The organism is Cellulophaga baltica (assembly GCF_900102165.1).
Lineage (GTDB): Bacteria > Bacteroidota > Bacteroidia > Flavobacteriales > Flavobacteriaceae > Cellulophaga > Cellulophaga baltica.
The window spans coordinates 1-57671 of record NZ_FNBD01000009.1; the positions used below are offsets into that span (position 1 = coordinate 1).

52 protein-coding genes (1 of these 52 running past the window's edge) are annotated in these 57671 nt (G+C 34.5%); 31 read left to right on the forward strand and 21 right to left on the reverse strand.

The window, feature by feature from the left end; translation table 11 throughout:
* The 7 genes from BLQ19_RS15210 to BLQ19_RS15240 all read left to right on the forward strand — a co-directional run.
* Nucleotides 1-849, forward strand: an 849-nt coding sequence (locus tag BLQ19_RS15210; protein ID WP_074538909.1) for a collagen-like protein, incomplete at its 5' end; no start/stop codon positions are given.
* A 28-nt stretch (nucleotides 850-877) separates the two neighbouring features.
* Nucleotides 878-2899, forward strand: coding sequence for an Ig-like domain-containing protein (locus BLQ19_RS15215; protein WP_074538910.1), 2022 nt, complete (start codon nucleotides 878-880; stop codon nucleotides 2897-2899).
* 1 nt (nucleotide 2900) lies between these two features.
* A complete protein-coding gene (locus BLQ19_RS15220) occupies nucleotides 2901-3854 on the forward strand; it encodes a PorP/SprF family type IX secretion system membrane protein (RefSeq protein ID WP_024481543.1) in 954 nt (317 codons plus the stop codon).
* A gap of 141 nt (nucleotides 3855-3995) precedes the next feature.
* Nucleotides 3996-4529 carry an isopentenyl-diphosphate Delta-isomerase gene (gene idi, locus BLQ19_RS15225; RefSeq protein WP_074538911.1) on the forward strand — a complete coding sequence of 178 codons (534 nt, stop codon included), beginning with the start codon at nucleotides 3996-3998 and terminating at the stop codon, nucleotides 4527-4529.
* Nucleotides 4526-4942, forward strand: coding sequence for a 6-pyruvoyl trahydropterin synthase family protein (locus BLQ19_RS15230; protein ID WP_025615738.1), 417 nt, complete (start codon nucleotides 4526-4528; stop codon nucleotides 4940-4942). Before idi ends, BLQ19_RS15230 begins: the two co-directional genes overlap by 4 nt.
* Before the next feature lie 29 nt (nucleotides 4943-4971).
* Nucleotides 4972-5940, forward strand: a complete 969-nt coding sequence (locus BLQ19_RS15235) for a type I phosphomannose isomerase catalytic subunit (RefSeq protein ID WP_029446946.1) — start codon at nucleotides 4972-4974, stop codon at nucleotides 5938-5940.
* Nucleotides 5941-6005: 65 nt separating this feature from the next.
* Complete coding sequence (locus BLQ19_RS15240) at nucleotides 6006-6275, forward strand: hypothetical protein (RefSeq protein ID WP_024481539.1); 270 nt, start codon at nucleotides 6006-6008, stop codon at nucleotides 6273-6275.
* A gap of 72 nt (nucleotides 6276-6347) precedes the next feature.
* On the opposite strand, the gene BLQ19_RS15245 is transcribed toward BLQ19_RS15240, so the two are convergent.
* The 8 genes from BLQ19_RS15245 to BLQ19_RS15280 all read right to left on the reverse strand — a co-directional run bounded on the left by BLQ19_RS15245 (nucleotide 6348) and on the right by BLQ19_RS15280 (nucleotide 15688).
* A complete protein-coding gene (locus BLQ19_RS15245) occupies nucleotides 6348-7055 on the reverse strand; it encodes a DUF4369 domain-containing protein (protein WP_024481538.1) in 708 nt (235 codons plus the stop codon).
* A gap of 87 nt (nucleotides 7056-7142) precedes the next feature.
* Complete coding sequence (locus BLQ19_RS15250) at nucleotides 7143-8405, reverse strand: DUF819 family protein (RefSeq protein ID WP_034666616.1); 1263 nt, start codon at nucleotides 8403-8405, stop codon at nucleotides 7143-7145.
* Between the two features lie 38 nt (nucleotides 8406-8443).
* Nucleotides 8444-9247, reverse strand: a complete 804-nt coding sequence (locus BLQ19_RS15255; protein WP_074538912.1) for an HAD family hydrolase — start codon at nucleotides 9245-9247, stop codon at nucleotides 8444-8446.
* 10 nt (nucleotides 9248-9257) lie between these two features.
* The gene (locus BLQ19_RS15260; RefSeq protein ID WP_074538913.1) at nucleotides 9258-11456 is read right to left on the reverse strand and encodes a DUF5916 domain-containing protein; all 2199 of its coding nucleotides are present in this window, start codon (nucleotides 11454-11456) and stop codon (nucleotides 9258-9260) included.
* Between the two features lie 97 nt (nucleotides 11457-11553).
* On the reverse strand, nucleotides 11554-12480 hold the full coding sequence (locus BLQ19_RS15265) for an alpha/beta hydrolase family protein (RefSeq protein ID WP_074538914.1): 927 nt from the start codon (nucleotides 12478-12480) through the stop codon (nucleotides 11554-11556).
* The gene (locus BLQ19_RS15270) at nucleotides 12477-13073 is read right to left on the reverse strand and encodes a hypothetical protein (RefSeq protein ID WP_074538915.1); all 597 of its coding nucleotides are present in this window, start codon (nucleotides 13071-13073) and stop codon (nucleotides 12477-12479) included. Before BLQ19_RS15270 ends, BLQ19_RS15265 begins: the two co-directional genes overlap by 4 nt.
* 2 nt (nucleotides 13074-13075) lie before the next feature.
* On the reverse strand, nucleotides 13076-13348 hold the full coding sequence (locus BLQ19_RS15275; protein ID WP_024481532.1) for a DUF2089 family protein: 273 nt from the start codon (nucleotides 13346-13348) through the stop codon (nucleotides 13076-13078).
* Between the two features lie 93 nt (nucleotides 13349-13441).
* Nucleotides 13442-15688 (reverse strand): transglycosylase domain-containing protein, encoded by a 2247-nt coding sequence (locus tag BLQ19_RS15280; RefSeq protein ID WP_074538916.1) that lies wholly within the window; start codon nucleotides 15686-15688, stop codon nucleotides 13442-13444.
* Between the two features lie 115 nt (nucleotides 15689-15803).
* On the opposite strand from BLQ19_RS15280, the gene BLQ19_RS15285 reads away from it, so the two are divergent.
* Nucleotides 15804-16580, forward strand: a complete 777-nt coding sequence (locus tag BLQ19_RS15285; protein WP_074538917.1) for a S1/P1 nuclease — start codon at nucleotides 15804-15806, stop codon at nucleotides 16578-16580.
* Nucleotides 16581-16583: 3 nt separating this feature from the next.
* Here the strand turns inward: BLQ19_RS15285 and BLQ19_RS15290 are convergent, their stop codons facing one another.
* Nucleotides 16584-17183 (reverse strand): alpha-ketoglutarate-dependent dioxygenase AlkB family protein, encoded by a 600-nt coding sequence (locus BLQ19_RS15290; RefSeq protein ID WP_074538918.1) that lies wholly within the window; start codon nucleotides 17181-17183, stop codon nucleotides 16584-16586.
* The gene (locus BLQ19_RS15295) at nucleotides 17183-18055 is read right to left on the reverse strand and encodes an AraC family transcriptional regulator (protein ID WP_025615730.1); all 873 of its coding nucleotides are present in this window, start codon (nucleotides 18053-18055) and stop codon (nucleotides 17183-17185) included. Before BLQ19_RS15295 ends, BLQ19_RS15290 begins: the two co-directional genes overlap by 1 nt.
* Nucleotides 18056-18270: 215 nt before the next feature.
* Between BLQ19_RS15295 and BLQ19_RS15300 the strand changes: the two genes are divergently transcribed.
* Entirely contained in the window at nucleotides 18271-18855 is a 585-nt protein-coding gene (locus BLQ19_RS15300; RefSeq protein ID WP_074538919.1) for a T9SS type A sorting domain-containing protein, read from the forward strand.
* Nucleotides 18856-18954: 99 nt separating this feature from the next.
* Here the strand turns inward: BLQ19_RS15300 and BLQ19_RS15305 are convergent, their stop codons facing one another.
* The 5 genes from BLQ19_RS15305 to htpG form a co-directional block, all read right to left on the reverse strand.
* Nucleotides 18955-20736, reverse strand: coding sequence for a DUF885 domain-containing protein (locus BLQ19_RS15305; RefSeq protein ID WP_025615729.1), 1782 nt, complete (start codon nucleotides 20734-20736; stop codon nucleotides 18955-18957).
* Nucleotides 20737-20740: 4 nt separating this feature from the next.
* Complete coding sequence (locus tag BLQ19_RS15310; protein ID WP_074538920.1) at nucleotides 20741-21382, reverse strand: MOSC domain-containing protein; 642 nt, start codon at nucleotides 21380-21382, stop codon at nucleotides 20741-20743.
* Between the two features lie 49 nt (nucleotides 21383-21431).
* A complete protein-coding gene (locus tag BLQ19_RS15315; RefSeq protein ID WP_074538921.1) occupies nucleotides 21432-21791 on the reverse strand; it encodes a DoxX family protein in 360 nt (119 codons plus the stop codon).
* A gap of 2 nt (nucleotides 21792-21793) precedes the next feature.
* Nucleotides 21794-23104, reverse strand: a complete 1311-nt coding sequence (locus tag BLQ19_RS15320; protein WP_139150271.1) for a hypothetical protein — start codon at nucleotides 23102-23104, stop codon at nucleotides 21794-21796.
* A gap of 121 nt (nucleotides 23105-23225) precedes the next feature.
* Nucleotides 23226-25112, reverse strand: coding sequence for a molecular chaperone HtpG (gene htpG, locus BLQ19_RS15325; protein WP_025615724.1), 1887 nt, complete (start codon nucleotides 25110-25112; stop codon nucleotides 23226-23228).
* A 409-nt stretch (nucleotides 25113-25521) separates the two neighbouring features.
* Between htpG and BLQ19_RS15330 the strand changes: the two genes are divergently transcribed.
* The 3 genes from BLQ19_RS15330 (at nucleotide 25522) to BLQ19_RS15340 (ending at nucleotide 28764) form a co-directional block, all read left to right on the forward strand.
* A complete protein-coding gene (locus tag BLQ19_RS15330; RefSeq protein ID WP_074538923.1) occupies nucleotides 25522-26181 on the forward strand; it encodes a TetR family transcriptional regulator C-terminal domain-containing protein in 660 nt (219 codons plus the stop codon).
* A 62-nt stretch (nucleotides 26182-26243) separates the two neighbouring features.
* On the forward strand, nucleotides 26244-27554 hold the full coding sequence (locus tag BLQ19_RS15335; protein ID WP_074538924.1) for an ABC1 kinase family protein: 1311 nt from the start codon (nucleotides 26244-26246) through the stop codon (nucleotides 27552-27554).
* A 199-nt stretch (nucleotides 27555-27753) separates the two neighbouring features.
* The gene (locus BLQ19_RS15340) at nucleotides 27754-28764 is read left to right on the forward strand and encodes a 3-oxoacyl-ACP synthase III family protein (RefSeq protein ID WP_074538925.1); all 1011 of its coding nucleotides are present in this window, start codon (nucleotides 27754-27756) and stop codon (nucleotides 28762-28764) included.
* Nucleotides 28765-28874: 110 nt separating this feature from the next.
* On the opposite strand, the gene BLQ19_RS15345 is transcribed toward BLQ19_RS15340, so the two are convergent.
* Entirely contained in the window at nucleotides 28875-31325 is a 2451-nt protein-coding gene (locus BLQ19_RS15345) for a TonB-dependent receptor (RefSeq protein ID WP_074538926.1), read from the reverse strand.
* A 405-nt stretch (nucleotides 31326-31730) separates the two neighbouring features.
* Between BLQ19_RS15345 and BLQ19_RS15350 the strand changes: the two genes are divergently transcribed.
* The 13 genes from BLQ19_RS15350 (at nucleotide 31731) to BLQ19_RS15410 (ending at nucleotide 41887) form a co-directional block, all read left to right on the forward strand.
* A complete protein-coding gene (locus BLQ19_RS15350; RefSeq protein ID WP_074538927.1) occupies nucleotides 31731-32090 on the forward strand; it encodes a CoA-binding protein in 360 nt (119 codons plus the stop codon).
* Between the two features lie 52 nt (nucleotides 32091-32142).
* Nucleotides 32143-32760 (forward strand): recombination mediator RecR, encoded by a 618-nt coding sequence (recR, locus tag BLQ19_RS15355; RefSeq protein WP_024481513.1) that lies wholly within the window; start codon nucleotides 32143-32145, stop codon nucleotides 32758-32760.
* Nucleotides 32761-32849: 89 nt separating this feature from the next.
* Nucleotides 32850-34196: a dihydrolipoamide acetyltransferase family protein gene (locus BLQ19_RS15360; protein ID WP_074538928.1), complete on the forward strand. Its 1347-nt coding sequence runs from the start codon at nucleotides 32850-32852 to the stop codon at nucleotides 34194-34196.
* 121 nt (nucleotides 34197-34317) lie between these two features.
* Nucleotides 34318-35094, forward strand: a complete 777-nt coding sequence (locus BLQ19_RS15365; protein ID WP_025615717.1) for a 3'-5' exonuclease — start codon at nucleotides 34318-34320, stop codon at nucleotides 35092-35094.
* Nucleotides 35094-36005 (forward strand): carboxypeptidase-like regulatory domain-containing protein, encoded by a 912-nt coding sequence (locus BLQ19_RS15370; RefSeq protein WP_029665075.1) that lies wholly within the window; start codon nucleotides 35094-35096, stop codon nucleotides 36003-36005. The genes BLQ19_RS15365 and BLQ19_RS15370 overlap by 1 nt, the downstream gene beginning before the upstream one ends.
* Before the next feature lie 19 nt (nucleotides 36006-36024).
* Nucleotides 36025-36636 (forward strand): fumarylacetoacetate hydrolase family protein, encoded by a 612-nt coding sequence (locus BLQ19_RS15375; protein WP_024481509.1) that lies wholly within the window; start codon nucleotides 36025-36027, stop codon nucleotides 36634-36636.
* 4 nt (nucleotides 36637-36640) lie between these two features.
* Nucleotides 36641-36979 (forward strand): Hpt domain-containing protein, encoded by a 339-nt coding sequence (locus tag BLQ19_RS15380; RefSeq protein ID WP_024481508.1) that lies wholly within the window; start codon nucleotides 36641-36643, stop codon nucleotides 36977-36979.
* The gene (locus BLQ19_RS15385) at nucleotides 36980-38230 is read left to right on the forward strand and encodes a competence/damage-inducible protein A (protein ID WP_074538929.1); all 1251 of its coding nucleotides are present in this window, start codon (nucleotides 36980-36982) and stop codon (nucleotides 38228-38230) included.
* Between the two features lie 74 nt (nucleotides 38231-38304).
* Nucleotides 38305-38541 carry a 50S ribosomal protein L28 gene (gene rpmB / locus BLQ19_RS15390; RefSeq protein ID WP_024481506.1) on the forward strand — a complete coding sequence of 79 codons (237 nt, stop codon included), beginning with the start codon at nucleotides 38305-38307 and terminating at the stop codon, nucleotides 38539-38541.
* Nucleotides 38542-38563: 22 nt separating this feature from the next.
* Nucleotides 38564-38746 carry a 50S ribosomal protein L33 gene (rpmG, locus tag BLQ19_RS15395; protein WP_024481505.1) on the forward strand — a complete coding sequence of 61 codons (183 nt, stop codon included), beginning with the start codon at nucleotides 38564-38566 and terminating at the stop codon, nucleotides 38744-38746.
* 37 nt (nucleotides 38747-38783) lie between these two features.
* Nucleotides 38784-38936 carry a DUF4295 domain-containing protein gene (locus BLQ19_RS15400; protein WP_074538930.1) on the forward strand — a complete coding sequence of 51 codons (153 nt, stop codon included), beginning with the start codon at nucleotides 38784-38786 and terminating at the stop codon, nucleotides 38934-38936.
* Nucleotides 38937-39127: 191 nt separating this feature from the next.
* Nucleotides 39128-40087 carry a signal recognition particle-docking protein FtsY gene (gene ftsY, locus BLQ19_RS15405; RefSeq protein ID WP_074538987.1) on the forward strand — a complete coding sequence of 320 codons (960 nt, stop codon included), beginning with the start codon at nucleotides 39128-39130 and terminating at the stop codon, nucleotides 40085-40087.
* A 129-nt stretch (nucleotides 40088-40216) separates the two neighbouring features.
* Complete coding sequence (locus tag BLQ19_RS15410) at nucleotides 40217-41887, forward strand: amidase family protein (protein WP_074538931.1); 1671 nt, start codon at nucleotides 40217-40219, stop codon at nucleotides 41885-41887.
* Here BLQ19_RS15410 and BLQ19_RS15415 read toward each other — a convergent pair.
* Entirely contained in the window at nucleotides 41884-42963 is a 1080-nt protein-coding gene (locus tag BLQ19_RS15415) for a serine hydrolase domain-containing protein (RefSeq protein WP_074538932.1), read from the reverse strand. The genes BLQ19_RS15410 and BLQ19_RS15415 overlap by 4 nt on opposite strands.
* A gap of 130 nt (nucleotides 42964-43093) precedes the next feature.
* On the opposite strand from BLQ19_RS15415, the gene rimO reads away from it, so the two are divergent.
* Nucleotides 43094-44395, forward strand: a complete 1302-nt coding sequence (gene rimO / locus BLQ19_RS15420) for a 30S ribosomal protein S12 methylthiotransferase RimO (protein ID WP_074538933.1) — start codon at nucleotides 43094-43096, stop codon at nucleotides 44393-44395.
* On the opposite strand, the gene BLQ19_RS15425 is transcribed toward rimO, so the two are convergent.
* The 4 genes from BLQ19_RS15425 to BLQ19_RS15440 are packed head-to-tail and all read right to left on the reverse strand — an operon-like array spanning nucleotide 44392 to nucleotide 49519.
* Nucleotides 44392-45624 carry a DUF3999 family protein gene (locus BLQ19_RS15425; protein ID WP_074538934.1) on the reverse strand — a complete coding sequence of 411 codons (1233 nt, stop codon included), beginning with the start codon at nucleotides 45622-45624 and terminating at the stop codon, nucleotides 44392-44394. The genes rimO and BLQ19_RS15425 overlap by 4 nt on opposite strands.
* Complete coding sequence (locus BLQ19_RS15430) at nucleotides 45605-48058, reverse strand: DUF2339 domain-containing protein (protein ID WP_074538935.1); 2454 nt, start codon at nucleotides 48056-48058, stop codon at nucleotides 45605-45607. The genes BLQ19_RS15425 and BLQ19_RS15430 overlap by 20 nt, the downstream gene beginning before the upstream one ends.
* A 55-nt stretch (nucleotides 48059-48113) precedes the next feature.
* Nucleotides 48114-49265, reverse strand: coding sequence for a serine hydrolase (locus tag BLQ19_RS15435; protein WP_074538936.1), 1152 nt, complete (start codon nucleotides 49263-49265; stop codon nucleotides 48114-48116).
* 11 nt (nucleotides 49266-49276) lie between these two features.
* Nucleotides 49277-49519: a hypothetical protein gene (locus BLQ19_RS15440; protein WP_024481497.1), complete on the reverse strand. Its 243-nt coding sequence runs from the start codon at nucleotides 49517-49519 to the stop codon at nucleotides 49277-49279.
* A gap of 136 nt (nucleotides 49520-49655) precedes the next feature.
* On the opposite strand from BLQ19_RS15440, the gene BLQ19_RS15445 reads away from it, so the two are divergent.
* The 5 genes from BLQ19_RS15445 to BLQ19_RS15465 form a co-directional block, all read left to right on the forward strand.
* Nucleotides 49656-50546 (forward strand): peptidylprolyl isomerase, encoded by an 891-nt coding sequence (locus tag BLQ19_RS15445; protein WP_074538937.1) that lies wholly within the window; start codon nucleotides 49656-49658, stop codon nucleotides 50544-50546.
* Nucleotides 50533-51966, forward strand: coding sequence for a peptidylprolyl isomerase (locus tag BLQ19_RS15450; RefSeq protein WP_025615708.1), 1434 nt, complete (start codon nucleotides 50533-50535; stop codon nucleotides 51964-51966). Before BLQ19_RS15445 ends, BLQ19_RS15450 begins: the two co-directional genes overlap by 14 nt.
* Nucleotides 51967-51970: 4 nt before the next feature.
* Entirely contained in the window at nucleotides 51971-52924 is a 954-nt protein-coding gene (locus BLQ19_RS15455; RefSeq protein ID WP_024481494.1) for an AAA family ATPase, read from the forward strand.
* A 199-nt stretch (nucleotides 52925-53123) separates the two neighbouring features.
* The gene (locus BLQ19_RS15460) at nucleotides 53124-55898 is read left to right on the forward strand and encodes a bifunctional aconitate hydratase 2/2-methylisocitrate dehydratase (protein ID WP_024481493.1); all 2775 of its coding nucleotides are present in this window, start codon (nucleotides 53124-53126) and stop codon (nucleotides 55896-55898) included.
* A gap of 242 nt (nucleotides 55899-56140) precedes the next feature.
* Nucleotides 56141-57671 carry the 5' portion of an aconitate hydratase gene (locus BLQ19_RS15465; protein WP_074538938.1) on the forward strand. It continues 743 nt past the right edge of the window, so 1531 of the gene's 2274 nt are visible here — the first part of the coding sequence; the start codon lies at nucleotides 56141-56143; the stop codon falls past the right edge of the window.

A 57671-nucleotide genomic window follows, 5' to 3' on the forward strand; every position in this document is an offset into this window, starting at 1 on the left:
GGAGTTATTGGTGATCAAGGTCCACAAGGATTAGACGGTGATAAAGGTTTAACTGGAGACAAAGGCGCAACAGGTGATACTGGAGATAAAGGTGCAACTGGCGACAAAGGAGCGACTGGAGATAAAGGTTTAGTTGGTGACAAAGGAGTTATTGGTGATCAAGGACCTGTTGGTCCACAGGGAGCACCAGGAGACCCAACAACTGATGATCAAACCTTAACTGCTGGTACAAACCCAGGAACCATAAGTATTTCAGGAGGTAATAGTGCTACCATTAACGTCAATGATGCCGATTCAGATCCTTCAAACGAATACAACACAGCTTTTGCTGTCGTAGGTACTAATTTAAGAATTACCGATGGTGGTGGAGCAAGAAACGTTGCGTTATCAGCATTAGGAACAGATGATCAATATGATGACGAAGTTTTATTAAGAACTCCAATTGATGTAGATCAAGGAGGTGAAGCTTCCCCAACAAATGAAACTACAGTGCAAGAAGTGATTCAGGCTATCGCGCCAATTACCTCTAAGGCGGCTAGAATTTTCTATCCACCTTCAATTGCCGTTGATGTTTCAACAAATGGAACATTTACGATTGATTTGTATGATGAGTATATCCAACAATATGGTTCTCCAACAGTAGGTAGTGCAGGTGCACCTAGTGCATTGCCAACCTATACGAGAACAGAATTGTATTACTATGTTACATATGCAGATCCAGCAGTTTTTGGTAATGGTACAGCAGTATCAGGAATGTCTATCGATGCTAATGGAAACTTAACATATCAGGTTCAAAACCAACCAACAGATTACAATTCATTAATTAATGTAGTTTTTGTAGTAAAATAATTAAAGCGAATAAACAGAAGACCATAGTTTGAGATCAATCAACACATATAAGCTTGTATTCGCTATCCTTTTCGGATTGCTATGTTCTAATTGGGCAAGTGCCCAATTTTTACTACAAGCACCGAATAGTACAGATGAAAATAATTACAAATGGTACAATGCCTCAGATACCAATACGGTTCTAGGTACAGATTTCTTCTATGAAGTAAATCAGCCAGGTGTATATTTTGCAACCTATGATGGAACTACTTGCGGTAAGAATGCCACAAGTTATTTTATCCTAACAGATTGCGAATCGCCTAATAACGAGGTAACATTAGATATTACAGCAAATGTCCCAGTGGGTGCAAATATAAGCTGGTCTCCCGCATTAACAGGAGATCAAATAGCTCCTCAGATTACAGCTACTAAGGATGTTATCAGATATTTAGCGACCTTAGTAAAAGCAGGAAATGCTAAAAACCTTCCTTCTTTTACGGTAGTTTGTATGAGTCAGGCAGCTAATTTAGTAGATGATGTAGCCACCGTAGATGAAGACGACTCAGTGGTAATTCCTATCCTTGATAATGATACAGAATTGCCAGTTGCAGGAACTTTAACAACATCCGATCCTGCAAATGGAACTATTGTTATAGATGATAATGGTACGCCTAATAATCCTTCAGATGATATACTAACTTATATTCCTACGCCAGATTTTAATGGTCAGGATACTTTTACGTATACCATTTGTAATACGTTTGGCGATTGTAGTACCGCTACGGTTACAGTAGAGGTACTGCCTATTGTAGACACCTTTGATGACGTGGTGACTACAGAAGAGAATATGCCTATTACCATAGATAATTGGAATGCGAACGATAATGACGTACCAACAGCAGGTACGCTTACCGTAACTACACCTACCAATGGTTCTTTGGTTGTAGACGATAATGGTACGCCAAATGATCCTTCTGATGATGTGATCACTTATACACCAAATACCGATTTCTCAGGAACAGATACTTTTGAGTATACGGTTTGTGATACATTAGGGAATTGTAGTACCGCCACCATTACTGTAATTACCACAGATCAAGTGGATTTAGACAGTGATGATGACGGAATTTTAGATGCTTGGGAAGACTTGAACACCGACAATGATAATGATCCGGCAACAAACCCAACAGATTCTGATAGTGATGGCATTGCAGATTATTTAGATATTGATAGTGATGATGATGGTATCCCAGATAATGTAGAAGCACAAACTACATCAGATTATATAGCTCCTAGTGGAGAAGATACTAATAACAATGGCTTAGATGATGCCTATGAGCAAGATGGTAACTTAGGAATAATTCCAGTAAACACGGATTTTGAAGATTTACCAGATTATTTAGATGATGATAGTGATAATGACAATGTGCCAGATTATATAGAAGCACACGATCATGATCATGATGGTATTCCAGATGTGGTATTTATCGGTTCTGATAAAGATAATGATGGTCTAGATGATGGTTTTGAAGGCAATACAACCATAGATATTGACGTTAATGATGAAGTAGATGATCCATTTACAGATTTACCAAATACGGATGAAGATGATGAGTCTGATTATAGAGATACCGATGATGACGATGATGGTATTTTTACAGCAGATGAAGATTTAAATCTTGATGGAGATTATGCAAATGATGATACGGATGGTAACGGAATACCTAATTACTTAGATCTAGATTTAGAAGAATTCTCAACAGATGAAGAAGTAGAAGTATTCAATGTGGTGACGCCAAACGGAGATGGAGTACATGATTACTTGACCATCTCTGGCTTAGAAAATTTCCCAAACAATACCATCAAAATTTACAACAGATGGGGTGTGTTAGTGTTTGTTACAAAAGCGTATAACACCCAAGGGAACATTTTTACAGGAAGTTCTAATGGCCGTGTTACAGTACAAAAAGACAATATGTTGCCTGTAGGTACGTATTTCTATATTTTAGATTATGGAGATGCATCGGGCACTATGAAATCAAAATCAGGATATATTTATATAAACAGATAGTATGAAAACCTTACATCTTAATACCTCTTATTACAAATGGGTTTTTGGCATACTATGCTTAGTAGGCTTCTTACATACCACAAGTGTTACTGCGCAACAAGATGCCCAGTACACGCAATACATGTATAATACAGTGAGCGTAAACCCTGGTTATGCGGGCTCAAGAGGGCACATGACCGTTGGTTTATTGCACAGGTCTCAATGGTTAGGGTTAGATGGGGCGCCCACAACGCAAACATTCAATGTGCATTCTCCAATAGGGTATAGAGGAGTAGGTTTAGGTCTGTCTATCGTCAATGATAAAATTGGGCCAACTTCTGAAACTAATTTTGATGTAGATTTCTCGTATACCATTCCCGTTTCTACAGAGGCAAAAATAAGTTTTGGATTAAAAGGAAGTATCAATTTATTAGATATTAGATATTCTGAACTCAACCAGTATGCAGCTGATCAAACATTACAACAGGATATTAGTAACCGATTGTCTCCTAACATAGGCGCAGGGGTTTATTATCATACGGAAAAGTTTTATGCAGGATTGTCTGTGCCTCGTTTTTTAGAAACTTCGCATTTTGACGAATCTTCGCTATCCACTGCTAAGGAACAAATGAACTTTTATTTTATTACCGGTTACGTTTGGGAATTAAATCCTAGTTTAAAATTTAAACCAGCTTTATTAACCAAATTAGTACAAGGTGCGCCACTACAAGTAGATGCTTCTGCAAACTTTATGATTAATGATAAATTAATTTTAGGAGCTGCTTACCGTTGGAGTGCTGCCGTAAGTGGTATGGTTGGTTTTAACGTTTCAGAAGGGTTCTTAATTGGGATTGCTTATGATCGTGAGACTACAGATTTAGGAAACACAAGTTTCAATGATGGTTCTTTTGAAATTGTATTGCGATACGACTTCATTAAAACTAAGGGGAATTTAAAATCACCTCGTTTCTTCTAAATTTTTTTAAGGCGCATTAATGTCATTCTTTTAGTTACAATCTTCTTATTTATTTTTTCTTAAACTTTTTATATCCTATAAAGATGTTATTTTTGTAAGGATGGCGTACGTCATTATTGCTAAGATTAAAAAAAAAGAAAATTGAAAGAAGAACACGTAATCCTTGTAAATCAATCTGATGAACAAATAGGAACCATGCCCAAAATGGAGGCACATGAAAAAGCGGTGTTACACCGTGCCTTTTCTGTGTTTATCATGAATAAGAAGGGCGAAACTATGTTGCAGCAACGTGCAGCACATAAGTACCATTCACCGCTACTCTGGACAAATACCTGTTGTAGTCATCAGCGCGTTGGAGAAACTAATATTCAAGCAGGAAAAAGAAGACTGCAAGAAGAAATGGGTTTTCAAGCAGAACTAAAAGAACTATTCTCATTCATATACAAAGCTCCCTTTGATAATGGGTTAACAGAACATGAACTTGATCATGTAATGGTGGGGTATTCTGATCATCCCCCAGAAATTAATCCAGAAGAAGTAGCAGACTGGAAATGGATGCTGCCGGAAGATGTCAAGAATGATATTGCTGCAAATCCGGACCACTACACCGCTTGGTTTAAGATTATATTTGAAAAATTCTACAGTTTCATCACGCAACATAAATTTGAATCATGAAAGTAAAAGTAAGTAGAAAGGCACATTTTAACGCTGCTCACCGTTTGTACAATCCTGATTGGAGTTTTGAAAAAAATGATGCCATCTTTGGACTTTGTAATAATCCCAATTTTCACGGTCATAATTATGAGCTTATTGTGAGTATTACGGGTAAAATAGATCCTGAAACGGGGTTTGTTATTGATGTGAAGATTTTAAAAGATTTGATTAAAAGCGAAATCGAGAATGCTTTTGATCATAAAAACCTTAATGTAGAGGTTCCTGAATTTAAAAATTTAAACCCTACCGCAGAAAATATAGCGGTGGTAATTTATGATAAATTAAGACCGCACTTTGAAAGTGACAAAGATTTGGAGGTAATTTTGTATGAGACTCCAAGAAATTTTGTTACTTACACTGGTAATAATGAATAACTAAAACAGAACAAGTTAAATTTGAAATCATGAATTTATATCCTTTAAAATTTAATCCAATCTTAAAAGAACGTCTGTGGGGCGGAACCAAATTAGGTGACATTTTTGGTAAACCTATTGAAAATGATATTACCGGTGAAAGCTGGGAATTATCTACTGTTAAAGGAGATATATCTGTGGTTGCAAATGGAGATTTGTCAGGAACGTCACTCCAAGATTTAATAGATACTAACGCAGAGGAAGTTTTAGGCGCGAGTGTAGTGTCGCGCTTTGGAAAAGAATTTCCGATATTAATTAAGTTCATTGACGCTAAACAAGATTTGTCTATTCAATTGCACCCTAATGATGAGCTTGCTAAAAAGCGTCATAATTCTTTCGGAAAGACAGAAATGTGGTATATCATGGATGCTGATGAAGGAGCAGATTTAATTGTTGGCTTCAATAAAGATGTGACTAAAGAAGAATATCAGAAAAGCATAGAAGATGATAAACTTCTAGATTTATTAAACTACGAGAAAGTAAAAGAAGGCGATACATTTTTTATCAATACGGGAAAAATACATGCAATAGGCGCAGGAGTAGTGCTTGCTGAAATTCAGCAAACATCTGATGTTACCTACCGTGTATTTGATTTTAATAGAAAAGATAAAGAGGGTAATTTACGTGAATTACATACAGAAATGGCACTCGATGCTATGGATTATACAAAGAAAGACGATTTTAAAGTAGCGTATGATACTACTACAGATACCGTAAATGAGATGGTAGACTGTCCGTATTTCAAGACAAATTACATTAAACTTACGAAAGATTTAACACAAGATATTTCTAAAAGAGATTCTTTTACAATTTTTATGTGTGTGTCTGGTGCCGCAACGGTAGTGAATGAATTTGGAGAAGCTAGCATTAAAAAAGGGGAAACTGTTTTGGTTTCTGCTAATTCCAAATCAATCGAATTAAAATCTAATGGGGCTACTCTTTTAGAGGTTACGATATAAAAGTGCTTTAATGTGCTGATATACTTGTAAAAAGATTACTTTTGCAAAAAATAAAATTTAGTAAAATGGCAAGTATACAAGATTTAAAGAAAGATATTAATTACGTTCTAGGAGATATTATAGAAGCAGTATATTTCTGGGAAGCTTCAAACGGCAAAAAAAGTTCTAAAGAAGGTTCTGAACTTATTGATGAAGCAATTAATGTTTTTGATGAATTAATCGCTAAAGTAAATAATAAAAACGTAGAAAGCAGAAGCAAGCACTTGAATGGTGTTAAATCTGAATTAGAAGAAAAAGCTACTGTTTTAGTTGAAAAACTTAATAAATTAGGTTAAGAATTACTTAGCTTCAATAAAAAAACCATCCAAGTAATTGGATGGTTTTTTGTTTTATAGCGGGATAAGAATTTATTCTTCTTTCTTCTTATCCTCTAAATATTTTTTAAGTTGTTTTCCGTATTTAGAAGCAGCAACCTCAGGGGTAAGCATTTTATGAATAGAATCTAAATACTTCATATTAGCGTCTGCCACCTCATTAATTGCAATGTAAGGGGCAATGTAAGAATCTTTGTTATTCAGTGCAAAATTCAACGCGTAGGCATAGCTGCGGTAAATATTTTTATCAGATAATTTAATCAGAGAATCTAAAGCTAAAGAATCTTTATTTACTTTGGGATCAAAACGCATCTGTAAAATTTCTAGATTCTTAGCGTTATATCTTGACATTCCTTTTTTATACTCTTCTAATTTCTCATTAGTCTTAGAACCTGTAATTTTTGCAGAGGTATCAAAAGTATCCCAAGCAGTATCTACGGTAATGATACCTGGTTCTCCAAAGAAGGTAATTCTATCATTTATATCATTATGATCATTTTTCACTAAATACAGATAATAAATATCTGGATTTTCAATAGGCGATTCAAAACTGAAATCTCCATTTCCTTTTATTTCTAAGGAATCAAGGTTTACTAAAACCGTATCCTGTAATTGTTGAAGGTAAAGTGTTCCTTTTTTTAAACCTTTAATAGATCCGTTTACGGTCATTGAATTTTTAGAATCTCCTGAACAGGAAATCAAGAAAAGTCCAACTAAGGACAGTAAGAAAATGTTCTTCATGGTATTAATTTTGGTGGGCAAATATCACTATTTTTTTATTTCAATTCGATATAAATACACGTGTACATGAATTATTTATACACAATATTACATTTTGGAAGCTATTTCCATAAGATAAGCACAAAGTAACGCTCCTCCTGTACCGACTACATAGCCAAATACGGCCAACAAAACACCTACAGAGGTCAATGAGGAATGAAATTCTGCAGCAACAACAGGGGCAGATGCTGCGCCACCCACATTTGCTTGGCTTCCTACCGCCAAGAAAAAGTAAGGGGCTTTGATGAGTTTGGCTACTAAAATAAGTAACAAGGCATGTATAGAAATCCATATAAAACCAACAACTAACAATCCTGGATTTTCTAATATTTTAGTGAGATCCATTTTCATACCAATAGTTGCCACTAGAATATAAATAAAAATACTACCTATTTTACTAGCGCCTGCGCCTTCATAATTTTTTGCTTTCGTAAAAGATAATATGATACCACATGCAGTGGCAATCACCACCATCCAAAAGAAATTAGAGCCTAAGAATGATAAGAAATTACTAGGGTCTGCTACAGCACTACTATTCTTCGTAAGGTATTCACTGATGGCATCACCAAAAAAGTGTGATATTCCTACGGCTGTAAAGGCAAAGCACAGCATCAGCATATAATCTTGCAATGTTGGCACTCGTGTTATTTTTGCAGAAAAAGCACTTACTTTTAGTTTTAAAGTTTCTATCGCAGTGGTATCTGCTTGTAACCATTTATCTATAGCTTTTGTTTTTCCTACTCCAAATAGTATAACAGCCATCCAAACGTTAGCCACAACAATATCTACCAATACCATTTTGCCATATTCATCAGGATTGTATTTGAAAATCTCTAACATGGCTGCTTGGTTTGCACCGCCACCTATCCAACTACCGGCAATGGTAGAAAGGCCTCTCCAAATAGCATCAAAATCATTGCCGCCTACTGTTTCTGGAGAAAATATAGAAACCAACAATATGGCTATAGGTCCGCCTATAATAATTCCTACTGACCCTGTTAAAAACATTATCAATGCTTTTGATCCTAAATTAGAAATTGCTTTAAGGTCTATGCTTAAAGTCATTAATACTAAAGCAGCTGGCAGGAGATACCTGCTAGCCATAAAATAAAGCTGAGATAGGTCATCTGAAATAATACGACAACTTGCTAAAACAGCAGGTAGTAAGTAACACATGAGTACAGCAGGGACAATACTATAAAATTTACGCCAAAAACCTGTAGTGATGGAGGAGGTGTAAAAAATAAACCCTAGACAAAGTGCTAATAATCCAAAAACAACCGCATCATTTGTAATTAAAACTTCATTCATACATATAAAATATCAAGGATGATTTTTTTCAAATATAATTAATCTCTAAGATGTTCTTGGATAAATTTGGCCACGCCATGTGCTGTATTTTCTTCGGCAATATAATTAGCAATTGCTTTTACTTCTGTTCTAGCATTGCCTACCGCAACACCACACCCAACATGTTCTAGCATTTCTATATCATTGTAGTTATCACCAAAAGCTATGACATCTGCTAGCGCTTCTTCTGTTTGTAATAATTTCTGTATGGCCGAAAGCTTAGTGACACTTTTTGGTGCTATTTCAATTAATGTATCGTTAGAACGGTAAATAGCAATAGCATCATGGTTTTTTTGTAACTCTGGGAAAATAGCATCGCATGATGCCTTTGTTCCCATAAGCATCACTTTATGCGCTCCTTCTATTTTTCTAGAGCGCCAATCTTGAAATGTAGCTGGTGTTGGCCTAAAATCTGGTGTTGCCTTGGTGTACTTAATCTCTTTTTCAACACGCTCAGACGTTTCCTCAACATACCACTCATCGGCATAATACAGTCCTAATTTAATTCCGTGATCTTCGGTAAGGCTATAAATAGATTTTAAAACTCGAAGGGGGATAGCAACAGAATCTAAAATTGCATTTCCATGAAGGATCAATGCACCATTGTAGCAAACAATAGGTTCATTTTCTATCCCTAGGTCTTTTTGTAAATAGGTCATAGCCTTAGGCATTCTAGCTGATACTAAATACACCTTTACGGAATTGTTGATTCTTTTAATTTCTGATATGGTGAGTTCGGAAACATCACTCTTTGTAGAAAGCAGGGTTCCATCTAAATCGGAACAAAGTATTTTATACCTCAATATTATTTTTTTAAATGTTTAGCCAATAGGTGAATTTCAGATTTATCGACCTATTTCTAGGTTTAAAATCGTTTACAATATAATTATCATTATACACAATGAATAAATCTGATAAGGGAGCAAAACGCCATTGTACCCGAGAATTGAAACCTAGATTATTCCGCTGATTACTATATTGCACTAAGGTAGACCAAAAGATTGATTTACTAAATGTAAATTCAAAACTAGGACTTACTAACCAGAAATCTGCGCTAGAGTAGGGTGCTGGCAGTGTTATCTTATCATAACTCACTAACAATGAGATTGCCGCTTTTGGTTGTAAGCGTAAAGTCATTTCTGCGGCAGAAGAAGCTCTTGTTCCATTAAAAAATGCCCCATAAGATTGTTCTAAAGAATAGGAAAAAGCTTTCCGAGAATCAGAACTAAAATTCATTGCGGCAGTAGAATACGTGTATTCAGAATTTGCGGGTAATGCAACAGCTTCTGCACTTCTACTAGGGTCAAATTCATTAACAAGATAGGTATAGTTGGTATCTACACTAAAATTAAATTCGGTTTGGTTTACAAACTCAGCTCCCCAAGAGGCACGTACCGTGTAATCTGTTGTTTTAAAATCTAGCTCCGGATTCAAGGTGAAAATAGGAAATACTTCAAAGCTATGACTATTAATTTTACTTGCGGTAGGCCAGAATACACGTTCAAACCCTGTAACAAACTTAAAAATATTTGTTCTACGTATAAAACCAAGATCAGACCTAAAGTCATCTCCGATATATACCCAATCGGAAAAAACATTGAACTTTCTACTATTGTAAGACATATAGGCCCCTGTAGAAATATCCTTACTATCGGAATCATGCTGAAAAGATTTATGCATATAAAATTTACCGTTCCACGTATTGTCAGCAGAAGCAAGATTATAATCTACTCCCAAAACTCTATTGTACCGATCTTCTGGTGCTACAAAATCATACGATTTAAAAGCTTGTCTATTTATGAAAAATAGCCCAATATTGGATCTGGAGAACAATTTGCGCTGTAGCGCAAACATGGAGTTATTGTTAGAGGGAATTTCATTTTCTAAATCTTCGGCCGTTTGAAGATTTAAAAAGCCTAAGCGCCAATCATTACTAAGCTTACCGCTTAAACGAAAACCACCAATAATTTTGTTTTCTATAGAGTTGTTATCCTTATCCCTAGCAATACCTATACGTCTGGAAAAAAACGGATTCGCATCTTGGCTACCACCAAAACTAGAAAAGAGATCGCTATTATCTACAAAAAATTGCCGTTTTTCAGGTAAGGATACTTCAAAGCGGGTAAGGTTAGTAAATACATTATCTACTTCTACATTAGAAAAGTCTGGATTTAAGGTGATGTCTAAATTCATCCCATTACCAATAGCTACTTTAGCATCACCACCAAACTTAAGATTGGTTTTACTGGTATTAGTTTCAAAGTCTTTTTGCGCAAGCGTATTTACATAAGGTATAATGGCAATTGGTGTTCTGTATTTTCCTAAGGGTTTTTCAAAAGTCATTTCTCCCATAAAAGCCAAACTATAGATAGATTGGTTTTGTGGAATTTTAGCCCAAGTACTGGTTTCATTATTTTGGGTATCAAATCTGTAGCTGTTAAATCGCCATTTTGTTTCTCCTTCTTTAAATTTGAAGGAGGTTAAGGGTATGGCAAGCTCAGCTGTATAATAGTTGTCAAAGCTTCTAGCTTCTCCTTTCCATTTTACATCCCAAGAGGTGTTAAAACCACCATCGCTGCCACCTCCATTAGAAATTAAGGCTTCGCGAATGACTCCAAACGGATTTATACCAAATAGGAAAGCATTGGTGCCATCATTAAAGGTATCAAATAGTAAACTTATATTGTCATTTCCGCCAGCTCTAAAATCTCTTTTTAAAGATGGAGTTACGTAGTTGCTTCCTGAAGTTTCCAAGCGAATGCCAATATATAAATGAGTGCCATCATAAAACATTCTGATGTCTGTATCTTTCTGAGCAAGTATGGTATCTGATGGGAAATATTGTTGAAATTTTGTGGCACTTTCTGCTTTTTCCCATACACCTTCGTCTAAAATACCGTCTATCTGAGGAATTTCAGGAATGTATTTAATAGCAATGTGTTTGTCCTCATTTTGAGCTAAAACAGATAGTGAAGCAAGGAAAAAGAGGGAACATATAGAGAACTTGAACATTAGGGTTGGTTTCGTTGGTTCTCAAATTTAAGGGTTTATTTTGTTATAAAACATGAAAGAAGTATCCTATAGTTGTAAATTAACCCTTAGCTATTGCTTATTGTGAAATAAATTGAAGTACTGCTGCTATCATTTTAGGTGAAATAGGATATTTAGGATTAAGGTATCCTTCATACCCTTGAACTTCAGCATCTTCTTCTTTCATGATATGATTCATGTTAGGGATAATCATTAAAGTAGCTTCTGGCTGAGCCACTTTTAAGTTTTGAGCGTTAGTAATAGCGACCTGAATATCTTTATCACCATTAAGGATGAGTATAGGAATCTGTAGTTTTTTAATTTCTTCCTGAGGATCAATTGAAGCCCAAGTTTTATAGAAATTTTGACTTTGTGGTGGAAACATGGTGACTAAACTAGGATCTACTGTGGTAATACTACCTTTTGTCATTAGCTCTTGAAAATGCTCTTCAACTAATTTCGCAAATTCTGGATTTTGCGCATAAATTTGTTGCACCATTATTTTATCAATAGTTTGTCCCACGCCTGCCATAGATATTAATGAAGTTATATCTTCGTTTACGGCCAACATAGCAATCAATGATCCTTGGCTATGTCCTATGAGATGAATGCCACTAAAACGTTGGTCGTTTTTAAAATGGGCTATTGTTACTTTAGCATCTGCTACAAAATCTAAAACCGTTACATCTTTTAACAGTTCCAAATTTTCAGATCTAGCGGAGCGTTTATCATACCTGTAAAAAGCAATTTTATGATTATTTAAGCTATCTGCTAAAGCTTTAATATAGCTGTTTTGCATAGGGGTGCCTTTTTGGTTTCCATTTCGGTCTGGATTACCTGAACCGTGGATGAAAATAACCAAAGGCATCTTGTCCTTTGTTTCAGGATAGCTTAATGTACCAGGTATCTCAATTGTTGCATTGGTAAGCTTAATTTCTTCTTCAATAACTTGAGAAAATGAAAAAATACTGTAGGAGAGTAAAATCGGAATAAGGAGATTTTTCATGAGTTAATTAGATTAGTGATGAGTAGTTTAGAAAGAATTTCAGCAATGATGATTGAGGTGAAAAATAAAATAATATGTACTGTGCTTTTTGCATTTGTAGCAATTTTAAAGCCGTTAAATAATAGTGAGATACTCCAAATGATAAAAAGGAGACTGATAAGCGCAAATATTCCTAAAGTAAGCACTGAATTTAATGGAAGAGTAGAAAAATCAGGAATTTGTTCGGATAGTAATGTATTTAAAAACTCTGAATTGATACGCTCCATAGTACCTCCTACATTAAAAAAGGGAATTAAATAGAAGGGGATTCTTGAAATTAAAGTGATGTTCAGAATATCAATAAACCGTGTCTTTCTGTTCATATACATTCCTAAAGCAAGTAATAAAATAGTTAGCACGGCGATGTTACTCAAATTATCCAGGGCTGGTTGCCAAGAGGTTGTATTATTTGCGAAATGCACATCTAGAACTCCATCATAACGTACATTAAAAAAGTATCCCAGATAAGATCCTAAAAGAGTTGCAGCAAGTCCAAGTATAAACAAATAATTTTCTTGATACTTTTTGAAAGGATTGAATAAAACTGTTTTCATGCTTAAGAATTTGAATTAGCTTGTAAGGATGTAATGATATCATCGAGCTTATTCCGCATGGTAGGATAGCTGATGTTCATTTGAATGGCCATCTTTTTTAGACTTCCACTATTTAAAACAAACTGCAATACAAATTCTTGATCCTCAGCAGATAGTTGAAGTATTTGAGGAAGGTCAAATTTTCCAGAAATAACAGTATCACAACTAGAGCACGAAAGTTCACTAACTAATAAGTTGCTTTCACAACTAGGACAGAACACAGGCAACTTTTTCATATACTAAACAGGTTTGTTTAGTAACAAAAGTATATATTATTTTAATAAAATTAAAATAAAACTAAATAAAGTTTAATAAATATTTATTTATATTTAATTGGATTTAAACTTTTTGGTCTTTTTCTTGTCAGGATTTTTAAATAAACGCTTTAAGAAACCGTCTTTTTTTATAGGATCGCAGTTAAGGTTTTGCAATACTTCGTCAGAGGTTGTTTCAAACGGTGCTTTAGTAATTACATCAAATTCTTTATCCTTATTCAGCTTTTGCAATAATAAGGCAAACATAGGTAGTGCGGCATTTGCTCCTTGCCCTAAACTAGTACTTTTAAAACCTAATTCATGATTGTCTAATCCTACCCAAGTAATATGTACAAGTTTTGGCGTGATTCCTACAAACCAGGCATCTTTATTATTTTGTGTAGTTCCCGTTTTACCAGCAATAGCATTCGGTAAATTATAAGCGTCTCTTAATCTAGAAGCGGTACCAGAATTAATAGTTTCTTTCATCATTTCTATCATGGTTTGTCTGGTCTCAGAAGAAAATGCTTCGGTGTCGGCAATTTTAGGTTTAAAAGTTTCCAAAATAGAATCTTTACTATTACTAATGGTCTGAATTAAAAATGGGGTTACCGGTTTGCTGTTATTTACAAAAGAAGCATATGCTCCTGCCAATTCTGTAATTTTTATTTCTCCGGTTCCTAAGGCTAAAGAAGGTTCACTAGGTAATTTTTCTAAAATGCCCATTTTATTAGCTTGTCGTATAACTTTTAAGATACCAACTTCTTCTAATACTTTTACGGCTACGGTGTTAACACTATTACTCAATGCTTGCTCCATAGAATAGTTTAAGTAGGCTTCGTCTTTACTGCCAGAATTACTAGGAGACCATCCTTTTAAATTTTCATAAGCTACCTCCTGTGCAGAAAAATACGTACAGGGAGCTATTCCATTTTCTAACGCGGCTGTATACACAATGGGTTTGAATGTAGAACCTACCTGGCGTTTACTCTGGGAAATATGGTCGTATTTGAAGTATTTGAAATTTACGCCGCCGATCCAGGTTTTTACAGCTCCCGTAGTTGGGTCTATTCCTAAAGATCCTGTATTTAAATATTTTAAATAATGCTGTAGGCTGTCTATCGTATTAGCTTCAACTGTCTTTTCGCCTTCCCAACCTGCGAGCGTCATTTTTCTTTTGATGCTTAAAGAGTCTATTATTTTATCTTCTGAGAGGCCTTCCTTTTTAAGCTTTTTATAAGCGTTTGTTCTTTTGAGTAGCTTATCTAAGAGTTTCTTATTGGTAAGCCAAGGAGCATTTTTACCATAACTTTTTTCAAAATCTTTTTGCAAAGTAGACAAATGTGCAACCATAGCTTCTTCGGCTAATTGTTGCATTTTAAAATCTAAGGTCGTATAAATTTTTAAGCCAGAGATATAAATATTGTATTCATTCCCATGCTCTTTTTGTGTAGTACTCCAAGCTAACAATTGCTTGCGGACTTCCTCTCTGAAATAAGGTGCAAGTCCATCATTGTAATTAAATTCTTTATAATCTAGTTTTAATGGTAAAGCAATAAGGCTATCTTTTTCTGTAGCTGAAATAAAATTGTTTTTTTGCATAGCCTGCAAGACCAAGTTTCTTCTTTTTAAGCTGTTTTCAGGGAATACTCTAGGATTATATCCATAAGTAGCCTTTAACATCCCCACTAAAACGGCTGCTTCTTCCGTGTTTAAATCTCTAGCTTTTTTATTGAAAAACTTTAAAGAGGCACTCTCAATACCAAATGTATTATCGCCAAAGCTCACCGTATTTAAATAATGATAAAGCAACTCTTCTTTACTGTAAATATCTTCTAGACGAGCGGCTATAAACATCTCTTTAATTTTATCAACGGCAATATTGGTGTTTTTGCGTTCTTCTCTGGGATATAAGTTTTTTGCGAGTTGCTGGGTGATAGTACTACCACCACCAGAACTTTTATCTTGCATTAAAATAGATTTGAAAGCTACCCGCATTAAACTAGGATAGTCTACACCGGAATGAGAATAGAAACGTTCATCTTCAATAGAAATTAATGCTTCTAAAAGATTTTCAGGGAACTCTTCAAACGCAATGGGTTGCCTATCAAAAAGATAATATTTGCCAATAAGCGTACTATCTGCAGCATAGACTTCGCTTGCTTTTTGATACTCCAAATTTCCTAACTCTTTTTTACTAGGTATTTCTCCCCATAATCCTATACGAATACTAAGAATGAATAGGATAAATAAGAGGAGTAATCCTATTACTGCTAGAAGTAAATACCGTAGAATTGGAGACTTAATTTTTTTGAAAATCACGCGTGTGCACTTTTAGTTAAAATATTAAAAACTATATACGACTTAATCATGCATTAAGGTTGTATTGTTTATTTTTGAGCTTTAAAAATGTAAAGATTGAGTAAATTTTAAATTGATGAAGAAAATTACCATTTTATTATTAACCCTATCCATTCAATTTGTATTTTCTACGGATGGAGAGTGGTCTAAAACAGGACATAGAACAACAGGTGAAGTTGCACAACGCCACTTAAGTAGAAAAGCAAAGAAGGCAATTGCCAAATTGTTAGAGGGGCAAAGCTTAGCTTTAGTTTCTACCTATGCAGACGATATAAAATCTGATAAAAAGTATAGAGAGTTTAGTGCTTGGCATTATGTAAATTACCCTGCAGATAAAAAATATACGGAAGTAGCACCTAGCCCATACGGTGATATCGTTATGGGAATTCAAAAATGTGCTGCGATCGTAAAAGATAAAAATAGTTCACAAGAAGATAAAGTATTCTACCTCAAATTTCTAGTACATTTATTAGGAGACTTGCATCAACCCATGCATGTGGGAAGACAAGAGGATAAAGGCGGTAATGATATTCAAATACAGTGGTTTGGAAAAGGATCTAATCTACACCGACTTTGGGATAGTAACATGATTGATGACTACGGGATGAGTTTTACTGAGATTGCAGATAATTTACCAGAGCTAACCAAAGATGAGGAGAAACAAATTCAAGAAGGTACTGTTTTTGACTGGGTAGAAGAATCTAAAGGCTTAGCAACAGAGTTATATGCTTCTGTTGAGGTTGGAGAGAAACTAGGGTATGCCTATAGTTATAAATATTGGGGACTTGTAGAAACACAATTGCAAAAAGGCGGATTGCGTTTAGCAAAAGTTCTAAATGAAGTTTTTGAGTAACATTTAATACACCACCCTAAAGGTTAGGTTTATTCGCTCTTGAATAGGTTTAGCCGTTTTAGGTATTTGGTGCAACCAATGGTGTTGTGTTGCTCCTTTCATAAGTAAGAGACTACCATGTTCCAACAAAAGTTTATGTTTTAAATTTTTGTTGGTTCTGTGTTTTAAATGGAAAAAACGTTCTTCTCCAAGGGTAATGGAAGCAATTATAGGGTTTTGGCCTAATTCTTTTTCATTGTCTGCATGCCAGCCATTACTGTCTTTGCCATCTCTGTATAAGTTTAACAAACAGGTCGTAAAGGTTGTTTGTGCAAATGTATCTACTTCATCTTTAATCTGTAACAGTTCTTTCGTAAATACATGTGGGCGCATTGAAATGCTAGAATAAGAGTATGCCTTATCATTATTAGCATATAATGCGGTTAGCCTTGGCTGAGCATATTTCTTTCCAAACACGGTAATATCATCTTGTTGCCAAGGTGTTTGTTCTCTAAGTAAGGCAAAATAGCTATCTGCTGAAACGGTATCAAAGAAATTAGGATAGTATATAAGGTCACTATCTGGTAGATTTAAATGAAGCGCTTCAGAAAAAAGGTTTGCCATTATTGTATAATCGACTTTAATTGGTTTCTGTACTCAGAAGGATTTTGTCCTGTAAACTGTTTGAATGATTTATTAAAGTGCGAAAAATTATTGAATCCGCTTTCAAAAGCTACATCTGCAATGCTCATAGGCTTTTCTGCTAAAAGCTTTGAAGCATGTACCAAACGATACTCATTTACAAACTGTACAAATGTTTTTTTAGTAATCTTTTTAAAGTACCTGCAAAATGAAGGTACCGTCATACTTGTTAAATCTGCAATGGTTTCTAAAGAAATTTCCTCTTTGAAGTTATTCTTTACAAAATTAAAAACCATATTAATACGGTCATTGTCTTTCATGGAAGACTCCATAGAGAACCCTTCTGCGTTTAATAGTTTAAACTCTTCAGAGTTTCCTAGTTCATTTAATATATTAAGGATAGAAAGTAGTTTTTGAAAATCTGTTTGATATTCTAAAATTTCTATTTTCTCACCAATCTTCTTTTTTGTCTTACCGTAAAAAGCTATTCCGCCTTTACACGCTTCAAAAATGGTTTGAATTTTTTTCATCTCAGGAATGTTGAAAAAATCAAAACCAAGAAAATCTTGCTTCATTTGTACCACAGTTTCAGATTTGTTTCCTGTAGTGCCATCGGTAAAACCGCAATGCGGTAGGTTAGATCCTATTAATATAAGGTCACCATCATTATAATAGGATACGTGACTCCCAATTTGTCTTTTTCCAGAACCACCATTAATGTATACCAGTTCTAGTTCAGGGTGGTAATGCCACACCGTATTCATATTGGGTTTATCCTCATCAAATTTCTGATACGTGAAAGAATGTCCAAAATCTGGAGCAATAACTTCAAACGTAGGTTTTTGTAGTATCATGCTTTTAAGTTTATATACAATTAGAAATACGCTTCATTTAGCTTCGCTGGTGCAAAGTTACCTAAAATATGTGTTATATTAACGTTAAGGTCATGTAAGGATTGTAATGATGTTAATATAGCATAGAAATTGGAAAAACGTGCATCACTTTTAACTGAATATGCGACATATCTTTGCCATGTAAATAATTAGTAATCCTCCTAAAACAAACAGTTATGAAAAAAGTTCTAAAATTTACCGCAATGGCAGCTTTAGTGTTCGGCACTTTTACAGCTTCGGCCAATGAACTAAAATTAAATGTTGCAGCCGATAAGGAAGCAAAAAGTTTAATTTTTGAATTAGACATCGTATCTAAAGACACAAAAATACAATTCCTAGATAGTAACAATAACGTAATTTATTCTAATAGCAATGTTCAAGGCAGTTCTCTTCGTAAGAAATTTGACCTTAGCAAATTAGAAACAGGAGTATATACCTTTAAGGTAGATGATACTACACAAGTTACTACTTATTCTATTTTGATTGACGGTGAATCTATCAGTATCCTTAATAAGGATGAAGTGATTAAGCCAGTATTTAGAATGAAAGATAACATGGTTTATATTAACTTTTTAAACATTGAGAAGAAAGATGTTGAGATAAAAGTTTATGATTCTAGTGATAGAGTATTATACACTCAAAAAATATCTGATACTTTAATTGTTGAAAAAGCAGTAAACTTCAAGACAGCTCACAAAGGTGACTACACTATCGCTGTAAAAAATTCAAAAGGAGTTTACACAGAAAATGTAAGTATATAATATTGAAAATTTGGTTTTAAGTTAAGTTGAGTTAATTTTTTTAAACCTAAAAGGGGAGCGTAAGCTCCCCTTTTTCTTTTGTAATTTATTCTAATGTCTTTATTTAGAATTTGAAATCCAACTATTAATTTTGTTTTCCAATAAAGCTAAAGGCACACAACCTGTTTCTAATACTTGATTGTGAAATTCTTTAATATCAAATTTGTCTCCTAACTCTTTTTCTGCTTTAGCGCGTAATTCTATAATTTTAAGTTGCCCTATTTTGTAGGATAGGGCTTGCCCAGGATTAGCCATATAACGCTCAATTTCAGAAGTAATACCTGCCTCAGATTCTGCTTCGTTAGCTAGAGAGTATTCAATAGCTTCCTCTCTGGTCCATCCTTTAGAATGCAAACCTGTATCTACCACCAAACGTATTGCTCTATGCATTTCTGCTCCTAACATTCCAAAATATTGGTAAGGATCTGTGTATAACCCAAGTTCTTTACCTAAAGACTCGGTATATAATGCCCAACCTTCTCCGTAAGCGCTATACCATAACGTTTTTCTAAACTTAGGAAGTTCCTTATTTTCCTGTGTCAAAGAAATTTGAAAATGATGCCCAGGAATAGCTTCATGTAAAAATAAATCTTCATCAGAATACATGTTGTATTTGGTAACGTCTGGTATAGGAGTATAAAAAATACCGGGTCTAGTACCGTCAATAGATCCAGGGTTATATTCTGCACTGGCAGACGCCTCTCTAAATGCTTCCGTTCTTCTAACCTCAAAAGGTGTTTTGGGCTGTTTGCCAAAAAGCTTGTCTACTTGAGGTTTCATTTTCTCATGTATGACCTTAAAGTTTTCAATAACTTGTTCAGGAGAAGTAAAAGGCATCAGTTCTTTTTTTGATCTAACAAAATCAAAGAAGGCCTTTAAGTCTCCTTCAAAACCAACATCTTTTTTAATTTTCTCCATTTCAGAAGAAATACGTGCTACTTCACTTAGACCTAATTGGTGAATTTCATCAGCGGTCATGTCTGTGGTCGTATATAGTTTTATAGAATAGTCGTAGTATTCCTTTCCATTAGGAATACCTTCTATGCCACTAGTTGTTCTAGCTGCGGCCATATATTCCGTATTCATAAAGTCATATAGATTTTGGTATGCAGGAATAATCTTTTCTGAAATCATAGCAGAATAGGCTTCTGTCAGGCGGTCTGTGTCAACATCAGAAAAGCTTTCTGGAATATTTTTTATTGGAGAGAAGAACAAATGTTTGTCCAAATCGCGCTCTGTCATGTCTTTTAGTTGCGGTGTAACTTTCAGTACTAATGATTTTGGCAGAACATGACCTGTTTTCATACCTTCTTCCATTCTTGTTTTAGCACTGGCTAACCACGTGGTATAGGCATCTAACCTTTTTAACCAATTGTCATAATCTGCAACTGTTTTAAAGGGCTGCGAGCTTGCACCACTAGCTAATTGTCCCATCATTAATTGCATGGTCCACATTTGATTGATAGGAAGTAATTCTTCTCTAAAACCTAAACGTTCTAAATTACGATCGCATTCCCAAAGTAAAATGTCTTTACTCATTTGTTGGCTAGACGTAAGCGATTCCTCATTAACTTCCGCTAGTTTTTGTTTATAATCCGAATAAAATTTATTTTCAGAGGTAATGAATTCGTCACTTAAAAAATTAGGTAAAATATCATTGTAACGCACATCTCCTTGTGAGGTTGCATTTAAAGGATATAGTTTTAGGCTCTCCTCAAAATAGTTTTCGAGTAAGCTGTCAAACTCTGTATTGTGCATAGCAATAGCAGGTTCTTTTTTAGCCTCTTCTTTACAAGAGTATAGGCCGATTAGGCAGAAGCTGATTAGTAGAATTTTTTTCATAACATTATTGAGTTTTTAGTGAGTTTCGTAATCGTTCTTTTTTGTATTCAGGTAAGGCATCATTGCTCAAAATTAATTGAATCACTTCAGGGTCTTTAGTTTTAGCAAATAAAAATTGATTGTATTGATTAATGGTTAAGCTATTTTCTGATTGGGAGATAAGTATCATCTCATCACCGGTGGTAACTGTTCCTGTTTCTAAAACTTTAATGTAGGTTCCAGGATAGTTATGAGCTACAAATTTTTTGATGATTTTAGAATCATTAAAGCGTATGCCTAATTTATAGCAAGGCTCTCTAGGTTGCGTAATTTGTACTAAGGCAGACCCTAATTTGTAGGTGCTTCCTATGCGTAATTTAGATTCGTCCAGGCCTTCTATGGTTAAGTTTTCGCCGAACATGCCCCAATTCCATTCTAAATCTGGATAGTGGTTTTTCCAATACGGATATTGATCTGCGGAATAAAGGTAGCATGCCTTATGAACGCCGCCATGATGTTTCCTGTCAATTACCGTATCATTGGCAACATCCTCATTTAAGAGCTGTATAGCCTCGGAAGTAGGGTATTTGTAGATCCCCGTTTGTTCTTCTTTACCATTCCACAGTATGGTGGTTGATTTTCCTAAGTTGGTTGAAATTACCTTCATGTTATAAAGGTAGAAACTATCTAGGTATTTTGTGATAAAAAATTTTATCTTAGTATGGCAGGTAATAGTATGCCCAATACATTAATCCGAATTGTAACGGGATTCTTAAGATAAGAATCCATCTAGGGATACCTGCACCTTCTTTTTTGCCCGAAAGCATATAGAAGTGAACCAATAAAAAAACAGCGAGCATGGCTATAATGCCGTAAATAGATAGATTTTTTGTGGACGGGAAACAGAGTCCAATACCCAATGCTATTTCTGCTATGCCACTTAGAGATACTAGAAGCTTAGGGTTGGGAAGGTATCTGGGCATAATGCGCAAATAGGTTTTTGGCTTAATAAAATGCATAACACCTGCAAATACATAAATTGCGGCTAAGAGGTATAAGTGAAATGGGTAATTCATAATTAGTACTTAAAATGCCAAAACGGAATAGTGACTAAGGTGTCATTTGCTACTTGAGTACTATCTGCTGGCGGTGCTAAGATACGGAGGATATGTTTGCCTTCCTTTAAATCTCTTATGTTGAGGTAGGTTTCAAAACCTAGTCTTTTATGTTTGTCTGTAGTAATTATGTAATCGGAGGAAAATCTTAAGGAATCTATTTGAATATAATATAATTCTTTGAATGTGCTTAAATAATCAAGTTCGTTAAGATGGTTTTTTGTTTGAATTTTGATATTACTAAAACTAATTCCTCTTTGATCAAATTTAGGTTTTAATGCTTCGTTTTTTTCAAATATTTGATCTTCAATATTCTTTTTAAATAAAATAAAAACCTTTAAATAATTTTCTTTAATTATTTTAGAAGGTATAGAGGCTGTTTTTATAAAATCTTTATTGTCTAACATTAAATCTTCATAATTGTAACTGCTAGCATAGTTTTCCAATGAAGTTGGCTTATTGGATAAATAGTTTGAATGTTTAAAATCTATATTAAATAAAAAGGAAGTAATGATATATAGGGGTAATAATAAAAAGACAATGCGTTTACCAAATTTATTATCTAAGAAATTATAAATTATTGGTCTGTACAAAAATGAAAGCGTCAAATAACTAAACAGCCAGTAAATAGGGAAGTAGATTTTAGCAATCCATTTATTTTTTTTAAAAATTCCTTGACCAATAAAATCAATAAAAACGATAATTGATAATAAAATAAATATAGTTAAACCTACACTAAAACCCATCTCAACCCACATGATTCCTGACAAGTATGGGTTTTCAAATATTAAATAGGCTACTGCTGCTAGGATTAATATAAAGATGAATAAGGATAGCGTGTAGAAAATTGATAAAAAAGAAATAGCAAATAATACACTACAATACTTTTCTAATTGCCCAATATATTTATCAAAAGAGCCAACATTTTTTTTTAGATAAGTGGTAAATTGTTTTGAGTATTTTAAAGCGTTATAATCGATATCTCCAGAAACATAGCGCAAACCTACTGCGCCAATCCATAAGCCTCTTATAATAACATGTAATATTAGATTGAATATTAAGATACCCCATATAATAGTCACTGCTTCCCACATAGTGTGGAAAAAGTCAAGATTCATTTCTTTTGCTGTTAACGAAGCAACTTTTAAAGGCTCATAGGCCAAAATCAAAGCATAAATGGCAAAACCTGAAATAATTAATTCTAGTTGCCAACTTTCTTGCTGTAATTTGTCTAACCACCTTTTAAAGGAAGGGCTGCGGTAATCGTTATTCATTGGTGTGGTTGTTTGCTGAAAGATACTAACTTTTCTAAAAATAAAAAGCCGCTTCAAATACATGAAGCGGCTTTTTTAAATTAAAACGAATAAGGATCAAAAGTCGGCCCTAATCGTGCGTTTATTTTACCATCTCGTAACTACGTTTAATGAAGTTTGTAAGCTCCTCACCTTTTAATAGTCCTTTAGATAAACGTGCTAAATCTAAAGATTGATTTATTAATCGTTCTTTCTTCTTAGCTGTTTTGGTAGTTAAAATTTCAGAAACTAATGGGCTATTGGTGTTTACAATAAGGTTATACATTTCTGGCATATTACCCATTCCAAACATTCCGCCACCACCGGTTTGTTGCATCTCTTTCATACGACGCATAAACTCAGGCTCCGTAATAATAAAAGGAGACGCAGCGCTATCCATAGCTTCTAACTGAATCGTGTATGATTTGTTAGCGATTGTTTCTTCTAATTCCTTTTTAAGAGTTTCTTTTTCTTCATCAGAAAGTTTAGAAATCTGCTCCTCGTCTTTCTTAATTAAGTTTTCAATATGATCTGCATCAACACGTGTAAAAGAAATATTCTCTTTAGATGTTTCTAATTTCTGCATCAAATGCGAAATAATAGGAGAATCTAAAAGTAATACTTGGTAGTCTTTTGCTTTTGCAGCTTCTATATAACTGTGTTGCGCTTCTTTGTCTGATGCATAAAGAATAACTAGCTTACCATCTTTATCTGTTTGGTTAGCCTTTAGTTTTTCTTGTAATTCTTCAAACGTATAGAACTTACCATCTACTGTTGGGTAAAGTGCAAATTTGTCTGCTTTTTCAAAGAATTTATCTTCAGAAAGCATTCCGTATTCAATAACTATTTTAATATCATTCCATTTAGCTTCAAAATCTTCTCTATTGTTTTTGAATAAAGAAGAAAGCTTATCGGCTACTTTTCTAGTTATGTAAGATGAAATTTTCTTAACAGCACCGTCTGCTTGTAAATAAGAACGAGATACGTTTAATGGTATGTCTGGAGAATCTACAACCCCGCGAAGCATCATTAAAAACTCAGGAACAATACCTTCGACGTTGTCTGTTACATAAACTTGGTTTTGGTATAATTGAATTTTATCTTTCTGAGTGTTTAAATCATTAGATAACCTTGGGAAATATAAAATACCAGTTAAATGAAACGGATAATCAACATTTAAATGAATATGAAATAAAGGCTCTTCAAATTGCATAGGATACAATTCTCTGTAGAACTCTTGATAATCTTTAGTTTCTAAATCTGCAGGTTGTTTTGTCCAAGCAGGAGTAGGGTTATTAATAATATTATCTACCTCTTCTGTAGGGGCTGCGTCTTCTTCTTTAGCACCCTCTGGTTTTGGTAAGGTTTCAGTTCTTGTTCCAAATTTAATAGGAACTGGCATAAACTTATTATACTTAGATAAAAGTTCATTAATTCTATGGTCTTCTAAAAATTCTGTAGAATCATCAGCAACATGAAGTACAATCTCTGTTCCTCTTTCTGTTTTATCAGAAGGCTCTAAGTCAAAATTAGGAGAACCATCACAAGACCAATGTACTGCAGGTTCATCTTTAAAACTTTTAGTAATAATTTCAACCTTACTAGCTACCATAAAAGCAGAGTAGAAACCTAAACCAAAGTGACCTATAATTCCAGAATCTTTTGCGCTGTCTTTATATTTATCTAAAAATTCTTCAGCACCAGAAAAAGCTACTTCATTGATATACTTCTTTACTTCATCTTCGGTCATACCTAGACCTTGATCAATAATATGGATTTTCTTTCCTTCTTTATCAACTTTTATCTCGATAATAGGATTGCCATACTCAACAGAAGCTTCACCAATAGAAGTTAAATGCTTCAATTTTAAAGTTGCATCTGTCGCATTAGAAATCAACTCTCTTAAAAATATTTCGTGATCGCTGTAAAGAAATTTCTTTATTAAAGGAAATATATTATCAACGGACACATTAATCTTACCTGTCGCCATATGTAATTTAAAATTTATAATTATTAATATGATACTACCACAGTCAAAAAAAATACCAATCTGACATAAAGTGACAAACTGACATTCTTTTTATTTTTTTCAAGACTATTGTTAGCTTTTAAGACCTAATACGTCTAATTAAAAGTAAGATTCATGTATTTCTAAAAGAACATCAAAAAAGATTAACAAAAATTTTGTTTAATTTATTTTTAAAATAGTTAAACATTTTTGTATCTTTGAATCGTAATCGCGGAAGATTAATTGCTATGAAGAAGAATTTAGTTTTTTAAACGATTACACTATTATTATTTATTGGTTAGGTTGTTTAAAAACGTATTTCCGTCTTCTAGGAAATACGTTTTTTTATACCAATAGTAAATTGCTTTGTCACTCTTAAACTATAAAAGTCATGGCTAAAAAATCAGGAACAAAAAAAATCACGGAAGATCAGATTATAGGAATGTACATGGATTATGTTTTAGAACATGAGATTGTACCAAAATCTATTTACAAGTTTTGTAAAGCGCACACGATACCAGAAGAAGAGTTTTACAACTTTTTTGGTTCAGTAGAAGGATTACAAGCTGTCATATGGGAAAAGTTTTATACCAATACTATGGCGGTAATGACTAAAAACGAAGATTATGAATCGTTTTCAAATCAAGATAAAATGCTCACCTTCTTTTTCTCTATGTTTGAGTTGCTTACGATGAATAGGAGTTATGTGCTTTTTGCCTTGAAAGAGCATGAAAATATGTTGAAGAATTTAAACCAGTTGAAAGGACTGAGATCTCACATAAAAACGTTTGCTTCTTCTTTAGTCGCAGATGCTAACGCAGATAAATCATTTAAAATTTCAAAGAAAAGCCCACAGCTTTACAGTGAAGGTACGTGGGTTCAATTTTTATTCTTGCTTAAATTTTGGATGGTAGATACCAGTGCTGGATTTGAAAAAACAGATATGGCGATAGAGAAATCTGTTAAAACCATTTTTGACATTTTTGAAAATACACCTTTAGAAAGTATTATTGACTTCGGTAAATTTCTATACAAAGAGAAATTCGCATAATATTTAGCGACGACCAAGAACCACTACATATTGTTTTAACCACTTTTAATAAAAAGTATCTTATGAAAACATTAGACAAAATTCCTACTGGTAAAATAGAAAGAGCAGGAAAGCTCGTGAAAACAGGGGTTAAAATAGGTGGTAATTACGTAAAATATTACAGTAAGAAGTTGGTAAACCCGGAGTTATCAAAAGATGAGCTCAATGAAGATAATGCGGGTGATATTTATGACGGACTCAAAAGCTTAAAAGGTAGTGCGCTTAAAGTAGCACAAATGCTAAGCATGGAGAAAAACATTTTGCCTTCTGCTTATGTAGAAAAGTTTTCATTATCTCAGTTTTCAGTTCCTCCGCTATCTGCCCCGTTGGTGCGCAAAACGTTCAAAAAGTATTTAGGGAAATACCCTGAGGAAGTATATGATACTTTTGATAAAGATTCTATAAATGCAGCGAGTATAGGTCAGGTGCATAAGGCTACCAAAGATGGGAAAACCTTGGCAGTAAAAATTCAGTATCCAGGGGTGTCAGAAAGTATATCTAGTGATTTGGCTATTGTTAAACCTATAGCCATACGCATGTTTAACTTAAAAGGTAAAGATTCAGATAAATATTTTAAAGAAGTAGAGAATAAACTGGTTGAAGAAACCAACTATATTCATGAAATGAAGCAAAGTCAGGAAATAACAAAAGCATGTACGGTAATTCCGAATATGGAATTCCCAGAATATTATCCAAAATTGTCTAGTGAACGGATTATTACTATGGACTGGATGAATGGGATTCATTTAAGTGAGTTTGCTAAAACAGATTTTAGCGCAGCGGAAGGAAATACATTGGGGCAGGCTTTATGGGATTTCTATATGTTCCAAATTCACGGCCTAAGAAAAGTACACGCAGACCCGCATCCAGGAAATTTCTTAGTGAGCAAAGACAACACACTTATTGCTATAGATTTTGGTTGCATTAAAGAAGTGCCAGATGAATTCTACATACCTTACTTCGAACTTGCGAAGAAAGAGGTTATTGAAAACGATTCGCACTTTATGGAAAAATTGTACGAGTTAGAAATTCTTACTCCTACAGATTCAGAACAAGAAATTATATTTTTCAAAGCCTTGTTTAAAGAGATGTTATTGTTATTCACATCGCCTTTTAATGGAGATACGTTTGATTTTGGTTCAGATGATTTTTGGCATCAAATTGCCGATTTAAGTCAGCGGTATTCTAAAGATGATCAGATTAGAAAAATGAATGGTAATAGAGGTTCTAAGCATTTCTTATATATGAATAGAACGTTCTTCGGACTCTTTAATTTACTGCACGATTTAAAAGCTAAGGTTGAGGTTAATAACTTTAGAAAGTATTTGGATTAAAATATCGTTTTAAAATTTAAATATAAAGTCAGTGGTATGTGCAACATATTTCTGACTTTTAATTTGTTACGATACCAACTAAATGTATAATTCTGTAATGATTTTACAACATTGTAGAATAATCCTTAAATTGCGTTCTTGTTTATTTAATTCGTAACTTAAATAAATGTATAATAAACAGATCAGATAACTAAACTGTATGTATAATTCGAAAATTATAGGCTTAGGACATTACGTTCCTGAAAACGTTGTGACTAATGATGATTTATCAAAGGTCATGGATACTAACGATGCGTGGATTCAAGAAAGAACAGGCATTAAAGAAAGACGTCATGTTATAAAAGGCGATGGCGATACCACCACCACTATGGGGGTTAAAGCTGCTAAAATCGCTATAGAAAGAGCCGGTATTGATAAAGATGATATTGATTTTATTGTATTTGCTACGCTAAGTCCGGATTACTACTTTCCTGGGCCAGGTGTTTTGGTGCAACGAGATTTAGGCATTAAAACAGTAGGAGCATTAGACGTAAGAAATCAATGTTCTGGTTTTGTTTATGCCATTTCTGTTGCAGATCAGTACATTAAAACAGGGATGTATAAGAATGTTCTAGTAATTGGTTCAGAATTACATTCTCATGGTTTAGACATGTCTACGCGCGGTAGAGGTGTCTCTGTAATTTTTGGTGATGGGGCAGGAGCTGCTATATTATCAAGAGAAGAAGATAATACAAAAGGTATTTTATCTACACATTTACATTCTGAAGGACAGCATGCGGAGGAGTTATCTCTAATAGCTCCAGGAATGGGAAAAAGATGGGTGACCGATATTATAGAAGACAATGATCCTAATGATGAATCGTATTTTCCATATATGAACGGGCAGTTTGTATTTAAAAATGCTGTAGTTCGTTTTAGTGAAGTAATCATGGAAGGTCTAGGAGCTAATAAACTAGCGCCAACAGATATTGATATGTTAGTACCGCATCAAGCAAACTTAAGAATTTCTCAATTCATTCAGAAGAAATTCCAATTGTCAGATAATCAGGTTTTTAATAATATTATGAACTACGGGAATACAACTGCGGCATCTATTCCAATAGCTTTAACGGAAGCTTGGGAACAAGGCAAAGTAAAAGAAGGAGACTTGGTAGTGCTAGCTGCGTTTGGTAGTGGCTTTACGTGGGGTAGTGTTATTATCCGCTGGTAAAATAGTTCTGAAACTATATATAAATAAACCCCCAACAGCAATGTTGGGGGTTTTGTTTTGATACGCTATTCTTAGAAAATTGTACGCCCTAAAGAATTAGGGGGGTTATTTTATAAAATTCCGCCACCACTATCTTTGGTGTTATTATCTCTATTTTTACGTTTGCTAGCCTTATTTTTTCCACTTCCAAACATGTAGGATAAGCCAGCGTATACGGTTCTACTTTCCCAATTAAATTCTCCCGTAGAGGCATACGGTCTCGTGCTATCAAAAGCAAAGCGCATGGTGTTAAACACATCATTAAAGTTTAAGCTAAACGTTCCTTTTCCTTCAGCAAAACTGTAGCGAGCTCCTGTATTTACAAAATACATAGACTTTACGTCAAACTGTATATTTTTGTTAGCACCACGATAGAAACCAAAGATTTGAAAACTTAAGTTTTTAGTAGCTTTTAGACTGTTATTCATTCTAAAATTCCATGCTGTATTCTCTACCTGAACTTCTTCTATTACAATATCATCAACAGTTGCATTAGGGTTTTCTGTTGGTAAGGTCTCTGTAATTCCTCGCTGTGTTTGAGAGAATAGATCAAAACTCCCATTAATACTCCACCAGGTTAAGGGTTTGTAGTTCAAAGATACTTCCATTCCGTAGGCGGTGGTGTTATCAAAATTATCATAGGTTAAGATAAGTTTGTTTAGATCTAAGCGGTCTACATACACAGCTCTATTAATTTCATCTTTAATTTGACGGTAGAAAACACCTGTGGTAATACTTCCTTTTTCTAAACGTTTGGTGTAGTTAACTTCGTAAGAATTGGTAAACTGTGGTACTAAACGTTGGTTTCCAAAAGAAGATATTAAGGGGGTAGACCATTCTCTAATAGGGTTTACTTGTTGTAATCCAGGTCTATCTACACGACGACTTAAACTAAATTGAAGTTGGTTTTTCTCATTAGGGGCATACGTAACATAGGCAGAAGGGTATACTTGTGTGTATTTATCCGAGAAAGAGCGTATGTTGTTAGTGTCGGCTTTTACTTCCACATTTTCTACACGTAAGCCTGCTTGATAGGACCATTTTTTATAATTCTGACCAAAAGTAGCATAAGCAGAATAGATATCCATTCCGTATACAAAATCGGTATCTGGTGTAGGTATTAAGTTCCCCGTTTCATTAAAAGATAATCCCGTAGAGGTATAATCTACATTGGTTTCAAAATTTCTAGATTCAAGGCCTAATTCTAGTTTAGATATAGAGTCTATAGGGTTTACATAATCTAAATTAGCGATACTCTGCTTGCGTTTGGTATCTACCATGTCTACGTAGTTAGGAAAAACGGTGGCACCAGATGACTCAAAAAAGGCATCTTCATTTTGATTAAATTCATTGTAATCAACCTCCAATTCTATAGAATGACCTTCTTTTTTAAATTTTACTTTATAATCAAAATTGTATTGCTCGCTCAGGTTGTCTTGAAAATTATCAAAGATTTGATTTGAATTTCTGCTGGCATCGTCATAGTACAAAATATCCGTGTCTCCTTTTCCTTTTCCGTCAAATGAATTCTGGTTGGTGAAAAATGAAATAGTATGGTAATCATTTAAATAAAAATCGACCCCTATTTTATATAAGTGCGATTTGTTGTTGTTAAGGAAACTAAACTGCTGTTCAGAATTATCATCCAGTCTGTAAAGATTTCCGTTGTTAACGTATTTACCGATATTATTACCGTAGTTGCCATAAACATTAAATTTCCCTGAACGATAATTTAGATCAATAGCACTATTAAATTTAGCTTCTTCACCAACGGTTAGCCCGGTGCTTATGGTTCCATTAAATCCGTTATTCGCATTTTTATGAAGTATGATGTTGATAATACCGCTCATGCCTTCAGGATTATATTTCGCGGAAGGATTGGTAATTAGTTCAATAGATTTTATAGCGCTAGACGGAATCTGTTTTAGTAATTGAGCTACGGGAACATTAGATAACTTACCGTCTACCATCACTCTTACATTAGAATTTCCTCGCATAGAGAGCTCACCGGTCTGTTGGTCTATATTTACAGAAGGAATATTGTTCATGATGTCTGATGCAGATGCGCCTGTGGTGGTCAGATCTTTTCCAACATTAATTACTTTTCTGTCTATTTTCTGTTCAATAGTAGTGCGTTCAGCGACTACTTCTACACCGGATAATTCTTGAGTTTGATCTTCAAGGTAAATGGTTCCTAATGCTATTTTTCTGTGGTTTTTGTCAATAGTAACTAACTTCGAGTAGGTTTTATACCCTATAAATTGAACTAAAAAAGTAAAAGTACCTTCGGGAATATTTTTGATTTCAAAAGTTCCGTTTTCCTCGGTTATGCCCCCAGTAATAATAGTAGAACTGTCTTCAGACTTTATAACAATAGCAGCGAATGCTATAGGCTCTTGCAAAGATTGGTCTAAGATTGTTCCTGTAATTGTGCCTAATACTGCATCGGTAGTAGAGGGTTCAGTGTTTGCGAATAATGCACTGTTGATGAGCAGTGCAATATATAGGATTGCTTTTTTCATGAATGTTCGTTTTGTAATTTGATTGATTGATGAATTTCTATATACAGGACGACACTATGTTGTGTTTGTTACAAAGCTTTTTTGTTTTAACACTTTTTAACATATCAAAATTCGATAGAAGAATAGTTCTCTATTTTGAGGTTAAAATCTAAATTATAATAGTGGTAATCTTGTGCTATGAATTTGGGCTAAGAATTGGTTAGAAGAGCACTTTGAGGTATATAAAAAACAAAACCCTCATTTGCATGAGGGTTTCTATTATCGATAATGTGCACTAAACACTAACCATTAACTATAAAAATACAGCATTAACGACAAATTCATAATATCTTTAGAGTACTAATAGACGTAAAAATCATATAAAAGTTACATTAATTAACAATTTTTAACATCATTTTCGGTAAAATGCAAAAAACACTCGTAATTGGCGCTTCGTTAAAACCTAGCAGATATAGTAATATAGCTATAAAAAAGTTAACAGAAAAATCTATTGAAACAGAAGCTTTTGGTTTTAAGGAGGGCCTTCTTTACGGAGTGCAAATTAAGACTAATTTTGCCGACTTTCAAAATATACACACGGTTACTTTATATTTAAATCCAAAAAATCAAGAAGCGTATTATCAAAAAATTATAGATTTAGAGCCAAAGCGGATAATTTTTAATCCAGGTACAGAAAACCCTAACTTCTATAGCTTACTTCGGGAAAATGGCATAGAGGTTGAAGTGGCTTGTACCCTTGTTTTATTAGCAACAGATCAATATTAAATTCTCTTCTTTAATAGAGAAATAAAACTGATAATGTTGTAATTTTGCACCTATGGAATTCTCTTCTAAATTATTGGAAAATGCGGTTTATGAAATTTCGCAACTGCCTGGTATCGGAAAGCGTACGGCATTGCGGCTAGCATTGCATTTGCTAAAACAACCAGAAGAGCAAACATCTCATTTAACAAGTGCCTTAGAGAAGTTAAGGAGTCAAATAAAATTTTGTTCTAATTGCCATAATATATCAGATGTCGCGCTTTGCGAAATTTGTGCAAATCCTAAAAGAGATGCCTCTACTATTTGTGTAGTAGAAGATATTAGAGATGTAATGGCTATCGAGAACACGGGACAATTTAGAGGTATGTACCATGTTTTAGGGGGTAAAATTTCTCCTATGGAATGTGTAGGACCGCAAGATCTAACTATAGGATCTTTAGTGGGGAAAGTGAAACAGGGTGGAGTCACCGAATTAATTTTTGCACTGAGTTCTACCATGGAAGGCGATACTACTAATTTTTATATCTTTAAACAGCTAGAGGGCACAGCGGTAAAAACATCTACTATTGCCAGAGGAATTGCGGTGGGGGATGAATTGGAATATGCAGATGAAATTACCTTAGGACGGAGTATTTTAAACCGTATTCCATTCGAAAACTCTATGAAGGCATAAGTAAAATAGTTGTAAAAAATTTAAGTAAAACACGATATTTTTATTATTTTCGCAAAAAATTATTCTGAATAAGTATATTAATTGATGATATGTCAAAGTTTGAATTAAAATTACCACAGATGGGTGAGAGTGTTGCAGAGGCAACACTAACTACTTGGTTAAAAGAAGTAGGAGATACTATTGAGATGGATGAGGCGGTTTTTGAAATTGCTACAGATAAGGTAGATTCTGAGGTGCCTAGTGAGGTAGAAGGTGTTTTAGTTGAAAAGCTTTTCAATGTTGATGATATTATATCGGTAGGGCAAACAGTTGCAATAATCGAAATTCAAGGTGGTGCGTCAGAACCTGGTACTGCTCCAGCGAGTCAGCCAGCACAAGAGGATGTTGTTGCGGCAAGTTCTATTGAACAAGAAATAGAAAGTGTACAAGAAATAGTAGATACTCCAACTGCAGATTATAGTAGTACAGATCGTTTCTATTCTCCTTTGGTGAAGAATATAGCTAAAGAAGAAGGGGTTTCTGTCGCAGATTTAGATGCTATTGTGGGTACAGGAAAAGAGGGTAGAGTTACAAAAAACGATATTCTGGCGTATGTAGAGAATCGTAAAACAGGAAATGTGATGGCTTCTAGCGCAGCTGTACCAGCTGCAACCACTAATGTTTCTGCGCAAGCGTCTAGTGCTCCAGCGGCAGTAAGCCAAGCTCCTTCAGAGATGAAAGTTGGTAGTGGAGATGAGGTAATCCCGATGAGTAGAATGGGGAAACTTATCGCGCAATATATGCGTGAAAGTATTTCAACTTCTGCACATGTTCAAAGTTTTATAGAAGTTGATGTAACCAATGTAGTTAATTGGAGAAATAAAAATAAAATTAGCTTTGAGAAAAGAGAAGGAGAAAAACTTACGTTTACTCCTATCTTTATGGAGGCCGTTGCCGTAGCGTTAAAGAAATATCCTATGATGAATATTTCTTTAAATGGTGATACCGTGGTTAAAAAGAAAAACATCAATATAGGTATGGCGGCAGCTTTACCGGATGGTAATTTAATTGTTCCCGTAATTAAAAATGCAGACCAATTAAATTTGGTAGGTATGGCTAAGGCGGTTAATGATTTGGCAACTAGAAGTCGAAATAATAAATTGAAGCCAGACGAAATAAAAGATGGCACCTATACAGTAACCAATGTGGGAACTTTTGGAAGTGTTTTTGGTACGCCAATCATCAATCAACCACAAGTGGGTATTCTTGCATTAGGAGCCATACGTAAAGTGCCTTCTGTAATAGAAACTCCAGAAGGAGATTTTATAGGGATTAGAAGTAAGATGTTCTTGTCTCATAGTTATGACCATAGAGTGGTAAACGGGGCATTAGGAGGTATGTTTGTGAAAGCAGTAGCAGATTTCTTAGAAGCTTGGGACGTAAATAGAGAAATCTAATTTGAACAAATTAATATAAAAAAGCTTCCTTTTTGGAAGCTTTTTTGTTTTTGTAACATTTAAATAGCGCTAGTTTTTTCTTAAATTTTGAATAAACTATCTTTGAATAAATTCTTTAAAAATGCAATTAAAATTAACACGTCCTATTTGTTTTTTCGATTTAGAAACAACGGGTGTCAATGTAGCAAAAGATCGAGTTGTAGAAATAGCAATTCTTAAAATACATCCTAACGGGAATAAAGAGAGTAAAACTTGGTTGGTAAATCCGGAAATGGTCATTCCTGATGAAGTAATTGCTGTACATGGTATTTCTAATGAAAAGGTGGCTAATGAACCTACGTTCAAAGAGCTTTCGAAAGAAATTTACAACATGATTAAGGACAGTGATTTAGGAGGTTTTAATTCTGATCGTTTTGATATTCCATTGTTGGCAGAAGAAATGCTGCGGGCAGAAATAGATTTTGACATGAAAAATAGAGTTGCAGTAGATGTGCAAACTATCTTTCATAAAATGGAAAAGAGAACTCTTGGCGCTGCTTATAAGTTTTATTGTGATAAAGATTTGATAGATGCGCATAGTGCAGCAGCAGATACCAATGCAACATATGAAGTGTTATTGGCGCAATTAGACCGGTACCCGGAGTTGGAAAATAACATGAAAATGTTAGCAGAATTTTCATCGCATAAAAGAACCGTAGATTTTGCTGGCTTTATAATATTGGATGATGAAGAGGAAGAGGTTTTCTCTTTTGGAAAGCATAAAGGTAAAAAGGTTCATGATGTACTTGCAAAAGAACCAGGATATTTCAGTTGGATCTTAAATGCCGACTTTCCTTTGTATACTAAGAAAATATTGACACAAATTAAGTTGAGTAAATTGAATAACAAACTAGGATAATGTTGCGTTTTTTTTTAGTTTTTATTTTCGGATTTCATTTGGTTGCAGCGCAAGAAATATATTTTGAAGGTGTTGTATATGACAGTAAGACTAAGGAGACCATCCCTTTTGTTAACCTTAGTTTTTTAAATACATTAAAAGGAACTTCTTCCGATGAGGAAGGACACTTTTTTATGGATTTGCCATCGTCCTTTTTAGAGAAACAACTGCATATCTCATCTTTAGGTTATAAAGATACAATTGTGGCTGCTTCTCAAGTTTTTAAAGCAAAGCAATTTAATTTGGTGCCAGAATCTTTTGAACTTAATGAAGTGGTGGTTTCAGAAACTTTAGGAAATTCAGATGTGTTAAATCCAATTAGTAGCTATAGTGTAAAGAGTGGTTTTTCGTCCTCATCAACACCTTGGGTTTTGGCCTTGTATTATCCTAATATCGGACAGCAGAAAAAATATGTAGATAAGGTTACTATTTTCTTTCAAGACAATGCCGCATTTAAAGGAGAGGCTTCAAAATTTAGAGTTCGTGTATATGATGTGGATAAGGTAACCAAAAAGCCGACAAAAGATTTGCTGCGAAAAAGTTTTGTACTAGAGACAGAGTCTGGTAAAGATTATGTATCCTTAGACTTGTCAGCACTTCGGATACAGATGCCTAGAGCAGGGGTTTATATAGGTTTAGAGTGGTTGTTTGTGCCTAGTAATTGGTATAAGAATACGGGGAAACATAATATTACCAATGCCTTATTGATCGAGGATAGATTTGCGCCAACTTTTGGAGGTGTTTACAATAAAAATCAGAACTTTAAAGTTATGGTGTATGGTATGGGGGAGTGGACAGATTTTGTAGTAAAGTCTAAAAATAGCACTGGAAACCTAATCCCTGCAGTGAGTTTGAAGTTGTCTAAGAAATAAATTATAATAAAAATCTCGTATGAAAATTATTTGTATTGGAAGAAATTATACGGCACATATTGCTGAGTTGCAAAATGAAAAGCCTAAAGATCCTGTGGTCTTTATAAAACCAGATTCTTCTGTTTTGCCTAAGGAACAAGATTTTTATATTCCGGAATTCTCTAATGATATTCATTACGAAGTTGAGGTTCTGGTTAAAATTAAAAAAGTTGGAAAGCACATTTCCGAAAAATTTGCACCCAACTATTATGATGAAGTAGGTTTGGGAATAGATTTTACGGCCAGAGATGTGCAGCAAGCTTTAAAAGAAAAAGGATTGCCGTGGGAGAAAGCCAAAGGTTTTGACGGGGCAACGGTTATTGGAAATTGGGTACCTAAAGAAAAATTTGAATCTATTGATAATTTAGGTTTTCAGTTGCTAAAGAATGATGAAGTGGTACAAGACGGAAATACCAACTTGATGCTCTGGAAGATAGATGAATTGATTGCGTATGTAAGTACTTTCTTTACCTTGAAAAAGGGAGATGTAATATTTACAGGCACCCCAGCAGGTGTTGGTAGTGTTAAAACTAATGACTACCTTTCAGGTAGGTTAGAAGGCATAGAGATGTTTAATGTAACTATTAAATAACAAGATGATTTACAGTTTGGATAAAATTAATGAGTTGGCAGACGGGGATGAAGATTTTATTCAGTCCGTAGTTTCTGCTTTCCTCGATGAGGTTCCAGAGGATTTGGAACAACTAGAAGTTGCTATAGGTCAAAAAAACTATTCCAATATATACCAATTAGCACACAAAATTAAACCTAATGTAGATTTATTAGGTATGGAGCAAACGCGTGCAGCAGCTTTAGATATAGAGAATATCGGTAAAGTTGGGGATGAGAACCCTAGTCTAGACCAGATATTTCCTATTCTTAAAAAAGATATTCATCAAGTGATTTCTGAACTTAAAAAAGATTTTGGTCTTTAGATGAATGCAGAGATAATTACTATTGGTGATGAAATTCTTATTGGTCAAATTGTAGATACAAATTCTGCTTTTATTGGTAAAGAACTTAATAAAATAGGAGTTTCTGTGTATCAGATTACTTCTATTCAAGATGAAAAAAGTCATATTCTTCAGGCTTTAAAAGATGCAGAATCACGGGTAGATATCGTTATTATTACAGGTGGGCTCGGGCCTACTAAAGATGATGTTACCAAGCATACTTTATGCGAGTATTTTGATGATAGTTTGGTGCAAAATGAGATGGTTTTGGATCATGTCAAAGAATTGTTTAAAAAATATATTTCAACCTCTCCGCTCTTACAAGTAAATATAGATCAGGCCTTAGTGCCGTCAAAAGCTACTATTTTGCATAATGCAAATGGAACCGCTCCAGGCATGTGGATGACAAAGAATAATACCGTCTTTGTTTCGCTTCCGGGGGTGCCTTTTGAGATGAAATACCTAATAACAAATGAAGTGGTTCCTAAAATTCAAAAAGAATTTAATAGGCCATTTATTCTACATAAAACAATCATCACTTACGGTATAGGAGAAAGTGCGTTAGCAGATCGTATTTCAGAATGGGAAGAGGGTTTGCCTTCCTCCATAAAGTTGGCATATTTGCCTAGCTTAGGAATGGTTAGATTGCGTTTAAGTGCTAAGGGAGCTGTACAGGAGGGGGTAGAAGCGGTTATGGCTTCGGAAACTAAAAAGTTGTACCTACTCATTGATGATGTTATTTATGGCGAGGAAGATGATGAAACCATTGAAGCGGTTATCGCTAAATTGTTAACCTCGAAAAAGATGACCTTGTCTTTGGCAGAGAGTTTTACGGGAGGAACAATTTCGGAGCATTTGACGGCGATCCCAGGGGTATCTGCCTATTTTAAGGGGTGTCTTGTGAGTTATGCTACTGAAGTAAAGATAAACGTTCTGAATGTTCCAAAAGAGGTGGTCAAAATGCATTCTGTAGTGAGTGCGCAAGTAGCAGAAGCTATGGCGATTAATGTTCGAAAACTCTTAAAATCAGATTTTTCAATTGCCACTACAGGGAACGCTGGTCCGACAAAAGGTGACTCTAATGAGGAGCTTGGAAGTGTTTTTATTGCCATTGCAACACCTAAAGGAGTGTATTCTGAGAAGTTTATGATGGGGAGTCAGCGCGAAAGGGTTGTGCAAAAGTCTGTAAATAAGGCACTTGAGATGCTTCAAAAAGAAATTTCAAAATTTTAAAAAAGAATTTTGTACGTCCGATAAAAAAGATATAAATTTGCATCCTGTTTAAAAATAACACAAACCCTAGCGATATGTCAAAAGTTTGCGAAATTACCGGAAAGAGAGCTATGTTTGGAAACAACGTATCGTTTTCCATCAATAAGACAAGAAGAAGATTCAATGTAAATCTTTCCAAAAAGCGTTTCTATATTGAAGAAGAAAACCGTTGGGTTACTTTGAAAGTATCTGCGCGTGCATTAAAATCTATCAATAAGAAAGGTATTAGTGCAGTATTGAAAGAAGCTAAAGCAAATGGATTAACTAAGTAATCCGAAAAAATAATCTAGTAAAATGGCTAAGAAAGGTAATAGAATCCAAGTGATTTTGGAATGTACAGAGCATAAAGAATCAGGACAACCTGGTACTTCAAGATACATTACAACAAAAAATAAGAAGAACACTCCTGATAGAATTGAGCTTAAGAAATTCAACCCAATTCTAAAGAAAATGACTGTTCATAAAGAAATTAAGTAATTTTCCGTTCCTACGGAAATGATAAAAATTATTAAACATGGCAAAGAAGACGGTAGCAAGTTTACAAACCAGTTCTAAAAGATTGACTAAAGCTATAAAAATGGTTAAGTCACCAAAATCTGGTGCTTATACATTTACAGAAGCAGTTATGGCTCCTGAAGAGGTTAGCGGTTGGTTGACTAAGAAATAAGACATTTCAATTTTATATTGATAAAGCTACTTTCGTAAAGAGAGTGGCTTTTTTGTTTTTATAACTGAACGATTTCTTCTGAAAGATAGGTGGTAATTAGAGTTGAAGATTCTAACAATCATTCAGTTATATTGTTTAAGTATTAATCAAGTATGTTTCATATATTTGATACAACGAATTTTTTTAACACTATGAGTTTATTCAAAAAGCTGTTTTCTTCTAAAAAGAAAGAAACACTTGATAAGGGTCTGGAGAAAACCAAAACTTCATTTTTTGGAAAATTAAACAAAGCTGTAGCCGGTAAGTCTAAAGTAGATGATGACGTTCTTGATAATTTAGAGGAGGTTTTAGTAGCTTCTGATGTTGGAGTAGATACCACCTTGAAAATCATTAAGGGCATTGAAGCACGCGTAGCAAAAGATAAATATGTTGGAACAGAAGAGTTAAATGAAATCCTTCGCGAAGAGATAGCGCGTTTACTTTCAGAAACAAATTCTGGAGAAGATGTAGAGTTTACGATTCCTAAAGACAAAAAGCCTTATGTGATTATGGTGGTAGGTGTCAATGGGGTAGGTAAAACAACCACCATAGGAAAATTAGCATATCAATTTAAGAAGCAAGGGTATAAGGTGGTTTTAGGTGCTGGAGATACGTTTAGAGCGGCAGCAATAGATCAATTACAAATTTGGGCAGATAGAGTAGGTATTCCTATTATTAAGCAGCAAATGGGTAGTGATCCTGCATCCGTAGCTTTTGATACTTTGAGTTCTGCAGTGAAAAATGATGCTGATGTCGTGATTATTGATACGGCAGGAAGACTTCATAATAAGATAAATTTAATGAACGAGCTTTCTAAAGTAAGTAGAGTGATGCAGAAAGTAGTTCCAGATACACCTAATGATGTACTTTTGGTTTTAGATGGTTCTACAGGGCAGAATGCCTTTGAACAGGCAAAGCAATTTACGAAAGCAACGAATGTAACTTCATTGGCAGTTACTAAATTAGATGGTACAGCTAAAGGTGGTGTTGTGATAGGAATTTCAGATCAATTTAAAATTCCAGTCAAATATATCGGAGTAGGAGAAGGGATAGAAGATCTTCAAGTTTTTAATAAATATGAGTTTGTAGATTCATTCTTCAGTAATAAGTAAATAAAAGTATCTTTTAAAAAGTCTCTAAATAATCAATTTCTTTGATGTTTAGAGACTTTTTTTGTTTAGGCAGGTTGTGATAATTTTGTAATAGTTTATTCTTATTTTTGAGACTGTAATCAGAAAATTATGAAATATATATTACCATTAGTCGTCTTATTGTTGGTGTTTTCTTGCAAGGATATGAACATCAGTAAGAACACTAAACCATTATGGGTGGGCTATAATGATTCATTAGAAGTTGCCGCTAATAAGACGCATGAAAATCCCAGAATGCAATACAAATTAATTCAGTCTAAGGTGTTGGATAAGAATGATGTATTTCTTCCCTTTCAGGATGTGGCTGCTGAAATTTCCGTTTCAGATTATGAAAAATGGAAGCCTTATATCTTGGAGCAAAATATCCCTACAATACAAGCTAATATAAAAGCAGGAAAGATAAGTTATGAAGCACTAGTGTTGTTTTATTTATATCGTATTTATAAGTATGAATTGAATAATGAGACGACGTTGAATACAATTTTAGCTCTAAATAAAGAGGTGCTACGTCAAGCTAGAGCATGTGATAAGGAATTGGTTAGTAGCCCGGATAAAGCTAGACACCCTATTTTTGGAATGCCTATTTTGTTAAAAGATAATATAGACACCCGTGGGATGAATACCACTGCAGGGGCTATTGCTTTGATGGAAAATGAAACCGATGATGCCTTTATAGTAGGGCGCCTGCAGGAACGTGGTGCTTTAATCCTGGGGAAAGTGAATTTAAGCGAATGGGCTTATTTTCTGTGTTCTGGATGTCCAGTTGGGTATAGTGCTGTCGGTGGGCAAACCTTAAATCCTTATGGTCGGAAGATTTTTGAAACCGGGGGTTCTAGCGCAGGTAGTGGTACTTCTGTTGCCGCTAATTATGCGGTAGCTGCTGTTGGTACAGAAACTTCTGGATCTATATTATCACCTTCTAGTCAGAACTCTATTGTGGGGCTAAAACCTACGGTAGGTTTACTAAGTAGAAGTGGTATTGTTCCAATTTCAAGTACCTTAGATACACCTGGTCCTATGACTAGAAATGTGGTGGATAATGCTATTTTGTTATCGGCGATGACAGGCAAAGACCTATCGGATATAAAATCTGTTGATACCTTTAAAAATTATACAGAAGCAGTGACTTCCGCTAGTTCATTGGAAGGCAAGCGCTTTGGTGCTTTTTCAGATTTAATTGCTACAGACACAATTTATGCGGCTACCGTTGAGCAGTTGAAAGCTTCTGGTGCTACGGTGGTTGTTTTTACACCTAAAGAACTTGGGTTGCCTGGTTTTTTAAGTATTTTGAATATTGATATGAAGAACGATTTGCCGAGCTACATTCAGCAGAATGTCAAAAATAAAAATGAGGTAAATGTAACTTCTATTGAAGATGTTATTCGTTTTAATCAGCAAGATTCCTTAGTAAGAATTCCTTATGGGCAAGCTTTGTTTGAGGGTATTGTGGCGGATACAACTTCATCGGCAGAACTGACATTAATTATCGCAGATTTGGAGCAAAAAAGTAGGGCTTATTTTGATGAAATTTTGGAGCAAGATCATTTGGATGCTGTTTTGAGTATTAATAATTACCATGCCGGCTATGCTGCGGCTGCAAAATATCCTGCATTAACGGTTCCTATGGGGTATAAATCCACGGGAGAGCCTATTAGTTTAACCTTTATCGCGAAACAGTTTGAGGAAGATAAGTTATTAGAACTTGGGGCTGCGTTTGAGAAAGTAACAAATATTAGAAAGATGCCTAAGGGCTATAATTAAGGCAGTAAGTCATTAATTTTATCCCAAAGGTTGGTGTCATAAGAAGATAACGCAAAGTTTTCCTCTTCAGCAGAATCACCCATTCTGATAATTACGAGATCTTTGCTTGGAATGATATATAGTTTTTGATCGTTTTTGCCTAAGGCAGCATACATGTCTGTTGGTGCATTAGGTATAAGTGAACCGTCAAAGGTGTCTTGAGATTGCGGTAAATGATAGCTAGATTTACCATTTAGCCACCATAAGTAACCATAAGCTTCATTAATATTTTGTGAAGTATTTGTAGCGGCATTTAAAAAGGTACTTGGAATAATTTGTGTGTTTTCCCATCTCCCATTTTCAGAGATAAGTAAACCAAAGCGTGCCATGCTTCTGGTGTCACTCCAATATACGTTAAGGTCGCTTACATCTATCCAAGTGCCGCTCATTCCAATTTTGTCTCTCAATTTCGTATTGAAATATTCTTTATAGGTCGTGTTGCTTGTTGTGGCAATGACATCTTGCAATTTTACGTATACATTGTGATAGGCCCATCTGGTACCTGCATCTGCCATATATTCTAAATTATCGGGACTAACGTTATCGCCATTCGTGTCGCTTAAGCCAGAATCCATTTGTAATAAATTTTCAATAGTAATAAGGTTTTCTTTCGCTAAGGGGCTGCTGGTCCAGCCTGTGCCTAAATAGTCGGAAACTTTATCGCTTATAGCTAGTAATCCTTCTTTTTGAGCAATTCCTGTAGTTGCGGTGGTCAGTGTTTTACCGGCGCTTGCCCAATACCATACTTTTGATGAATCATGTGCATTCATATACTGCTCAACAACTATCTTTCCTTGATTTAAAATGATAAATCCTTTGGTGTTTGTTTCCTCAAGATAGGATAATAATTGGGGTAATTTATCCGTGTTCCAATGTAATTCTTCGGGACTTTTTGTTTCCCAAATCGTAGATTGGAGAGGAGGAAAGTATACATCTTCATCTGTTATTTGTTCTTCTTCTTTAGAAATTGAATCTGTAGAGCAGGAAAAATTACCTAGAATTAGAAGTGTAAAAACAAAAAGCGATAGCTGTTTCATGATGTTATTTTTAAGTAAGACGCTTTAAAGGCTAAAGGGTTTAACTTTAGTATAACGGAGTATTAATAAAAATCAATATAAATAAGTCTGATCTTTTTGCTTGTTGTATTTTTGCACTTTATTTAAAGCTATGCGCACAAAGACACTTAAGAAGAATAAAATTAATGTCGTAACATTAGGTTGCTCTAAAAATGTTTACGATTCTGAAATTTTAATGGGACAACTTAAAGCCAATAAAAAGGAAGTTGTACATGAGGGAGAAGGGAATATTGTAGTTATTAATACTTGTGGATTTATAAATAATGCCAAGGAAGAAAGTGTAAACACTATCTTGCAATTTGTGCAAAAGAAAGAAGCGGGTGTTGTAGATAAGGTATTTGTTACGGGGTGTTTAAGTGAGCGTTATAAGCCAGATTTACAGAAGGAAATTCCAAATGTTGACGAGTATTTTGGTACTACAGAATTGCCAGGCTTATTAAAAGCATTAGGAGCAGATTATAAGCATGAGTTAATAGGAGAGCGTTTAACGACTACTCCTAAAAATTATGCCTACTTAAAAATTGCAGAAGGTTGTGATAGACCTTGTTCTTTCTGTGCTATTCCTATTATGCGTGGTAAGCATAAAAGCACGCCTATAGAAAATTTGGTAGTTGAATCAGAGAAATTAGCGGCAAAAGGAGTAAAGGAATTAATTTTAATAGCCCAAGATTTAACGTACTACGGCTTAGATATTTATAAAAAACGAAACCTTGCAGAGCTTCTTGAAGCTTTGGTAAAGGTTGATGGTATTGAGTGGATTCGTTTACATTATGCATTCCCTACAGGTTTTCCAATGGATGTATTGGAATTAATGAAGAAGGAACCAAAAATTTGTAATTATTTAGATATCCCTTTACAGCATATTTCAGATAACATACTGAAAAGTATGCGTAGAGGTACTACAAAAGAAAAAACAACCAAGTTATTACAAGACTTTAGAGCCTTGGTGCCAGAAATGACGATTAGAACTACTTTAATTGTTGGATATCCTGGAGAAACTGAGGAGGATTTCCAAACCTTAAAAAGTTGGGTTGAAGAAATGCGTTTTGAACGTTTAGGTTGTTTTACGTATAGTCATGAGGAAAATACGCATGCGTATACTTTGGAAGATAATGTTCCGGAAGAAGTAAAACAAGAGCGTGCATCTCAAATAATGGAAATACAATCTCAAATTTCATGGGAGTTAAACCAAGAAAAAATAGGACAATCTCTTCGTTGTATCATTGATAGAAAAGAAGGTCCTCATTTTATTGGTAGAACAGAGTTTGATTCTCCAGATGTAGACAATGAAGTGCTTATTGACGCTTCAAAATACTATTTGAAAGTAGGTGATTTTGTTACTTTAAAAATAACAGAAGCGGCCGATTTTGATTTGTACGGAGAGCCAGTTTAAGACTTTTTTATCATTTTAATGGTGTAGTATCCTAGAAGTGCAATTATTAAAAGCATAATTGCCCAAAGCCATTTTTTATTTTCGAATAAAGCTTGAACTTCTGGTGCTGCTATAATTATTTCGCTACCTAATTCTTTTCCTAGTACTACTGCTTTTGCGGTAGCAGGAACTACATTATCCATTAGGTTAATGTCATAGATAGGTTCTGATACTTCTGGGTTTCCGTAACTTAGAAAGTATTGCCCGGGTTCTGTAAAGCGTCCAATCAACTCATGTTGGTATCCCTGTAATTCGATAGCGCCAATTTTTAAAGGTTGGTTGTCTTGATTACTAATAGTGATTTTTAGTTTTTTAACCCTAGTGCTTATAAAATCAAATTCGTTTTTATTAATAGAGCTCAGAATACTTGAAGATAAATTTCTGTATTGATAATGCCATCCAGTGGTTGTTTTAGTACTATCTGTAAGGTAGCTTATTTGAATAGGTCTTAAATAATTAAGGCCGTCTAGAACAGCGACTTTAATATGGCTTAAAGGCACTGCGTGGTTTAGTTCTAGGGCAATTATAGTTTCTTTTGTTTTTTGATTGTTTGTTACTTCCTCTTTAATTGGGGAATAGGTGTTGTAAGTTGCTGGGATCGTATTATTTTCAAAAATCATAGCGCTTTTAAACTCGGGATCTTCCGAAGTCTTAGCGGTAATTCTATAATAGCTGTAGGTAGAAGTGGGGATTTTAGCGGTAGTGAATTTAAAGCTAGTTGCTTTATTTTCAATAGACAGTATTCGGTAGTCGTCGGCAATGGTAAACCATTCCTTCTCATTATGTCCTCCTTCAATTTTTATATTGAAATCAAAATTTAGTTTGTCAAAATTCAAATAGATTTCGTTAATCTTCGAAGCATTCTCGACTTTAAACGTGTAGAAATAACTGTCGTTCGTATGGCTTTCATTTAAAACTTCAAAAGTAACGTCGTTAATTTTTTCAATACTCCTTTTTGCTTTTAAAGCATACGGTGCTTCTATAGTATCGTTTTTTATAATACCATATATGCGAATATCAGCTAGGTTTATCTTAGTTTTTTCGTAAAGCGATTCAGGTAATTCAATGCTGTGCCATTGCTCAGAGATATCTTTTATTTCTCGTTTGTATTGATAGGTTTTCATTTGAGCAAACATACCTGTGCTCACTAAAAATAAAAGAATTAAAAGCTTAAAGGTCTTTTGGGTCATTTTCAATTTGTTTGGTGTACTTGTTATATAAAAATGAAATAAGGAGTAAAAGTAATCCTAAGGATACAAATACAATAGTTTTAGAGATGGTATCTAAATCGGCAATATCATAAAAGAATAGTTTTACTAGTGTAGCACCAAAAAGTGCAATTCCGCTCACACGGATATGTTTTTTTCTTTTCCAAATACCAATCACGACCATGAATAAGGAATAGGCGCCCCAGAGGATACTTAAATTCATTTTGTATGATCCAGAAGAACCAGCAAGATCCATCCAATGCAATAGTTCACTACTTAGGATCCATAGGATAATGAGGTGTAAGAATATTTGAAATACATTCTTAATTTTTAAATTCAAATAGTCTTGCTTGGTGTACCAGTATATCGTGTATACTAGAAATGCCAAAACGGCTAATGAAATATATCTTATATAGAGGTAGTAACTACCTATGCTGTAATGCTCGCCCAGATATTGCGCAATATAATTTTCTCTGAGCGTGCTAATAATTAATAATCCTCCAATTAGGAATGTAAATGTAAGGATGTTATTAATAACAAAGTTCACGATGGCTAATGTGCTATTTTTTATAAGCTTGATGTTAGCTACGGCCAAAATAGAAAAGAACAGCAAGGAGTAATTTATAAGCCAAATACTTTTAAAATCTATTAAATTGTAATTGCGTGTGCTGCCTAAATTACCCGCTTCATTGGTGTAGTTTATAAATGAATCTAGGAATTGTTGCTCCCAGTAATTATCTATTTCAAGGGAGAAGGCTAAATAGCAAATAATAAGCAATCCTATAGGAATTAAGAATCCCATGATTTTATCCATTGCTTTTTTTGGCGCTTCTAAATCTTGGAATTTCTCAGCTTTATTCAGCCAAGTAATAAAGCCAAACGCAATAATAACCAGTAGGGAGCTTAAGAAATTGCTATTGAAAATAGGGCTTATTCTTTCCTTAGAAGGGTTTAAATCATACAGGTGAGACCAATCTTCTAGAAGGCTTATAAATGCTATGACTATTAAGATGTAGGAGAGGTTTTTGTATACGGTGATTTTTTTGGTGGTAGCAAACCAATACAGGGTGGCAGCTTCAATAGCCCATAGAATGGTAACCCAGCTTCCGTCTAGTTGTACTGGAATGGTTATAGTAATAAAAGTTAACACTAAGGCTGCTATTAAATAGAATAGTTTTTTGTCTACCAATTTCTTTTTGTAAACAATCACCGTTGGTATAAAATGTATCATGGCATTGCCTAGGGTAAATAGTCCTAATAATTCTTTTCCAAACGTTGCATGCGAGTCTAGTAGGTAGTAGCCAATACCGTAGAAGAAAAATGAATTAAGGAAAAGTAAAATGACATCTGTAGCTTGGAATTTTTCATTTTTCAAGGTCTTATAGGCTAAAAACATGCAATAGAAAAGGATGAAAAAGATGCTCAAGAATGTAAATGCAAATCTGAAATCTTCAACGTAATAATAGTCTTTTACAATCCATCCTAAGTAGATTAACCAGGTAAACCCAAACGAAACATAGTACAGTGATTTCCAGTATTTCTTAAATGAAATGATTAGAATCCCAATATTGATAATAGTCATGTAGCTAAAAAGTGCAGTTACATTACCAGAGTTATTACTTAGTAAAAAAGGGATAGAATAGGCGCCTACTAACCCTAAATGGGCAATGATTTGCTTGTCGTAATTTATGGCAGCGACGACTGTAAAAACAGTGAGGAGTGTCATTACTCCAAAAGCAACCAGCTGCGGGAATAGTCCGTAAAAATCATACCCCATGAATGTGATGAAATACATCATGGTGATCGCTCCACTAACCAACACAGCACTAAAATTTAAGTATTTGACTTTTAGTTTTAGTCCAGCGGCCAGTAATCCAAATGAAAATAAATAGCCTAGAATAATACGAGTTAATGGGCTGATAAGATTATTTTCAATACTATATTTTACGCCAATGATAACGCCAATGATAGTGATTAGAATACCAACTTTGTTTATTAAGTTCTCTCCGATGAATTTTTCTAAGCTCGATTTTTTTGGAGGGAGTTGGTTGGTGTTTTTGTTGTTTGAAGTCTGTAATGGTACTTCTGTTTTTACATAAGACTCTGTAACTACTGGAGCACTTGCTTCTAAAATAGGTTCTGGACTTTTTTCTTTTTCGTTGGCTCCTGTTTTTATTTCTGGCGTTACTTTTTCTACTGTAAATTCCTTTTCGTCAATTTTTGGAGCGTCAATTACTTTGTCAACCACAGGAGTTTCGGGAGTTTCTAAAGGGGTAACTTTTATAAATTGCCCTTTTTTAAGGTCTTCAATCTCCTTATAAGCAGCCATTAAGTTTTTAGCAAAACTCTCTTGTTTGCTTAAAAGTTCTTCAAGCTTTTGTTCAAGTAACTTTATTTGGTCTTGTTGGTTGTTCATATGGTTGTATGTAAAGCGAGAGTATATCTTTAGGATAACTCACCTTTGCTAGTAATTATTGCTTTTTTAGTTGTAGTTCTTGCTGATAGAGTTGTCTGCCTAGTTCTGCTAAAAAAGGAATACCAATGGTGTCATACTCATAAGTATCATCATTATATATCTTATTACCGTTTACTAAAATAGTAGCAGTTAATAAAAATTCTATTTTATTGATGCTGTCTTTGATATAAGCGCAGTCTGTAAGTGTGCCATACGCATAGCCTACCTTATTGTAAATCTGAATAGTATTGGGTATTGGGTCTGGGTTGTCGCCAAACATAAAGAACTTTACATAACTATCATAATACATTGTAGCGTCGTATCCATTTTCTCGTGGTAGGGAACGCATTGTTCGAAGTATAAAATCTCTTTGTGCTGCACTAATCTTAAATTGCTCTTCCTGTTTAAATTTTTCAGGAAAAATTATTCGCTTTAATACTTGGTGCTGTGCTTCAATGGGATAATAGTTTTTTTGTTCAAAATTAAAAGGCTCTTTAACGAGTAAATCATCCTCGTCAAGGTAACCTACTCCTTTTTTAGTGCTAAGTATTTTGAGGGGTTTAATCACACTATTAATACCCTTGTTTCGTATTCTGGTGGTGCTATCATTCATATAAATGATAATTGGCTTTGTGGTAATATCGTCTGCATTATCTACTCCTAAGCGGTGTGCTATGCGAACATTTTTTATTCCTTTACTGCGTAATGCCTGATTAATGGTGTCTTGACCTACAAACTCAAATAATCTATTATAAGCGTTGTTATCACTAACGGCAAAAATTTTAGTTATTTCTTTTGCTATGGTGGTTTCTATAGTGTCGCCTTCTATATAAAATTTAGTAGTTAGATTTACATCAGGAATTTTATTAATCTCTTCTAAAGCAAGAATAGCAATGGGTAATTTTACGCTGCTTGCAGGGTAGAAATAATGGGTGGCATCGGTTTGAAAGTCATGATCTGTAAATAAAACCTCCCCGTTTTTTCGTTGTATTTGGGTGAATTTTATTTGTACTTCATATTTATTGATGCTGTCTACAACATTTTTAATTTTAGGGGATGTGGCTTTTAAAGCGGATTCAATAGGGTGTGAGAATTCTATTTTAGATTTCTCTTTGCAACTTGTGATAAGCAGTAGAAAGAAAATAATGCTAATTGGTTTAGAAAGCATTGGTGTTGGGTTTATGGGTTGTATAATTCTCCTCGGTGCGGTTTTAAAGCGTCTCTAACCTTAAGCATTTCTGATTCTTCTACCACCAAAAACGCTAAGCTATACATGTCATTTACATGTTGTACATCCGTAATATTTAGTTGTAATTTTTCTGCAGCAATAAATTCTTTTAAATGAATGACGTGGTGTTCTGCGGTCTTAGCAGCTGCAGGACCTCGAAAATCCCATATCAATTTAATTTTTTTAGTACTCATAGTGTAAAATTAATCAAGTGTTGTATTCTTTTTATCCCTTAATACAGGGATAATTCTAAAGGGAAAGTTAAAAGTACTTGAAATTTGTTAGAAATTAGGAACTTGCACAACATCCGTTATTTGTTATTTTTGCAAGATGCAGTTACAAAACATTATTTTATTTAAAAAGGTACGCGTTGTATCTGTGTTTGTGCTTTTGGCTACAGGTATTTCATGTGGTTCAATTTTTAAGAAAGAAGAAGATAGAGAGCCGCTAGCACGTGTCGGGAAATCTTATCTATATAAGGATGATGTTGAAGCCTTGCTAAAGGATAATGTGTCTAAAGAAGATAGTGCTTCTTTTGTAACTAATTATATCAATAATTGGGCAACGAAACAATTACTACTTTCCAAATCTAAAATCAATTTACCCGAAGAGCAGCTAAAAGAATTCAATCAACTTATAGAAAATTATAAGACAGATTTGTATACCCGCGCCTATAAAGAAGCATTGGTGAGTCAAACAGAGGATACTATTGTTACTGATGCACAGCTTAGTAGTTTTTACGAGAGAGAAAAAGAAAACTTCATGCTGAAAGAAAAGTTGGTGAAACTTAGGTTTATTGAGCTCTCTGCGCAGTTTTTAGATAAGGATCAAGTGGCGTCGCGTTTAGATCGTTTTAATGCGAAAGATCAGAAGTTCTTAGATTCTATTGGAATACAATTTAAAAATCTAAATTTCAATGATTCTATTTGGGTGAAAGCCTCTAGAATTGTGAATGAAATTCCGCCCTTAACCTTTGAAAATGAGGATAGATACTTAAAAAAATCACAATTTTTTGAATTACAGGATTCAATAGGGGTATATTTGGCGAAGGTTACTGATGTGTTGAATACGAACGATACGGCTCCATTGTTGTTTGTTAAACCCTCAATAAAACAAATTTTATTAAACAGGAGACGGTTAGAATTAATTAGAAAATTGGAAACCGAAATTATTGATGATGCAATTAAGGATAAAGAATTTGAAGTTTATGTTAAAGATTAAGAACACGATTACCCTTTTAGTAGTACTTTTTGTTGGAATACTAAATGCACAAGAAGAAGTTATTGAAACTCCTGTAGAAGAAGTAAGTGATGTTGCTGTTGTAGCGGTGGCTGCAGATTCTCTAAAACCTTTCAAAAAAATAAAATTAGATGGTGTTGCTGCAGTAGTGGGTGATTATTTAATTTTAGAATCGGATATTGATAAGACATTAATTGATTTGCGTAACCAAGGTGTTTCGGCAGATGATGTTTCTCGTTGCGGATTATTAGGGAAGTTAATGGAAGATCGGTTGTATGCGCATCAAGCAGTTCAAGATAGTATTTTGGTGGCAGATGATGAGGTGAACGCTACGAGTGATGCTCAAATACAGCAATTGGTATCTAGAGTAGGTTCTATGGAAAAAGTATTGTCTTTTTATAAAAAAACAGATGAGGAAAGCTTTAGAGAAGAATTATATAAGATTAATAAACTTCGTATGCTTTCGGAGCGTATGCAACGTAGTATTGTTGAAGAGATAGAAATTACACCAGAAGAAGTACGTCAATTCTATAATAAAATACCAGAAGATCAACGTCCGGTTTTTGGATCAGAATTAGAAATAGCTCAAATTGTTAAAAAGCCTGTTGCGCCAGAAGAAGAGAAGCAAAAGGTAATAGATCGTTTGAACAGAATTCGTGAAGATATTTTAGAAAAAGGATCTAGTTTCTCTATTAAAGCGATATTAAATAGCGAGGATCCTGGTTCGAAGCAAAACGGTGGGTTTTATAAAATAGATAAGCAAACAGGATTTGTAAAAGAATTTAAAGATGTTGCCTTTAGTTTAAACGTAGGTGAAGTTTCTGAGCCTTTTGAAACCACTTTTGGATATCATATTATTACGGTAGAAAAGATCTTGGGGCAAGAGCGCGAAATTCGTCATATTCTTATGATTCCTAAGGTGCCACAAAGCGCTTTAGATGAAGCTAAGCAGGAATTAGATACTATTCGTAATCAGATTATATCAGGGAAATATACGTTTGCACAGGCAGCGTTAAATTTCTCAGATCAGAAAGAGACAAAATTTGATGGAGGCCAATTGCGTAACCCTGCAGATTATAGTGCGCGTTTTGAGCTTACCAATATGGATCCTACTTTTTACAACCAGATTCGTAATTTAAAGGACAACGAGATTTCTCAGCCTATTTTAGAAGAAGATCCTCGTGAAGGTGCAAGTTTTAAGATTATGAAGATTACCAATCGTCATGATGAGCATGTAGCAGATTTTTCTAAGGATTATATTAAGATTCAGGAATTAGCAAAAACACAAAAGCAAGCAGATGCTATTGCAAAATGGATGGCTGAACATATTGAAGAAACTTACATTAGTGTAAATGAAACCAATAAAGGTTGTGAATTTGCAAATAACTGGATAAAAGAATAAGTTCATGTCTGATGTTACTGCCATACATAATCTTGTTGAAAAACACCTTGCTTTAAAAGGAGAAATCGCCAAAGTTATTGTTGGCCAAACAGAAGTAGTAGAACAGATTTTATTATCTGTATATACTGGTGGGCACTCTCTTTTGATAGGGGTACCTGGTTTGGCAAAAACATTAATGGTAAATACGATTGCACAAACATTAGGTTTAGATTTTAAAAGAATTCAGTTTACACCAGATTTAATGCCTAGTGATATTCTAGGGAGTGAAATTCTAGATCAAAATAGAACGTTTAAATTTATCAAAGGTCCAATATTTTCTAATATTATTTTGGCAGATGAGATAAATAGAACACCACCTAAAACGCAAGCAGCTTTATTAGAAGCAATGCAAGAGCGCTCTGTAACTATAGCCGGTGAAAATTATAAGTTACCTGCGCCGTATTTTGTATTGGCAACTCAAAACCCTATTGAGCAAGAAGGTACTTACCCTTTGCCGGAAGCGCAATTAGACCGTTTTATGTTTGCTATTGAACTCAAGTACCCTTCTATTAGTGAAGAAGTAGCCATTGTTAAGGCAACTACTTCAGATCTTAGAAACCAAATAAATGCCCTTTTCAATGCAGAAGAAATTATAGCAGTACAACAATTAGTACGAAGAATTCCAGTTCCAGATAATGTGGTAGATTATGCGGTGAGACTGGTAAATAGTACACGTGCTAATTTAGATACAGCTTCGGAGTATGTAAAACAGTATATTGATTGGGGTGCAGGTCCTAGAGCTTCACAAAATCTAATTTTAGGTGCAAAAGCACACGCAGCTATCAAAGGTAAATTCTCTCCAGATATTGAAGATGTTAAAGCCGTTGCTTTAGGGATCTTGAGACATCGAATAATAAAAAATTACAAAGCGGAAGCAGAAGGCATATCAGAGGATGATATAATTCGCCAATTATTGTAGAAATCTCATCTGTATCAAACGTTTTCGTAAGAGATATTTTATAAAAAAGTACAATTAAATGTGGTATTCGTTTTTTTGAATACACTTTTCAAAATTTTTCTCAAATTACATTCAATCAATTCGTAAATCTTTTATTTAGGCTCAATATTTTAGTAATTTTGCAAGATTGCAATAACCTAAAAGTAGATTTTCTAAATATATGAGCATTTATAAAGATTACCTGAAGCAGATAGAAGAACGAAAAGAAAAAGGACTTCATCCGCAGCCAATTGATGGTGCTGAATTGCTAAGTAAAATCATTGAGCAAATTAAAGACTTAGATCATGAGTACAGAGAAGATTCTCTTAACTTTTTTATCTATAACGTTTTACCTGGTACTACAAGTGCTGCTGGTGTTAAAGCAAAATTTTTAAAGGAAATTATTCTTGGTGAATCAGTAGTGAAAGAAATCACACCTGCTTTTGCTTTTGAACAATTATCTCACATGAAGGGTGGGCCTTCGGTAGCCGTTTTATTAGATGTAGCTTTAGGTTCTGATGTGGCATTGGCAAAACAAGCCGCTGAGGTGTTAAAAACACAGGTTTTCCTTTATGAGGCTGATACTGCTCGCTTAGAAGAAGCTTTAAATAACGGTAGTGCAATTGCGAAAGATATTATAGAAAGCTATGCCAGAGCAGAGTTTTTTACAAAGCTTCCTGAAATTGAAGAAGAAATACAAGTAGTTACTTATATAGCTGGTGTTGGTGATATTTCAACAGATTTATTATCTCCAGGGGGTGATGCACACTCAAGATCAGATCGTGAGTTGCATGGTCAATGTATGTTTGAGCATAACAAAGACATGCAAAATGAATTATTGGCTTTGAAGGAACAACATCCAGATAAGCGTGTAATGCTAATTGCAGAAAAAGGAACAATGGGAGTTGGTTCTTCGAGAATGTCTGGTGTGAATAACGTAGCGCTATGGACAGGTGTTCCTTTTAGTAAATATGTGCCATTTATCAATTTTGCGCCAGTAATTGCAGGTACCAATGGTATTGCTCCAATTTTCTTGACGACAGTTGGTGTAACTGGTGGTATTGGTTTAGATCTTAAAAACTGGGTAAAGCAAAAAGATGCTGATGGCAATACAATTGTTGATGCAGATGGTGAACCAATTTTAAAGCAAATGTATTCTGTTGCAACTGGTACGGTGCTTACGATTAATACTAAAGAGAAAAAATTATACCACGATAAAGTAGAATTGAAAGATATCTCAGCAGCATTTACTCCACAAAAAATGGAGTTCATGAAGGCAGGTGGATCTTACGCAGTTGTTTTCGGTAAAAAATTACAAACTTTTGCTTCTAAAGTACTCGGTGTAGATGTTGTGCCTGTATATGCACCATCAAAAGAAATCACTATTGAAGGTCAGGGTTTAACAGCGGTAGAAAAAATATTTAATAGAAATGCAGTAGGTACATCAGGTGCAACGTTGCACGCTGGTTCTTATGTACGTGCAGAAGTAAATATAGTAGGTTCTCAAGATACTACAGGTTTAATGACTTCTCAAGAATTAGAGATGATGGCCGCAACGGTTATTTCTCCAATTGTTGATGGGGCGTATCAATCTGGCTGTCATACAGCATCGGTTTGGGATGATAAGTCTAAGGCTAACATTCCAAGATTAATGAGCTTTATGAATGACTTTGGTTTAATTACTGGTCGTGATCCGAAAGGAAAGTACTTTCCTATGACGGATGTTATTCATAAAGTATTAAACGATATTACTGTTGGAGACTGGGACATCATTATTGGTGGAGATTCGCATACACGTATGTCTAAAGGTGTTGCTTTTGGAGCAGATTCAGGAACTGTTGCATTAGCACTTGCTACAGGTGAGGCTTCAATGCCAATACCTGAGTCAGTAAAAGTAACTTTTAAAGGGCAAATGAAATCTTATATGGATTTCCGTGATGTGGTACACGCAACACAGTCTCAAATGTTAAAGCAATTTGGTGGTGAAAATGTATTCCAAGGTCGCGTTATCGAAGTACACATTGGAACACTTACTGCAGATGAAGCTTTTACATTTACAGATTGGACAGCAGAGATGAAAGCAAAAGCTTCTATCTGTATTTCAGAAGACGAAACATTAATTGAGTCTTTAGAGATTGCAAAAGGTCGTATCCAAATCATGATTGATAAAGGAATGGACAATGCTAAGGGAGTACTTAAAGGTTTAGTTAATAAAGCAGAAACTAGAATTACAGAACTTAAAACTGGTATAAAGCCTTCTTTAAGACCAGATGCAAATGCTAAATATCATGCAGAAGTTGTTATTGATTTAGATGAGATAGCAGAACCAATGATTGCAGATCCAGACGTAAATAACGATGATGTTTCTAAACGTTATACACATGATAACATTAGACCATTATCTTACTATGGAGGTGTTAAGAAAGTTGATTTAGGTTTCGTAGGTTCTTGTATGGTTCACAAAGGTGATATGAAAATATTAGCTCAAATGTTGAAAAATGTTGAAGCTCAAAAAGGTAAAGTTGAATTTAAAGCTCCGTTAGTAGTAGCTCCACCAACTTATAATATTGTTGATGAGTTAAAAGCAGAAGGAGATTGGGATGTTCTAGTAAAATATTCAGGTTTCGAGTTTGACGATAACGCACCAAAAGGATTGGCACGTACTAAATATGAAAACATGTTGTATTTAGAGCGTCCTGGATGTAACCTATGTATGGGGAATCAGGAGAAGGCAGAGCCCGGAGATACGGTTATGGCAACATCAACACGTTTATTCCAAGGTAGAGTTGTAAAAGATACTGGCGAGAAGAAAGGGGAGTCTTTATTGTCTTCTACACCAGTAGTTGTTTTATCTACAATTTTAGGTAGAACGCCAACTATGGCAGAATATGAAGCAGCTGTAGATGGTATTGTATTGACGAAGTTTAAACCTTCAACAAAACAATTGGTTAAATAGTAGTTACATAACTATAAATTATAGAAAAGCCTGAGTCGTAGACTCAGGCTTTTTTGTGTGTCATTCATTTATGCTATTGAGTCTTTTTAAAAAGTATTGTTTCTTTAGTATTGGACTTGTTTTATAAGGAAGTGAATCCTTTTTTATAATCATTCTATATTTAAATTACTTTTCTGTAGTCTTTCTATATTTTGTATCTTAGTAAGACTAAAATTAGTACTAAAAAAATATATATAAATCTTATGGCATTTGATATAGATATGATAAAAGATGTGTATTCTAATATGTCTGATCGTGTGAATAAAGCACGTGAAGTTGTTGGAAAACCATTGACACTTTCTGAGAAAATTTTATACTCCCACCTTTGGGATGGTACTCCTTCTAAGGCTTTTGTTAGAGGAAAAGATTATGTTGATTTTGCACCTGATCGTATAGCTTGTCAAGATGCAACAGCACAAATGGCGCTATTGCAATTCATGCAAGCTGGTAAGCCGAAAGTTGCAGTACCCACTACAGTACATTGTGATCACTTAATTCAAGCAAAAAGTGGAGCAGCGGCAGATTTAAAATCGGCAAATAATACAAGTGCAGAAGTTTTTAATTTCTTAGAATCTGTTTCTAATAAATATGGTATTGGTTTCTGGAAACCAGGAGCTGGTATTATTCACCAAGTAGTTTTAGAAAATTATGCTTTTCCAGGAGGTATGATGATTGGTACCGATTCTCACACCGTAAATGCTGGTGGTTTGGGTATGGTGGCTATTGGAGTAGGTGGTGCTGATGCTGTAGATGTTATGGCAGGAATGGCATGGGAGCTTAAATTTCCAAAATTAATAGGAGTTAAGTTAACTGGAACAATTTCTGGTTGGACTGCGCCTAAAGATGTAATCCTTAAAGTTGCTGAAATTCTTACCGTAAAAGGAGGAACAGGAGCAATTGTAGAGTATTTTGGTTCTGGTGCTACGTCTTTATCTTGTACAGGTAAAGGAACAATTTGTAATATGGGTGCAGAGATAGGAGCAACTACCTCTACATTTGGTTATGATGATTCTATGGAGCGCTATTTAAGAGCTACAGATAGAGCAGATATTGCAGATGCTGCAAATGAAGTTAGAGAACATTTAACAGCAGATGCTGATGTATATGCAAACCCAGAACAATACTTTGATGAGGTTATTGAAATAAACTTATCAGAATTAACGCCATTATTAAACGGACCTTTTACGCCAGATTTATCTACTAAAGTAGGTAGTGACATGACTGAGAAAGCTACAGAAAATGAATGGCCTTTAGCTGTAGAGTGGGGATTAATTGGTTCTTGTACCAACTCTTCTTATGAAGATTTATCTAGAGCTTCTTCTATTGCGCAACAAGCCATTGATAAAGGATTAAAAATGAAATCAGAATTAGGGATTAATCCAGGTTCTGAGCAAGTTCGTTTTACTGCAGCAAGGGATGGCATTTTACAAGTATTTGAGAACTTAAATGCAAAAATATTTACCAATGCTTGTGGTCCTTGTATAGGGCAATGGGCTAGATATAGTGATCCTAAAAACGCTCCAAAAAATAGTATTGTGCACTCTTTCAATAGAAACTTTGCAAAACGTGCAGATGGAAACCCTAATACACATGCTTTTGTAGCTTCTCCAGAAATAACAGCTGCAATTGCTATTGCGGGTAGATTAGATTTTAATCCAATGACGGATAAATTAATCAACGAGAATGGCGAAGAAGTGATGTTTGATGAGCCAACAGGATGGGAATTACCTCCTA

Coding starts and splice junctions, on each gene's coding strand:
- BLQ19_RS15220 (WP_024481543.1), top strand. CDS start 2,901: ATGAAAACCTTACATCTTAATACCTCTTATTACAAATGGGTTTTTGGC.
- BLQ19_RS15230 (WP_025615738.1), top strand. CDS start 4,526: ATGAAAGTAAAAGTAAGTAGAAAGGCACATTTTAACGCTGCTCACCGT.
- BLQ19_RS15235 (WP_029446946.1), top strand. CDS start 4,972: ATGAATTTATATCCTTTAAAATTTAATCCAATCTTAAAAGAACGTCTG.
- BLQ19_RS15240 (WP_024481539.1), top strand. CDS start 6,006: ATGGCAAGTATACAAGATTTAAAGAAAGATATTAATTACGTTCTAGGA.
- BLQ19_RS15245 (WP_024481538.1), bottom strand. CDS start 7,055: ATGAAGAACATTTTCTTACTGTCCTTAGTTGGACTTTTCTTGATTTCC.
- BLQ19_RS15250 (WP_034666616.1), bottom strand. CDS start 8,405: ATGAATGAAGTTTTAATTACAAATGATGCGGTTGTTTTTGGATTATTA.
- BLQ19_RS15260 (WP_074538913.1), bottom strand. CDS start 11,456: ATGTTCAAGTTCTCTATATGTTCCCTCTTTTTCCTTGCTTCACTATCT.
- BLQ19_RS15265 (WP_074538914.1), bottom strand. CDS start 12,480: ATGAAAAATCTCCTTATTCCGATTTTACTCTCCTACAGTATTTTTTCA.
- BLQ19_RS15270 (WP_074538915.1), bottom strand. CDS start 13,073: ATGAAAACAGTTTTATTCAATCCTTTCAAAAAGTATCAAGAAAATTAT.
- BLQ19_RS15275 (WP_024481532.1), bottom strand. CDS start 13,348: ATGAAAAAGTTGCCTGTGTTCTGTCCTAGTTGTGAAAGCAACTTATTA.
- BLQ19_RS15285 (WP_074538917.1), top strand. CDS start 15,804: ATGAAGAAAATTACCATTTTATTATTAACCCTATCCATTCAATTTGTA.
- BLQ19_RS15290 (WP_074538918.1), bottom strand. CDS start 17,183: ATGGCAAACCTTTTTTCTGAAGCGCTTCATTTAAATCTACCAGATAGT.
- BLQ19_RS15295 (WP_025615730.1), bottom strand. CDS start 18,055: ATGATACTACAAAAACCTACGTTTGAAGTTATTGCTCCAGATTTTGGA.
- BLQ19_RS15300 (WP_074538919.1), top strand. CDS start 18,271: ATGAAAAAAGTTCTAAAATTTACCGCAATGGCAGCTTTAGTGTTCGGC.
- BLQ19_RS15305 (WP_025615729.1), bottom strand. CDS start 20,736: ATGAAAAAAATTCTACTAATCAGCTTCTGCCTAATCGGCCTATACTCT.
- BLQ19_RS15310 (WP_074538920.1), bottom strand. CDS start 21,382: ATGAAGGTAATTTCAACCAACTTAGGAAAATCAACCACCATACTGTGG.
- BLQ19_RS15315 (WP_074538921.1), bottom strand. CDS start 21,791: ATGAATTACCCATTTCACTTATACCTCTTAGCCGCAATTTATGTATTT.
- BLQ19_RS15320 (WP_139150271.1), bottom strand. CDS start 23,104: ATGAATAACGATTACCGCAGCCCTTCCTTTAAAAGGTGGTTAGACAAA.
- htpG (WP_025615724.1), bottom strand. CDS start 25,112: ATGGCGACAGGTAAGATTAATGTGTCCGTTGATAATATATTTCCTTTA.
- BLQ19_RS15330 (WP_074538923.1), top strand. CDS start 25,522: ATGGCTAAAAAATCAGGAACAAAAAAAATCACGGAAGATCAGATTATA.
- BLQ19_RS15335 (WP_074538924.1), top strand. CDS start 26,244: ATGAAAACATTAGACAAAATTCCTACTGGTAAAATAGAAAGAGCAGGA.
- BLQ19_RS15340 (WP_074538925.1), top strand. CDS start 27,754: ATGTATAATTCGAAAATTATAGGCTTAGGACATTACGTTCCTGAAAAC.
- BLQ19_RS15345 (WP_074538926.1), bottom strand. CDS start 31,325: ATGAAAAAAGCAATCCTATATATTGCACTGCTCATCAACAGTGCATTA.
- BLQ19_RS15350 (WP_074538927.1), top strand. CDS start 31,731: ATGCAAAAAACACTCGTAATTGGCGCTTCGTTAAAACCTAGCAGATAT.
- recR (WP_024481513.1), top strand. CDS start 32,143: ATGGAATTCTCTTCTAAATTATTGGAAAATGCGGTTTATGAAATTTCG.
- BLQ19_RS15360 (WP_074538928.1), top strand. CDS start 32,850: ATGTCAAAGTTTGAATTAAAATTACCACAGATGGGTGAGAGTGTTGCA.
- BLQ19_RS15365 (WP_025615717.1), top strand. CDS start 34,318: ATGCAATTAAAATTAACACGTCCTATTTGTTTTTTCGATTTAGAAACA.
- BLQ19_RS15370 (WP_029665075.1), top strand. CDS start 35,094: ATGTTGCGTTTTTTTTTAGTTTTTATTTTCGGATTTCATTTGGTTGCA.
- BLQ19_RS15375 (WP_024481509.1), top strand. CDS start 36,025: ATGAAAATTATTTGTATTGGAAGAAATTATACGGCACATATTGCTGAG.
- BLQ19_RS15380 (WP_024481508.1), top strand. CDS start 36,641: ATGATTTACAGTTTGGATAAAATTAATGAGTTGGCAGACGGGGATGAA.
- BLQ19_RS15385 (WP_074538929.1), top strand. CDS start 36,980: ATGAATGCAGAGATAATTACTATTGGTGATGAAATTCTTATTGGTCAA.
- rpmB (WP_024481506.1), top strand. CDS start 38,305: ATGTCAAAAGTTTGCGAAATTACCGGAAAGAGAGCTATGTTTGGAAAC.
- rpmG (WP_024481505.1), top strand. CDS start 38,564: ATGGCTAAGAAAGGTAATAGAATCCAAGTGATTTTGGAATGTACAGAG.
- BLQ19_RS15400 (WP_074538930.1), top strand. CDS start 38,784: ATGGCAAAGAAGACGGTAGCAAGTTTACAAACCAGTTCTAAAAGATTG.
- ftsY (WP_074538987.1), top strand. CDS start 39,128: ATGAGTTTATTCAAAAAGCTGTTTTCTTCTAAAAAGAAAGAAACACTT.
- BLQ19_RS15410 (WP_074538931.1), top strand. CDS start 40,217: ATGAAATATATATTACCATTAGTCGTCTTATTGTTGGTGTTTTCTTGC.
- BLQ19_RS15415 (WP_074538932.1), bottom strand. CDS start 42,963: ATGAAACAGCTATCGCTTTTTGTTTTTACACTTCTAATTCTAGGTAAT.
- rimO (WP_074538933.1), top strand. CDS start 43,094: ATGCGCACAAAGACACTTAAGAAGAATAAAATTAATGTCGTAACATTA.
- BLQ19_RS15425 (WP_074538934.1), bottom strand. CDS start 45,624: ATGACCCAAAAGACCTTTAAGCTTTTAATTCTTTTATTTTTAGTGAGC.
- BLQ19_RS15430 (WP_074538935.1), bottom strand. CDS start 48,058: ATGAACAACCAACAAGACCAAATAAAGTTACTTGAACAAAAGCTTGAA.
- BLQ19_RS15435 (WP_074538936.1), bottom strand. CDS start 49,265: ATGCTTTCTAAACCAATTAGCATTATTTTCTTTCTACTGCTTATCACA.
- BLQ19_RS15440 (WP_024481497.1), bottom strand. CDS start 49,519: ATGAGTACTAAAAAAATTAAATTGATATGGGATTTTCGAGGTCCTGCA.
- BLQ19_RS15445 (WP_074538937.1), top strand. CDS start 49,656: ATGCAGTTACAAAACATTATTTTATTTAAAAAGGTACGCGTTGTATCT.
- BLQ19_RS15450 (WP_025615708.1), top strand. CDS start 50,533: ATGTTAAAGATTAAGAACACGATTACCCTTTTAGTAGTACTTTTTGTT.
- BLQ19_RS15455 (WP_024481494.1), top strand. CDS start 51,971: ATGTCTGATGTTACTGCCATACATAATCTTGTTGAAAAACACCTTGCT.
- BLQ19_RS15460 (WP_024481493.1), top strand. CDS start 53,124: ATGAGCATTTATAAAGATTACCTGAAGCAGATAGAAGAACGAAAAGAA.